At 55.7% G+C, this 57,671-nt stretch carries 43 protein-coding genes and 1 tRNA gene (1 of these 44 running past the window's edge); 19 read left to right on the plus strand and 25 right to left on the minus strand.

Annotated features, from left to right (window positions below; all coding sequences use genetic code 11):
- The 3 genes from BUE18_RS00660 to BUE18_RS00670 all read left to right on the plus strand — a co-directional run.
- Window positions 1-846: hypothetical protein (locus tag BUE18_RS00660; protein WP_211482771.1), on the plus strand; the 846-nt coding region annotated here is incomplete at its 5' end.
- Window positions 847-1,357: 511 nt separating this feature from the next.
- On the plus strand, window positions 1,358-4,120 hold the full coding sequence (locus BUE18_RS00665) for an FG-GAP repeat protein (RefSeq protein WP_073471885.1): 2,763 nt from the start codon (window positions 1,358-1,360) through the stop codon (window positions 4,118-4,120).
- A 190-nt stretch (window positions 4,121-4,310) separates the two neighbouring features.
- On the plus strand, window positions 4,311-5,279 hold the full coding sequence (locus BUE18_RS00670; RefSeq protein ID WP_073471887.1) for an ABC transporter substrate-binding protein: 969 nt from the start codon (window positions 4,311-4,313) through the stop codon (window positions 5,277-5,279).
- Window positions 5,280-5,688: 409 nt separating this feature from the next.
- Here the strand turns inward: BUE18_RS00670 and BUE18_RS00675 are convergent, their stop codons facing one another.
- From BUE18_RS00675 to BUE18_RS00750, 15 genes are all read right to left on the minus strand, one after another.
- A complete protein-coding gene (locus BUE18_RS00675; protein WP_073471889.1) occupies window positions 5,689-6,207 on the minus strand; it encodes a C-GCAxxG-C-C family protein in 519 nt (172 codons plus the stop codon).
- A 174-nt stretch (window positions 6,208-6,381) separates the two neighbouring features.
- The gene (locus tag BUE18_RS00680; RefSeq protein WP_073471891.1) at window positions 6,382-7,224 is read right to left on the minus strand and encodes an enoyl-CoA hydratase/isomerase family protein; all 843 of its coding nucleotides are present in this window, start codon (window positions 7,222-7,224) and stop codon (window positions 6,382-6,384) included.
- A gap of 503 nt (window positions 7,225-7,727) precedes the next feature.
- Entirely contained in the window at window positions 7,728-8,996 is a 1,269-nt protein-coding gene (locus BUE18_RS00690) for an MFS transporter (RefSeq protein ID WP_073471893.1), read from the minus strand.
- Window positions 8,997-9,487: 491 nt separating this feature from the next.
- Complete coding sequence (locus BUE18_RS00695; RefSeq protein WP_073471894.1) at window positions 9,488-10,237, minus strand: tetratricopeptide repeat protein; 750 nt, start codon at window positions 10,235-10,237, stop codon at window positions 9,488-9,490.
- 53 nt (window positions 10,238-10,290) lie between these two features.
- On the minus strand, window positions 10,291-10,677 hold the full coding sequence (locus BUE18_RS00700) for a hypothetical protein (RefSeq protein WP_139264568.1): 387 nt from the start codon (window positions 10,675-10,677) through the stop codon (window positions 10,291-10,293).
- A gap of 15 nt (window positions 10,678-10,692) precedes the next feature.
- Entirely contained in the window at window positions 10,693-10,854 is a 162-nt protein-coding gene (locus BUE18_RS28235) for a ribbon-helix-helix protein, CopG family (protein ID WP_211482772.1), read from the minus strand.
- Between the two features lie 601 nt (window positions 10,855-11,455).
- Window positions 11,456-11,530: transfer RNA gene (locus BUE18_RS00705), tRNA-Val, on the minus strand.
- A 116-nt stretch (window positions 11,531-11,646) separates the two neighbouring features.
- Window positions 11,647-12,723, minus strand: a complete 1,077-nt coding sequence (gene scpB / locus BUE18_RS00710) for an SMC-Scp complex subunit ScpB (RefSeq protein WP_073471896.1) — start codon at window positions 12,721-12,723, stop codon at window positions 11,647-11,649.
- Window positions 12,724-12,728: 5 nt separating this feature from the next.
- The gene (locus tag BUE18_RS00715; RefSeq protein ID WP_073471898.1) at window positions 12,729-13,439 is read right to left on the minus strand and encodes a segregation and condensation protein A; all 711 of its coding nucleotides are present in this window, start codon (window positions 13,437-13,439) and stop codon (window positions 12,729-12,731) included.
- A 465-nt stretch (window positions 13,440-13,904) separates the two neighbouring features.
- Complete coding sequence (gene trpS, locus BUE18_RS00720; RefSeq protein ID WP_073471900.1) at window positions 13,905-14,888, minus strand: tryptophan--tRNA ligase; 984 nt, start codon at window positions 14,886-14,888, stop codon at window positions 13,905-13,907.
- 34 nt (window positions 14,889-14,922) lie between these two features.
- Complete coding sequence (locus BUE18_RS00725) at window positions 14,923-15,573, minus strand: site-2 protease family protein (protein WP_073471901.1); 651 nt, start codon at window positions 15,571-15,573, stop codon at window positions 14,923-14,925.
- Entirely contained in the window at window positions 15,560-18,250 is a 2,691-nt protein-coding gene (locus BUE18_RS00730) for a CBS domain-containing protein (protein ID WP_073471903.1), read from the minus strand. The genes BUE18_RS00725 and BUE18_RS00730 overlap by 14 nt, the downstream gene beginning before the upstream one ends.
- Before the next feature lie 70 nt (window positions 18,251-18,320).
- Window positions 18,321-19,448, minus strand: coding sequence for a cysteine desulfurase family protein (locus BUE18_RS00735; protein WP_073471905.1), 1,128 nt, complete (start codon window positions 19,446-19,448; stop codon window positions 18,321-18,323).
- Between the two features lie 9 nt (window positions 19,449-19,457).
- Window positions 19,458-22,175, minus strand: a complete 2,718-nt coding sequence (gene ppdK, locus BUE18_RS00740) for a pyruvate, phosphate dikinase (protein WP_073471907.1) — start codon at window positions 22,173-22,175, stop codon at window positions 19,458-19,460.
- Between the two features lie 1,801 nt (window positions 22,176-23,976).
- Entirely contained in the window at window positions 23,977-24,768 is a 792-nt protein-coding gene (locus tag BUE18_RS00750) for an alpha/beta fold hydrolase (protein WP_073471910.1), read from the minus strand.
- Between the two features lie 668 nt (window positions 24,769-25,436).
- On the opposite strand from BUE18_RS00750, the gene rho reads away from it, so the two are divergent.
- The 6 genes from rho to BUE18_RS00785 all read left to right on the plus strand — a co-directional run bounded on the left by rho (window position 25,437) and on the right by BUE18_RS00785 (window position 32,596).
- Window positions 25,437-26,684, plus strand: a complete 1,248-nt coding sequence (gene rho, locus BUE18_RS00755; RefSeq protein WP_083610704.1) for a transcription termination factor Rho — start codon at window positions 25,437-25,439, stop codon at window positions 26,682-26,684.
- Window positions 26,685-26,719: 35 nt separating this feature from the next.
- The gene (rpmE, locus tag BUE18_RS00760; RefSeq protein ID WP_073471913.1) at window positions 26,720-26,950 is read left to right on the plus strand and encodes a 50S ribosomal protein L31; all 231 of its coding nucleotides are present in this window, start codon (window positions 26,720-26,722) and stop codon (window positions 26,948-26,950) included.
- A 244-nt stretch (window positions 26,951-27,194) separates the two neighbouring features.
- Window positions 27,195-28,262 carry a peptide chain release factor 1 gene (prfA, locus tag BUE18_RS00770; RefSeq protein ID WP_073471916.1) on the plus strand — a complete coding sequence of 356 codons (1,068 nt, stop codon included), beginning with the start codon at window positions 27,195-27,197 and terminating at the stop codon, window positions 28,260-28,262.
- A 134-nt stretch (window positions 28,263-28,396) separates the two neighbouring features.
- Window positions 28,397-29,266 carry a peptide chain release factor N(5)-glutamine methyltransferase gene (prmC, locus tag BUE18_RS00775; RefSeq protein WP_073471918.1) on the plus strand — a complete coding sequence of 290 codons (870 nt, stop codon included), beginning with the start codon at window positions 28,397-28,399 and terminating at the stop codon, window positions 29,264-29,266.
- 145 nt (window positions 29,267-29,411) lie between these two features.
- Complete coding sequence (locus tag BUE18_RS00780; RefSeq protein WP_073471920.1) at window positions 29,412-31,520, plus strand: 6-phosphofructokinase; 2,109 nt, start codon at window positions 29,412-29,414, stop codon at window positions 31,518-31,520.
- Between the two features lie 146 nt (window positions 31,521-31,666).
- Entirely contained in the window at window positions 31,667-32,596 is a 930-nt protein-coding gene (locus tag BUE18_RS00785; protein ID WP_073471922.1) for a pyridoxal-phosphate dependent enzyme, read from the plus strand.
- 85 nt (window positions 32,597-32,681) lie between these two features.
- Here the strand turns inward: BUE18_RS00785 and BUE18_RS00790 are convergent, their stop codons facing one another.
- From BUE18_RS00790 to BUE18_RS00815, 6 genes are all read right to left on the minus strand, one after another.
- Entirely contained in the window at window positions 32,682-33,170 is a 489-nt protein-coding gene (locus BUE18_RS00790; protein WP_073471924.1) for a hypothetical protein, read from the minus strand.
- A 355-nt stretch (window positions 33,171-33,525) separates the two neighbouring features.
- Window positions 33,526-33,762 (minus strand): hypothetical protein, encoded by a 237-nt coding sequence (locus BUE18_RS00795; RefSeq protein WP_139264570.1) that lies wholly within the window; start codon window positions 33,760-33,762, stop codon window positions 33,526-33,528.
- A gap of 69 nt (window positions 33,763-33,831) precedes the next feature.
- Window positions 33,832-34,314: a hypothetical protein gene (locus BUE18_RS00800; protein WP_073471928.1), complete on the minus strand. Its 483-nt coding sequence runs from the start codon at window positions 34,312-34,314 to the stop codon at window positions 33,832-33,834.
- Window positions 34,315-34,729: 415 nt separating this feature from the next.
- A complete protein-coding gene (locus BUE18_RS00805; RefSeq protein ID WP_073471929.1) occupies window positions 34,730-35,215 on the minus strand; it encodes a hypothetical protein in 486 nt (161 codons plus the stop codon).
- 202 nt (window positions 35,216-35,417) lie between these two features.
- Entirely contained in the window at window positions 35,418-37,091 is a 1,674-nt protein-coding gene (locus BUE18_RS00810; protein WP_139264571.1) for a DUF6178 family protein, read from the minus strand.
- Between the two features lie 219 nt (window positions 37,092-37,310).
- Window positions 37,311-38,573 carry an AmpG family muropeptide MFS transporter gene (locus BUE18_RS00815; protein ID WP_083610705.1) on the minus strand — a complete coding sequence of 421 codons (1,263 nt, stop codon included), beginning with the start codon at window positions 38,571-38,573 and terminating at the stop codon, window positions 37,311-37,313.
- Window positions 38,574-38,775: 202 nt separating this feature from the next.
- Here BUE18_RS00815 and BUE18_RS00820 point away from each other — a divergent pair, with 202 nt between their 5' ends.
- Both BUE18_RS00820 and BUE18_RS00825 read left to right on the plus strand, forming a co-directional pair.
- Complete coding sequence (locus BUE18_RS00820; protein WP_073471933.1) at window positions 38,776-39,681, plus strand: glycosyltransferase family 2 protein; 906 nt, start codon at window positions 38,776-38,778, stop codon at window positions 39,679-39,681.
- A gap of 31 nt (window positions 39,682-39,712) precedes the next feature.
- Window positions 39,713-41,680, plus strand: coding sequence for a glycosyltransferase family 4 protein (locus tag BUE18_RS00825; RefSeq protein ID WP_073471935.1), 1,968 nt, complete (start codon window positions 39,713-39,715; stop codon window positions 41,678-41,680).
- 334 nt (window positions 41,681-42,014) lie between these two features.
- On the opposite strand, the gene BUE18_RS00830 is transcribed toward BUE18_RS00825, so the two are convergent.
- Genes BUE18_RS00830 through BUE18_RS00840 form a run of 3 tightly spaced genes read right to left on the minus strand, consistent with a single transcriptional unit; the run spans window position 42,015 to window position 44,159 of the window.
- Entirely contained in the window at window positions 42,015-42,488 is a 474-nt protein-coding gene (locus tag BUE18_RS00830; RefSeq protein ID WP_073471936.1) for an HXXEE domain-containing protein, read from the minus strand.
- A gap of 12 nt (window positions 42,489-42,500) precedes the next feature.
- A complete protein-coding gene (locus BUE18_RS00835) occupies window positions 42,501-43,172 on the minus strand; it encodes a DUF2959 domain-containing protein (RefSeq protein ID WP_073471938.1) in 672 nt (223 codons plus the stop codon).
- 48 nt (window positions 43,173-43,220) lie between these two features.
- A complete protein-coding gene (locus tag BUE18_RS00840) occupies window positions 43,221-44,159 on the minus strand; it encodes a hypothetical protein (protein WP_073471940.1) in 939 nt (312 codons plus the stop codon).
- 259 nt (window positions 44,160-44,418) lie between these two features.
- Between BUE18_RS00840 and BUE18_RS00845 the strand changes: the two genes are divergently transcribed.
- The 3 genes from BUE18_RS00845 to BUE18_RS00855 all read left to right on the plus strand — a co-directional run bounded on the left by BUE18_RS00845 (window position 44,419) and on the right by BUE18_RS00855 (window position 46,317).
- Entirely contained in the window at window positions 44,419-44,742 is a 324-nt protein-coding gene (locus tag BUE18_RS00845; protein ID WP_073471942.1) for a hypothetical protein, read from the plus strand.
- A gap of 62 nt (window positions 44,743-44,804) precedes the next feature.
- Window positions 44,805-45,437: a hypothetical protein gene (locus tag BUE18_RS00850; RefSeq protein ID WP_073471944.1), complete on the plus strand. Its 633-nt coding sequence runs from the start codon at window positions 44,805-44,807 to the stop codon at window positions 45,435-45,437.
- Between the two features lie 73 nt (window positions 45,438-45,510).
- Window positions 45,511-46,317 carry a 2-amino-3,7-dideoxy-D-threo-hept-6-ulosonate synthase gene (locus BUE18_RS00855; protein WP_073471946.1) on the plus strand — a complete coding sequence of 269 codons (807 nt, stop codon included), beginning with the start codon at window positions 45,511-45,513 and terminating at the stop codon, window positions 46,315-46,317.
- Window positions 46,318-46,479: 162 nt separating this feature from the next.
- Here the strand turns inward: BUE18_RS00855 and BUE18_RS00860 are convergent, their stop codons facing one another.
- The gene (locus BUE18_RS00860; protein WP_073471948.1) at window positions 46,480-47,832 is read right to left on the minus strand and encodes a fibronectin type III domain-containing protein; all 1,353 of its coding nucleotides are present in this window, start codon (window positions 47,830-47,832) and stop codon (window positions 46,480-46,482) included.
- Between the two features lie 176 nt (window positions 47,833-48,008).
- Between BUE18_RS00860 and BUE18_RS00865 the strand changes: the two genes are divergently transcribed.
- The 5 genes from BUE18_RS00865 to BUE18_RS00885 form a co-directional block, all read left to right on the plus strand.
- Window positions 48,009-49,496, plus strand: a complete 1,488-nt coding sequence (locus BUE18_RS00865) for an ArnT family glycosyltransferase (RefSeq protein ID WP_073471949.1) — start codon at window positions 48,009-48,011, stop codon at window positions 49,494-49,496.
- Window positions 49,497-49,713: 217 nt separating this feature from the next.
- Window positions 49,714-50,661 (plus strand): DUF7065 domain-containing protein, encoded by a 948-nt coding sequence (locus tag BUE18_RS27795; protein ID WP_073471951.1) that lies wholly within the window; start codon window positions 49,714-49,716, stop codon window positions 50,659-50,661.
- A gap of 10 nt (window positions 50,662-50,671) precedes the next feature.
- Window positions 50,672-53,146 carry a PEP/pyruvate-binding domain-containing protein gene (locus BUE18_RS00875; RefSeq protein ID WP_073471953.1) on the plus strand — a complete coding sequence of 825 codons (2,475 nt, stop codon included), beginning with the start codon at window positions 50,672-50,674 and terminating at the stop codon, window positions 53,144-53,146.
- 15 nt (window positions 53,147-53,161) lie between these two features.
- Window positions 53,162-55,567 (plus strand): PAS domain S-box protein, encoded by a 2,406-nt coding sequence (locus BUE18_RS00880; RefSeq protein WP_073471955.1) that lies wholly within the window; start codon window positions 53,162-53,164, stop codon window positions 55,565-55,567.
- Window positions 55,568-55,808: 241 nt separating this feature from the next.
- Window positions 55,809-57,671 carry the 5' portion of a neutral/alkaline non-lysosomal ceramidase N-terminal domain-containing protein gene (locus BUE18_RS00885; RefSeq protein WP_170868225.1) on the plus strand. It continues 39 nt past the right edge of the window, so only the first 1,863 of its 1,902 coding nucleotides appear in the window; it begins with the start codon at window positions 55,809-55,811; its stop codon lies beyond the right edge, outside the window.

Consider the following 57,671-nt stretch of genomic DNA (forward strand, 5'->3'; position numbering starts at 1 on the left):
GCCGCCGCGGAAAAGAACGCCGCCGAGGAAAAGGCCGCCAAGGAAGCCGCTGAAAAGGCGGAAGCTGAAAGAAAGGCTGCTGAAGAAGCCGCTCAGGCCCAGTATCCTCCCTTTGAGGAAGCCGGAGCGGAAACAGCGGCTGCAGCAGGCGTTTTGGGCAAAGTTCAGAACAGCGCTTTGGCCGCCTACGGCTCTGTGCTTGAAGGATTGGATACCGTCAAGCGGGTGGTCAAATCCCAGCCTGACTTGCCCAAATATCCTGAAGTCCGCATGAGCCTGGTTATTCTGGCCGTGCTCATGGCCTGTGTGGTTTTCGCCTCTTTCCTGAACGCAGGCCATTATCAGTTTGAGCAAAAAGCCCGCGGCGTCATCCTCAAGAAAGGCCGCTTCGCCCCCGCCGGCATGAAAGCTCTGGTCTTCATGCCCGGAATGGTCATGCCTGCAGACGCCAAAGAAGACTACAAAGCTGCGGAAGCAGCCGCGATTACGCGGGATTTTTTCCTGAACAGCTATGAAGAAAGCATGGCGGCTCCCGAGCCGGACGCTGCAGCAGCCAGGGCCGCTTTGGTCGCAGCGGTTCCTTTCTCCTTCACCACGGAAAATCGCAAAATGATCTGGGGCCTGATCAACGCCCTGGATTACAATGTCCTTATGACAGAAGCCGAAGCCGCTATTAATGACGAGGTGGCCGGGCAATTGAAGGTTGCTGAGGAAAAGCTGAATAAGGCCGCCGCCCTGGCCGCTACGGAAGAAGAAGCGGCGGAAGCTGAGGCCCTGCTGGAGCGCGTGGAAGCCATGCAGAAAGCCATGGTGGCGCCGGAAGCCATGGTGGCGCCGAAAGCATAACAGGAGCGGCGTTCGTCCGCCCCTGCAAATTATACAATTCAAAACCCGGGCTTAACGGCCCGGGTTTTTTTATCCCATGGCCGTCCTGCTTGCCGCCCCTCAATGTACGCTTTTTTAGGGTGGCCCGGGCAAGGCCGTTTTTTGCCTGGGCGCGAAGCGCAGTAGGCGCGGCCTGAGTAGATGAAAGAAATCAAAAAGGCTCGGCGGGCGGGTCGCCTGACTTGAAGCCGATTGTATTGTAGTTGCGCGGTCTCCGCGCCCTTAGTTGCCAGGTTCCTTCGCTGTTGCTGCTTTGCCGAGGCTGCCCATCTATTTTGCGGCGCGCCCTTCCGCGGCGGCAGGCCGCGGGGAGGCTCTCCTTACGCGTTGCATCCTTGCCAGTTTATTCTCCGTATGGTATATAAAAAAGTGCATGTTAAAGCTCTTAAAATACTGCAGGCCTTGCGGGCTTTAACTTGCGCTTACCGTTTGTTTCCCGCCAAAAAATTATCTGATCGGAGGGGGTGCGATAATGATCCTTTGTAAAAAGGGGGCGCTGGCCCTTTTGTTCTGCTTGTGTCTGACCGGTTTCGCCGGCGCGGACGCCATCTATGACAATTTTGGAGAGGGCGACGCCTTTGTTCCGGACGCCGGACTGGGGATAGGCTATGTCTACGGCCCCTTCGGGTTTACCATGGAGCTGGAAAGGTGCATTCCCATCACCGTGACGGCTACGGGCACGGATCATTACCTGGATTACGCGGCTTTGCCGGTGGTCCGGTACAAGACGATCCAGGACCTGGAGTTAAGCATCCGGGAGGACGCCGGCGGCGTTCCCGGGGATCTGGTGGAGTCCCAGTATTTTCTGGCGGTGCAGTCCGAGGCGGCCGTGTACACGGTTCCTTTTTCCGGGGTTTCCATTTTGGAGGAGGGCAAAACCTATTGGGCGCACCTTTCCTATGTGGATCCGGACAGCCGCTTCAACTGGCTGGAGACGGCCAATGTCATCACCGGGACGGTGGCCTCGCGGATTCAAAAGGATCATGCCTGGAGCACGGATGTGCAGGAGTACGCCGCGCTGCGCCTGACAACCACTCCGCTGGATCCCGCGGGGGATGCGCTCAAGGACTTGTCCGAGGGCGGCGACCTCCACGTGTTCGGCCGGGAGTATCAGGACAAGGTGTCGGCCGGGGAGGGCGTGTTCACCGGAGACGTGAACGGCGACAATGTTCCCGACCTGATTCTAACCTCCTGCTACGGGGCTGGCCCGGACAATGTGCGTGAAGGCGCGGGCGAAGTCTATGTGTATTTCGGCTCCACCGGCCTGGGGGGAATCCGGGACATCCTGGGCGAAGAAGGCCCTGAGCCGGACCTGACCATCTTCGGCGCTTCCGCGAACGACGCTCTGGGCATGGGCCGGGCCGTAGCTGTGGGGGATGTGAACGGAGACCATATTCAGGACCTGGTTTTAGGCGCCTGGCAGGCGGACGGACCTTTGGGAAACCGGTGCAGCGGAGGCGAGGTTTACGTCATATTCGGGTCCAGCGCGCTCAGCGGAACTTTGGACCTGGATGACGGCGGCGCGGACCTGATCGTCTACGGCGCCGGCTGCGGCGACAACCTGGGACGGGACGGCGCCATCCGTCTCGGAGACTTGAACAACGACCGGATCGCCGACCTGATCCTGGCAGCCCCCGGCGCTGACGGCCCCTCCGGCGCCCGGGATGACTGCGGTGAGATTTATTTCATCCAGGGCGGCGCTGCTTTGTCCGGCACAGTGGACCTGGCTCAGGGCCGATGGGCGGGAATCGTCTACGGCGCCTCCATGAACGATCAATTGGGAGCGGACGGAAGCCTTGTTTTGGGAGACTGGAACGGGGACGGAATTTTGGATCTCGCAGCAGGCTCGCCTTATGCGGACGGGCCTTCCGATTCCCGCAGCGGCTGCGGCGAGGCCTATATCCTGGCCGGGGCGGATCAGGCCTTTCCGTCCTTTGATTTAAAATTCACGGCGCCGGCCCTGCGGGTGTACGGCGGAGATTACGGCGACGCTTTGACCCGGTATCAGGCCCTTGCTTCGGGCGATGTGAACGGAGACGGCGTGGACGATCTGGTTTTGGGCGCGCCCTATGCGGACGGAACGTACAACAATCGCTCCAATTGCGGCGAAGTGCACGTGATCTACGGCGCGGACGGCCTTTCCGGAAATCGCGACCTGGATCTGAACGAATCGGACGTTGCGATCCTGGGCGCGGACAGGGGGGATTATCTGGGCAAGTATCAGGGCGTGGCCGTGGGCGACCTCAACGGCGACGGCCTGGACGACATCGCCATGGCTTCGACCTACGCCGGCGGCCCCAATAACTCCCGCCGGTCCTGCGGGGAGGCGGCCGTGGTGTTCGGCTCGGCTTCGCTGCCGACCCTGGTGGATCTGGACGCGGAGGAGCAGGATCTGCTGGTTTACGGCGCCACCTATGGCGACCGCCTGGGCAATGACGGCGGCCTGCTGGCGGCGGACCTGAACGGCGACGGGGTCAAGGACCTTGTCCTGGCTTCCGCCCTGGCCGACGGCCCGGGGGAAAGCCGCAGCAATTGCGGCGAAGCCTACATCATCCATGGCGGGGCCGCTCTTTCCGGAACCCTGGACATTTTTTCGGGCGGCCAGGACGTGCTCATCTACGGTCCGGGATACAATGATCGCATGACCGACGGCGGCGCCCTGACCGCCGGCGACTTCAACGCCAACGGAGTTCCCGACGCCGTGCTGGGCGCCTTTCGCGCGGACGGCCCTGACAACGCCCGCACCTGCTCGGGCGAGGTCTTCGGGATTTCCGGCGGCAGGCCTCCCGCCTCCGCCCAAACAAGGCAGACTGACCATGCAGGCGACCCCCTGCCCGAGGACTACGGAACGGCCAGAGTCATTATTGACTATGGAACCGGCGACGCCGCCAGCATGACCCGGGCGACCCTCATCCGCAGCAAAAACAACGTGGACCTGGGCGAAGAAACCAAAACGGCCAACGTCCAATGGATTTTGGAAACGGATCGGGAGAATTTTGCCGCAACCCTGGTCTTCCACTACCTGGACGCGGAGGTTCAAGGCCTGGACGAAAGCAAACTCCAGGTCTTCGCCGCCCCGGAGCAGGGCGGGGAATACACTCCCCTGGAGTCGGTTTTGGATCAGGCGAAAAATCTGCTGACCGTGCAGGGGGTGGCCGAATTCGGGCCCTTCGCCATCGCCGAAGGCGAGCCCGCCGCAGATGATGAGGAATGCTTTATCAAGGCCTTGCGTTAAGCAAAAAGACGGCTTGCGTTATGGCAGCCCAGGCTGCAGGTTTGTAAGGAGGCTTGGGCCTGTGGTACAATCCGGAAATTGGTTGAACAACCAGGATCCTGAAACAACCCGCTGAGTCTTGCGGGCTGCTGCAAGGCGGCGCCGCAGCCGGTTTGCAGCCCAAAGGCCGTCAAAAGAAAAGGAGACATCCATGAAAATGAAAGGCGCTTGCGTCCTCTGTGTATTGATGATTTTTTTGGGAATCGGGTTTAACGCCGCGGCCGGGGAAGGCGATCCCATAAGCGTGGTGGTGGTCAACTCCTATCATTGGGGCTATCCTTGGAGCGACGGCATCGTCCAAGGGATTGAAGATGTTATGATCGGGTACAATATAGACCTGACCCATCTTCAAATGGACACAAAGCGAAACGCCGGTGAACAATTCAAGAAAGAGGCCGCAAAAAAGGTGCAGGCCTGGATCCAGGCGAATAAGCCTGAACTGATCATCGCCGTGGACGACAACGCCTCCAAATACGTCATCGCTCCCTATTATAAGAACTCGTACTCCCCGGTGGTTTTTTGCGGGGTTAATTGGGACGCCTCGGAATACGGATTCCCCTGCCGAAACGTCACGGGCATGGTGGAAATCACGCCTGTCACCAAAATTCTCGCCCAGCTAAAGCCCCATGCCAAAGGGTCGACCATCGGCTTTCTGGGGCCGGATACCCTCTCTTCCCGCAAAGAGGCGGAAAATATCGAAAAATATTTGAACCTGAAACTGGTGAAATATTTCTCCAAAGACGCTTCGGACTGGAAAAAAGGCTTCGCCCAACTGCAGGATAAGGCGGACATGCTGTTGCTGGACAGCGACGGCGGCTTGTACGCTGAAAAGGCCGCGGAACTTCGCTCTTTCGCCCTGGCCAATACAAAAATACCCGCAGGAACCGCCTTTGATTTCATGGCCCCGTACGCCCTTATAGCCTATTGCAAGTCCCCTGAAGAGCAGGGAAGGTGGGCCGCCCAAACCGCGGTGAAAATTCTTAAAGGAGCCTCTCCAAGCAGCATTCCCATAGCCCAAAATCAGGAAGCGGATTTGATCATCAACATGCCCATTGCCAAGAAGTTGGGAGTCACGTTCCCCTATGATCTGCTGAGTACTGCAGAGAAGATTATCGAATAGGCTAGGCGAGAGAGAAGCAGGGGGGGCGAAACCGATTGCCTGTAGTTGCGCCCCCCTGTGGGCGCCTGTTTTTCCGTGGGCGCCCCAGGCAAGGCCGTTTTTTTGCCTGGGCGCGGCAGCGCAGCAGGCGCGGCCTGGGAAGAACGTGGGAATTAGGCGCGCCCGGCGGGCGTAGAAGGATGTTTAAATTTGTATTTTTGGGGTTTGAAAATCCGTATGTGGTATATCAAATTGATCTATTTTCAGATGCTTATGTATGTATTCCCACGCACAGCATGGGAACTAGAACATTCAACCTTTGCGGTTTGTAAGGCAATGTAGCTTCAGGGCTTGCCCTGCGTTTATTCGTGCGCCTCTTGTCTGATTCCCCGGCTGCAATTCCCGGTTCGCGGGGAGCAATTCGGAGCAGCTATGTTCTTGCCGCCGCCTTTTCCTGGGCGTCCAGGATGATTTCCACGGCCATTTGAGCGACCTCGCCGGCCAGGGTGGAGCAGCGTTCCAGCATGCCCGCTTCCATGCCGGCCTTCATGTCTTCGGGATCATAGAGGTTGAAGAACCGGCCGAAAAACGAGGTCTGGAGGTCATGGCAGCGGCAGGTTCCGTATTTTTCCGTAAACCGGGTATGGAGCTTTTTTGCGAGAATATTCGCAGGAACCAGTTTGGTGATGTCGTCGAAATTTTCCTTGTCCCGGCCGAAAAAATATCCGATGGCAAGCACCCCCCCGGACAAAGCGCCGCAATGGCCGTCGCCGGTGAGTCCCACGCCGTCGGCCAGGCCTGTGGCGGCCTTGAAGATAGCCGTGTCCTCCACGCCCAGGGCGTCAAAGATTCCGGCCAGGGAGCATTGGGAGCACCCGCCGCTTTTCTTTTCGTAGCTTTTCGCCAGGGAAAAGGCTTTATCCGCAACTTCCTGCTTGTTCATGGTCATGGGTAGGCTCCTGCATTTTGTTCGGGAAGATTATTTGCAATGATTATTTTATCCGATTGATCTGGGTTTCAATAGTAGCACGTATTTATACATTCGGCAAACTGTAAAGGGGCGACCATAGCCGTTCCCGCGACCCTATCAAAAAGGAATCCCCCGGCAAAAGCCCGGCCCGGCTTATTTCCCCTTGTAAACCGGCTGGCGCCTCTCTATCCGGGCCATCACTCCTTCGGCGAAATCTTCCGAGCTCCACAATTTATTCAAACCTTCATTTTCAAGGTCCAAAGCCCTGGAGACGGCCTCGATGTATGGCTTGTGAAGGATGCGCTTCATTTCCCGGATGGCCAGGCCCGCGCCGCCCGGAGGGAACAGCATTTTGGCCTGCTCCCTGGCGTAATCCAGGAGTTCATCATGGGGCAGCACGGCGTTGGCCAGGCCTAGCTCGAGGCAGTCGGCGGCGGTCAGTTTTTTCGAAAAATAGAGAATTTCCTTGGCTTTTTGGAAGCCCAGCAGCCGGGGCAGAAAAAAGGTGGAAGCCAGTTCGGGAACCACGCCCAGTTTTGAAAAAGGCATCTGGGCCCAGGCGTGTTCGGACATGTAGACCAGGTCGCAGCCGGCGATGGTCATGGTATAGGCGCCGCCCATGGCCAAGCCGTTCACGGCCGCAATAATGGGTTTGCAGCAGTCGAACATTCTCACCGTAAATCTTTTTTGGGCGATATCCGTCAGGTCGATTTGCTGCAAAATCTCTTCGGGCAGCCCTTCCAGGACGTCGGTGGAAAAGTATCCGCCGCTGCTGTACGCCTCTTTGGTGGGATCGTTGGAGTTAGGGTCCTTGGCGCCGGTTATGATCATCACGCCGGCGTCCGGGTCTTTGTCAAAATGCTCCATGGCCCAATAGAGCTCCAGAAAGGAATAGGCGCTCAAGGCGTTTTTTCTTTTGGGAGTGTTTAAGGTCAGGGTGACGATGCCGTCATCGCCTTTGTCATAAAGGATGTCCTTGAAATCTTCCGTTTGCATGACGCAACTCCAATTCCGGCTTAAAATAGGTCCGCCTATGGGTGTTTTGCATTCCTCGAACGCTGGAAGCGCGCCCTTTGTCGTCCGGCAAAGCCGGAAAACCGTTTTTCAGGCCTTGCGTTGATTGCAGGACGCAGCATTCGGGCGCAACAGTTTGCGAAATTTGGGGGGATGCCCATTATCTTGGTCGGTTTTTTCGCAAAAGACAAGCTCAATATGAAAACAATGCAAATACGAGACGCTGGTCCGGCTTTGAAAATTGAGTCGCAAATGCAGCGGCAGGCTCCCCGCGCCTGCCGGATGACGTGCACGGCGCGTTCAGGCTAGGGCATGCTCCACCCCTGCATGTCAAATGCAACCTTTATTCTCCATAAGGCGATGCAGCGCCAGGGCTTGCCCTGCTTTTTTTCCGCCGATCATTATGGTTGGTCGGTTTTCGCCTGCGGCGCCCATTTTTCCGGGCCAGCCGCGGCACACAATGCCGGGGGCCGGCCTAACCGGATTTAAGGCAAAGGTTCTCTGCTGCCGTCTTTGATCAACAGCAGGGCGCCGAAAGCCACCACGGCCATGCCCGCCATATATAGGCCGGGGCTGTAGGCCTTGCCGGAAACATCGATGAGCCAGGTGCAGACCATGGGAGTGGTTCCGCCCACCACGCCCAGCCCCAGATTGTAGGCCACGGAATACCCGGACAACCGGTCCCTGGCGGGAAACAACTCCACGAACATGGCCGGGGCGGAGCCCAAAGGCGCAGCTATCAGGACGGCCAGGATCAATTGCCCGATAATGGCGCCGCTTATGCCGGCCGTTTCCAGCCAGACATATAAGGGCCAGGAGACCATGGCGGCGCCCAGCATGGCGGCGGCGATGAATTTGGTCCTGCGCATGAGCCTGTCGCCGATCATGCCGGAAAAGGGGATGAGAAGGAGCAGCACAGCCGTGCCCGCCGTGTTGATAATCAAGGCGGCGTCCAGTTTCAGCCCTGCATAGCGATGGAGCCACTCCGGCAGATAAACCAGAGGAATGTAAAAAAGAACCCCATAGGCGGAGGCGAAGATCAGGGCCTTGATCGTCTGGCTTCTGTTGGTCGTGAAAACTTCGAGCAACGGAGAGGTGGCTTCCCTGTTGTCATGGTGCTGCACAAAATGCTCGGACTGGGGCAGATTGCGCCTCATGGTTATGGATGCCGCGCCCAATACGCCGCCCAGGAGAAAAGGCGTTCTCCAGGCCCAATCCATAATGGTTGCGTGGGAGAAAAACGATGTGACCACGGCGGCGGCGCCCGCCCCTAACAGCATTCCGAAGAGGCTGCCTGTGTTGGCCCAACTGCCGGAAAGCCCGCGCTTTTCAGGCGGGGCGGTTTCCACCAGGTAGGTTACGGAACTGCTGAATTCCCCGCCCACGGACAACCCCTGGACCATCCGGGTGATCACCAAAAGCACAGGCGCCCATATTCCCACAGCGTCAAAAGTGGGCAGGCATCCCAGGAGAAAGGTGGGAAAGACCATCATGGTGATGGAAACCATCATGGTTTTGCTGCGCCCCAGGGTATCCCCCATCCAGCCGAAAACAAAGGACCCGATGGGCCGCATGACAAAGCCCGCGGCGAAAACCCCATAGGTTGCAATCAGGGACGCGACTTCACTTTCATTGGGAAAGAACAGCTTGGACAGGATGCCCGCCATGTATCCGTATAAAGCGAAGTCGTACCACTCGATGACGTTTCCGATAAAGCCGGCCAACAGCGTCGTATACCGCTTGCTTATAGACATAAACCTCCATGATTTGGATTCAGCATGCAAAGACCGTCGCATGGCGTCGTAGTTTGGATGAAAAATCGTAAAAATTTTCATATTCCATTCAAAAAAACATACCATGGAATGCGGATCACATCAAACTCGGGGTAAGAGTTATGTCCTGATTGATTTATACGTCATAAAAACACCTTTGTTATTTCGGAAGGTGGAGAGGGAACCTTCGGAGTTTCTTTACCGTTTTTTCGGCCGTTACAAAAGGGATCTCTTTTCCGTAGGTATGGGGCCGGGATATACCCGTCTGAAATATAAAAAGGGGGCGTTATAGAGGATGTTTTGAGGACCTTTGGCTTGTATCCATACTCAGGCATTCACTTTCTAATTTATCCCTCAAATGACGCGCTCCCGCACTCGAAAGCATGCTTTATTATGGCAGGGGGGCGGGGGGGTACACCATGGGATAGGCCCCCGGTTGTTAATATGAGTAGGTACTTAGGGCACACACTTGTTTAGGAACAGCCATTGTTAGGTGGTATTTGGCTTCTTAAAAATGACTCGTAGGTTCTTGCCTTGTCAAGTTGAGAAGATGTCATTAATGCCTCAGTCTTATTAAGAATTAATGAAGATTCTTCCAATCTATGTTCTGAAGCAATGCTCGCCCATGCATGGGCATTGATATAGTCGGCAGGCGTACCTTTGCCTAAAAAATACATTACCCCTAATTTTATCTGAGCATCAACATTGCCATTCAATGCAGCCTTTTTAAACCACATAAACGATTTACAGATATCTCTTGGAACCCCAATCCCTTTTAGAAAGCGAAATCCGAGATTAAATTGTTGTTCAGCATCTCCATTTTCAGCTTTTTCCATTTCACTATTTAAAATGTCACTTTGCCTCTTCTCTCTGTTCTTTGCTACTTGATCGGCTAATTCCCATGCTTTTGAATTGGACTTTATGGCTAAGCCAACAATCATTCCAATCCAAGCCAAATAATAGACAAAAAGCAGTTCATCTAAGGCAGATCCAGGCGGTATATAGTAGGCGTCAAAAAACCCCCTTGAATTGCCAACCCATATTCCCAAAACAATCCATATTAACACAGGAAAAATTTTCATAGGAATATAAACAATGAGATTACCAAAGACAGCATTTATTCTGTAGGAAGGCAAATGAATAGCAAGAATATCTTGAAAATAATAAATGATGATACATATAGGGTAAAAAGCCAAGCCGCACAAAATATGAATTATTAACATGGCTCTATCCTTTCAGGGCAGTGCCAAGCACTTATGGTAAATCTGTTTTACTTCTAATCCCCGAAAAATAGTTCATTTAAAACTGCAATAATGGGGCTCATGCAAAGCAAAGTACCTGCTAACCCCCTGTTTGAAAGCCAATGAATAAGGACGTCAACCCCGTCCCAAGTTGTATCAATGGTAGCGGTCCATGGCAGTACATCAACCACTAAGGTTTTTCCCCAAACACCAAATTTTAGCCAGTGAAAGCCCATTTTTACGAATAAATAAAGTGAAGCCATGAACATCGTTAAAGCAACAAGAGAACATATGCCATAAGCAATGCTGCGTCCTAAATTGGCAATGAAAATACCTGTCCTCCCAAAGGGGTATTTATTCCTATCTATCTTTGGCATTGTGGGTCTTGGAGTAGAAAACTGACTGCCTCGGTCCTCATCCATAACTCTCACCTAAGATTAAGCCTTTTCGGGGTCCTGTTTTGCTTCCAGGCCGATTTTTATAAGCCTTCTCATTGCCTCGGATCTTGTGTTTATACGGTTCTCAAAGCGGTAGTCGTCAATCCGCTTGAGAAGGTCTTCATCAAGTGTCAGTAAAATGCGCGGTTTGTTTGTCGCCATGGTTTTTGATACTCCTTTAAAGATCGGTTTTCAAGGAAAAAACATGCCGAATACAATCAATCAAACCGAGGCTCCGGGCTTACTGGCGGCTTTGTTTCCGCCTCAAATGGATCGGCGGCGCACTTGTGAGCGGCTGGCGTGTTTGGATGCGGCCGAAGCCGATTGGTTCGCGGCCTGACGCCAATTTGCGGTCATTCGGGAAATTTGCCTGTTCGACTGCCGGGCTTTCAATCAATTTCCGGCCGCTATTCCACAAAGACACTGGGTCCCCGTTTCCGGGAGTGCGCCAGGATGAATTCAAAAACGCAAACCTCCCGCCGCCTACCTTCACGGGGATGACGGAGAGCGGCGGCGCCTCGGAACTTGCTCGCGATTTCCGCCCTTTCACCAACCTCAAAAATCGTCACCCCGGCAAGGGGCGGTCTGCTCTTGAAGACCGTCCCGCAAGCCGGGCCCCTGCGTGCTCCTGGACTTACCCTGGAATATGATTGCTTGTTTGTAGGCTCCTTGGTATGCATTGCGGATTTGGCTTGGAAGGGAGGGTTCTGTCTCCAGAAATAAAAAAGGCCGGTCCGAATGGGACCAGCCTCTTATAATCGTGTGGTGGGCGATACTGGGATTGAACCAGTGACTTCTACCGTGTGAAGGTAGCACTCTCCCGCTGAGTTAATCGCCCCGCGTCTGGTGCTCTGTATAATGGCATATGGTCAGGTCCGTCAAGTCTTTTTTCAGGTTTTACCGCATTTGATGCAGGAAAACCAAGCCTCTTTGCTGAGGGCCTCGTCTGCCGGCCTAATCCTTGTCATCCTCCGGGAGATCATCCTCGTCCAGGGAGTCCTCTTCCCCGGAATAATCCTCCTCGGAATCGTCAAAATCCTCCTCGAAATCCCGATCCTTGTAGTCGTCCTCCGAAAAATCGTCCATGGGATCTTCGTCGCCGGGTTCGGAGGAAAAATCGTCTTCTTCGTCCGGGCTAAGCGGAGGCTCATCCCAGGTTTCCTCGTCCTGCTCCCAATCCTCCCTCTCGTCGGCGGCGTCGGATTCGTGCGGGCCGCTTTCTTCGTCATACTCCTGGTTGGAGTCCCCGGAAAAATCCATGCCTTCCGGATACCGGTCTTCGTCCACGGCGTAATCCTGAGGGCCTTCCTCACCCTCGCCCTTGTCCCCTTGCTCCTGATCCTCCTGATCCGGCTCCGCAAATTCTACGGGCTCTCCGGCGCCCAGGTTGGGCGGCTCCAGCGGGGTGAGGTTGCGGCGGTTCCGAAATTCCGCGAATCCCGCAGCGTCCGGCAGGGCCGGGGAGAGATCGTCGGGATCATAGTCGTCTTCGTCCTTTTGCTTTTTGGACAGGCCAAGCTCTTCCAGCTCCTTGAGCGTGGGCAGTTCGGACAGGTCCTTCAGGTCGAAGACTTCCAGAAATTTCTTGGTGGTGGAGTATATCATGGGCCTGCCGGGCTTGTCCGTATCCCTGCCGAGCACCCGGATCAACTGCTTTTCCAAAAGCATTTTCAGAACGCCGCCCGAATCCACGCCGCGGATGTATTCGATGTCGCTCCGCAAAACCGGCTGGCGATAGGCGATGATGGCCAGGGTCTCCAGGGCAGGCTTGGACAGGCGCACGGGCTGGCTCTGGTGCAGGCGCTTGATCCATTGGGCGTACTCCGGGCGCGTGCGCAGCTGGTATCCTCCGGCCACATGGTGGAGGGCGAAGCCCCCGCCCCGGAGTTCGTACTCCCGGCCCAGGGTTTCCAGGGCGGCCCGTATCATCTTGGCGTCCGCCTCGGGAATGGACTGGCGCAGCCGCTCCATGGAAAGGGGCGTGGACGAGATGAACAAAAGGGATTCTATGATGTATTTTAAGTTATCCATATAGTTTAGGCGTAAAATATACGAATTATCCCGGAATGTAAATGCTGCGCTATCTTGATAATGCTTAATTTGGTCATTTCCAGCAAGGCCAGGAAGGTGACGATCATGTCCATCTTGGTGTAATCTTCGTCAAAGAGCTCCGTAAAGGTGACGGTTTGCTTTTCCTCCAAGATATCGGCGATCTGGTTGATCCGCTCCTTGACGGACACGGTTTCGGCGGTGACGGTGACAAGCTCCTCCTGCTTGACGTTCTCTAATATTTTCGCGAAAGCGTCGATGAGCTCGAACAGCCCCACCATGATGACCTCGTCCTCCCGGTCGTCGAACTCCATGGGCTCCGGGCTGCGGGCGAAAACCGAATCCCCCAGAAGGTGCCGGGTCCCAATGGATTCGGCCGCCTCCTTGAGCTGGAGATATTCGGCCAACGGCCGCACGATTTCCATACGGGGATCTTCGTCGTCGTCTTCATCGTCAAAATGCCGGGGCAGGAGCATGCGGGACTTGATTTGCATCAAGGTGGCGGCCATGAGCAAAAAGTCGCCGGCCAAATCCACGTTCATGGCTTGCATCTGCTCCACATACTCCAAGTATTGATCCGCAATGACCGCTATGGGGATGTCGTAGATGTCCACCTCGTTCTTGCGAATCAGGTGGACCAGAAGGTCCATGGGGCCTTCAAAGACGTCCAGATGAATGTGATAGCGATCCTCTTGCATGAGCCCTCAGGCCTGTTGAATTGCCAAATGGAATTGAAGCGTCAAACACATCCCCCCCACGTTTTTCTTGGGTTGGGAAGTCCGGCTATACGTTTCGCCCCGGCTAATACGGGGTGGACTTTGAACCCAACATCAACCAGCAAAGCGAGGGAACCTCGCAACTGCCGGGCGCAGCAAGCGGCGCCCCTACGGCGAGGGAGCACCGCGACTGCAAGGCGAAAAGGAGGCAGTCGCCCTTAAAACGGACCCCGCATGCATTCCAACGCCGGAGCATGGGAACGAGTTTTTAGGGCAGCCAAAACCTAAATGCTGCCATTACCGTCGCTCTCCGTCATCCCCGTGGAGGAAGGCGGCGGGAGGTTTGCGGCGGTTATGCAATCATCATCACGCCTTTCCGGAAACGGGGAACCAGCGTCTTTTGGAATGCGTTCCGATTCTCAAACGTCAAACGTAGATTTGACCCCATTAGATTTTCACTGCCGCGCGCACTTCCTCCATGGTGGCGCGGGCCACTTCCCGGGCTTTGTCGCTGCCGGTTTTGATGATGTCCCGGACTTCGTCCCTGTTTTTTTCAAAATGGACGCGCTTTTCGTAAATGGGCTCCAACTGAGCTGTCAGGTTGGCGGCCATGAGCTTTTTGCACTGCACGCAGCCGATTTCCGCAGCCCGGCATTCCTTGTTCACCTGCTCCACCATTTCCGGCGGGCTGTAAATCTTGTGGAAGGAATACACGTTGCAGATGTCCGGGTCTCCCGGGTCTTTTTTCCGCATCCTCTGGGGGTCTGTGATCATTACCGAAACCTTTTGCGAAACCACGTCCGGGGGATCCGCCAGGTTGATGGCGTTCTGGTAGCTCTTGCTCATTTTCCGGTTGTCGCTGCCCAGCAGTTTGGGGGTTTCCGTCAGGATCGCCTTGGGCTCCACAAAGACATCGCCGTACATATAGTTAAAACGGCGGACGATTTCGCGAGTCAGCTCCACGTGGGGCACCTGGTCGATGCCCACGGGCACGCCGTGCGCTTTATACATGATGATGTCCGCGGCCTGGAGCACGGGGTATCCCAAAAATCCGAAGGTGGAGAGGTCCTTGTTCTCCATCTGGACAATTTGGTCTTTATACGTGGGGTTTCTTTCCAGCCAGGGTACGGGCGTAATCATGGACAATATCAGAAACAGCTCCGCATGCTCCTTCACCTCGGACTGGACGAAAAAGGTGCTCTTGGCCGGATCCAGGCCTACGGAAAGCCAGTCTATCATCATTTCGGTCCTAAAGGCGGCGGTGTTGCTGGTGTCTTCGTAATTGGTGGTGAGGGCGTGCCAGTCGGCTATAAAAAAAAAGCAGTCGTACTTGTCCTGCATATCTTTCCAGTTGGCCAGGGCGCCGTGAAGGTGGCCCAGGTGCAGGGGGCCGGTGGGCCGCATACCGCTAAGAATTCTCTGTTTGCTCATGTTGCCTATCCTATGTTGTTACAAGTTTATAAAATCATCCGCCGTAAAGGATCCTGGCCAGGTCTCCCAAGGCGATTTTGCAGATGGGCTGGATAAAGAAATCCATGACCTTCCACAGTACGCCCGTGGCCAGAAGGATGAAAAGAATTATTATACCATAAGGTTGCAGTTGTTGATACCGCAGGCTTAAATCCCGGGGCAGGGTCAGACGCAAAACGTGGCTGCCGTCCAAGGGGGGCATGGGAATCATGTTGAACACCGCCAGCACGCTGTTGATGATCACGCTGTACAAAAAAAACAGGGGGATGAAACCCGCCTTGTCCACCCATTGGTTCGCCCAGAGAATTTGGAAAAGAAATCCCAAAATCATTGCCAGGCCCAGGTTGACCGCCACGCCGGCCAGGGAGACCAGAATGGCGTCCTGCCTGGTTTTTAAAAAACGCTCATCCACAGGCACAGGCTTGGCCCAGCCGAACAGGAAACCGGCGTTGGTAATCAATAGGACGGCGGGAAGGATTACCGTCCCCACCGGGTCTATGTGTTTGAGCGGATTCAAGGTCAGTCTGCCCGCCAATTTAGCGGTGGGATCCCCCAGGCTGTAGGCCATGCCTGCATGGGCGGCTTCATGAGCGGCCATGGCCAGGGCCAGGGCCGCAACTTGTGCGGCGGCGTTAAGCATTTGCATTATTAATTAACCTCACGGCCAAAGCCATTTCATCTTCAAAGGTAAAAACCTTCCCGTCCAGCCGAGCGTCCAGGACGGCGTCCAGGACCTTTTTGTATATGGGGCCGGGCTTGATTCCCATCTGCTTGAGGGTCTTGCCGGAAAGCAGGCACGCCACGCCTTTCAACTCCGTCAGAAACCTGGTTAACCTGCGTTTGGCATTTTTGCTTTTGGCCCGGGCCAGCAGAAAAAGCAGCATTTCCGTGGGCAGGAGTCTCAACATGCGATAGAGTTCGCTGTTGATGATTTTCTCCTCCCGCTCCAGCCTGTACAAGCATTGGCGTCCGTACTGGCGGTGCTCGTAGAACAGGTCGTGAAATTTGGGGGCGATTTCCAATCGCAAAAGCGCGGCGTCCACCTGATCCTGATCAAAACCGTGAAACAGGGCCAGGAATTGAACGGCCCATTTCATATAGGAATCGTCCATAAATTGCAAATCATGCCAGGTGAGCACTTCCTTGACCGACTCGAACAAGTCCTGTTTTTCAGGCCCGAAATCCAGGTCCGGATGAATGAAGGGCAGTAGGTTGTACCCTGCCATGCGATCCACGGCGCCAATGGGGTTTTCGTCTTCCAGGATGAGCTTCAGTTCGGAAAACAGGCGCCGGCCGGACAGGTGCCGGAAAAAATCCATTTTGACCGCGTTCTTGATCAGATTGGACGTCAGCTTGCCTATGCTGAACCCGTAGCGCTGCTCAAAACGGATGGCCCGAAACACCCGGGTGGGGTCTTCCACAAAGCTCAGGTTGTGCAGCACCCGGATGGCTTTGGCCTTGATGTCCCGCTGGGCGCCGAAATAATCGATGAGCGTTCCAAAGGATTTTTCGTTGATCTGGATGGCCATGGTGTTGACCGTAAAATCCCTCCGGTACAGGTCCATTTTCAGGGAGCTTGTCTCCACCACGGGCAGGGACGCGGGCGAGGCGTAATACTCGAAACGGGCCGAGGCCACGTCGATTTTGAACCCGTCTTCCATGATGATCACGGCGGTCCCGAACTCGGAATGAGAGTGCACGCGACATCCGTGAACCTGGGCGAAGCGGCGGGCGAAGGCGATGCCGTCCCCTTCCACCACCACGTCGAAATCCTCGTTTTTGTGGCTCATGACCAGGTCCCGGACGAAGCCGCCCACCAAAAAGGCTTCCAGGCCCATGGCATCGGCGATTTTGCCCAACTCCCGGACCAGTTCCAGGTATCCCGGGGACAGCCGGTCCCGCATCATTTTGGAAGCGCTGCGGATATACGCCCTGGACGAGTCGGAGCGGACCCCGTCTTCTTTTCCGTCATGCTGATGGTTGCGGCTTATGAGCAGGTTCAACAGGTCCGTGCGGGTGATCACGCCCACAATATGGCCGTCGTCCATGACCGGGAGGATGCGTTGCTTGTTTTCTATGACCAGCTTTTGGATTTCCGGCAGGTCCGCGTCCTTGGGGACGGTCATGGGGTCCGAGGTCATGTATTCCAGCACCGGCACCTCGGACAGGTTGTGGTGCATGGCCTTTTCCACCACCTGCCGGGAGATGAAGCCCCGCAACTCCTTGTTTCCCTCCTCGTCCGGAGGGTCTGTGATGAGCAGGGCGTTGATGTTGTATTGAGTCAGCAGGGCCGCCGCTTTTTTTATGCTGACGTCCACGGTGGTGGAGATGGCCGGCGTGCTCATGACGTCCCGGGCTTTTTGCCGGGGCTCCACATGCTTGTGCAGCAGGGCCAGCACTTCCGCCTCCAACTGAGCCAGGGTCCGGTCCTTGACCGTGGCTGCGGCTGCAAAGGAATGGCCGCCTCCGCCCAGGGCCTTGATCACCTTGCCCACGTTGACTTCGGGCAGCCGGCTTCGGCCCACCACATGGATGCGGTCCCCCATCTGCCCTAAAGCGATGAGGGCGTCCATGTTCTCCATTTTCATGAGCTTGTGGACCAGCACGGCGAAGTCGGCGAAATAATTCTCCATGGAAATGGTGCTGACCGCCACCTCAATGCCGTGCACCGGGTGGAACACGCTGGAGCGGATCAGGTCGTTCAATGCGGAAATCTGCTCCGGGCTGTATTCCCGGGCCAGGAGGCTGGACACAATGTTCAGGTTGGCGCCTTGCTCCATGAGGTAGGCGGCGGCCAGAAAATCCTCCTTGGTGGTGGAGGAAAAGGTGAACGACCCCGTATCCTCATGAATTCCCAGGCAGAACAAGGTGGCCTCGTCCGCGGTGATGGGGATGTTTTTTTCCCGGAGAATTTCCGTCAGGATCGTGACCGTGGCGCCCGTGGGGCGGCAAATCTCCCTATCCCCCTCCACGTCTCCGTTGGACGAGGGATGATGGTCGTATACGTGGATCTCCACTCCCGGCTTGCCCACGGCCTTGGCCAGACGGCCGATGCGGGATTTTTTTTTGGTGTCCACCAGAACCAGGGTGGACACGCTGTTGATGTCGATATTGGACATCTGCTCCAGGTTCATCATGTAAACGATGGACTGGATAAAGAAATGGCGCAGGTTGGACTCCTTGGTTCCGGGCAGGACGACCACGGAGTTGGGATACAGCTTTTGGGCCGCCAGCAGGGACGCAAAGGCGTCGTAATCCGCGTTATTATGAGTGGTGATGACCGTGAGATTTTCACGGTTTTTGGCTGATTTACGTTTTCCCATGATCCTGATGCAAGGATATCCCAAGGCTTGGGCGAAAACAAGGCCCGCGTTAAGGGATTTTACAATAAAATCATGGCCGGGTCATTTTTTCGTAAGCGTTGGCTATGAGTTTGGCCGCTTTTTCGATCTCCGTTTGATTGGTGTGGATGCCCAGGGAAAGGCGCACCGTGCCCTTGGCCTGCTCCGCGGGCACGCCCATGGCCGCCAGCACATGACTGACCGCCGCGGACCTGTCATGGCAGGCCGCTCCTGTGGACGCACGCACCTCGGGGACTGCAGCCAGCAAATCCGCTCCGGTGACTACGGGAAAGGAAACGCTCAGGCAGTTGGGCAGGCGTTGGTCCGGATGGCCGTTCAGCACAAGGCCTTCTATGCGTTCGGATAAAAGCTCGAACAAGAGGGCGGTCAAGCGGGAAAGGCGCTCGGTGACGCGGGTCATGTCGCCTGTGAAAAATTCGCAGGCGGTGCCCAGACCCACAGCCATGGGCACGTTTTCCGTGCCGGCCCGGCGTCCGCTTTCCTGGCCGCCGCCCAGGATCATGGGCTCCAATTCCACGCCTTCCCGGATATACAAGAGGCCTATGCCTTTGGGGGCGTACACCTTGTGGCCGGCCACGGACAAAAAGTCCACGCCCATGGCGTTGACGTCCACGGGGATTTTGCCCAGGGTCTGGGCTGCGTCCGAGTGGAGCAGGGCGCCGGCCTTTTTGGCGATTCGGGAAATTTCGGAGATGGGTTGGATCACGCCGGTTTCGTTGTTGGCGTGCATGACCGAAATCAGGAATGTGTCGGGACGCACGGCTTTTTCGATCTCCTCCACGTCCACCACGCCTTGGGAGTCCACTCCCGCAAAGGTGACGTCATATCCCCGCTCCATAAAATACAGGCAGGGGTTCAGGACCGAAGGATGTTCGATGGCCGTGGTGATGATATGACCCTTGCCGGGCCTGGACCCGGCAAGGCTCTTAATCACCCAATTATTGGATTCACTGCCGCCGCTGGTAAAGACGATTTCCTGCGGTTTGGCGCCAAGCGCCTTGGCCGCTTTCTCCCTGGCGTTTTCTACGGAGCGTTTGGCGTCAAGGCCTTCCTGGTAACTGCTGGAAGGATTGCCGAAAGCGGAGCGGAAAAAAGGCTCCATCACCCTGGCTACCCGTTCGTCCACAGCCGTGGTGGCGTTATGATCCAAATATATCATAAAGGCTCCCTATTCCACCGAGTGTCCGTTGGCCAGGGCCGCATGGGCGGCCGCCAAACGCGCAATAGGCACCCGGTAAGGGGAACAACTTACATAGTCGAGTCCAATGGAATTGCAGAACCAGACGGACTTGGGATCGCCGCCGTGCTCGCCGCAGATTCCGATTTTCAGCTTGGGACGCGTGGTGCGGCCGCGTTCCGTGCCGATTTTCATGAGCTCGCCCACGCCGGTCTGATCCACGGATTGGAAAGGATCGTGGGCAAGAATCTTGCTCTCCAGGTAATGGGGCAGGAAGGTGCCTGCGTCGTCCCTGGAGTAGCCGAAGGTCAACTGGGTCAGGTCGTTGGTTCCAAAGGAGAAGAACTCGGCCTGCTGAGCGATCTGGTCGGCGATGAGGCAGGCCCTGGGGATTTCGATCATGGTGCCTACCATGTATTTAAAGGTAATGCCTTTTTCGTCCATGACCTTGGCGGCCTGCTGGTCGATGATGGCCTTTTGATTTTCAAATTCGCCCACGGTCCCCACCAGGGGCACCATGACTTCGGGCTTGACCTTGATGTCTTCGGCCCAGCAGTCGGCCGCCGCCTCAAAGATAGCCCTGGCCTGCATGGCCGTGATTTCAGGATAGATGGTTCCCAGACGGCAGCCCCGGTGTCCCAGCATGGGGTTGAACTCGGTCAGGGATTCGGCCTTGGCGGCGATCCTTCTTTCCGTGGTGTTTAAGCGGGAGGCCATTTCCTTCTGGGCTTCGTCGTCGTGGGGCAGGAATTCGTGCAGGGGCGGATCAAGCAGGCGGATGGTCACGGGACGGTTGCCCATGGCCTTGAAGATGCCTGTGAAATCCTGGCGCTGCATGGGCAGGAGCTTCCTGAGCGCCGCCTTGCGGCCTTCGATGTCTTCCGCCATGATCATTTCGCGCATGGCCCAGATGCGGTCGCCGAAGAACATGTGCTCGGTGCGGGTCAGGCCGATGCCCTGGGCGCCGAAGGCCACGGCCGCGGCCGCATCTTCGGGAGTGTCCGCATTGGTGCGGATCTTCAGGGTCCGGACTTTGTCGGCCCAAGTCATGAGGGTGCGGTATTCCTTGTGGCTCAGGGGATCCACTTCCACCAGGTCCAACTGGCCTTCGTAGATCACGCCCTTGGTGCCGTTCATGGTAATCCAGTCGCCTTCTTTGAGGACTTTGTCCCCAAAGGTTACGGTCTTGGCCTTAGTATCGATTTCCATGGCCGAGCAGCCTACGATGCAGCACTTGCCCCAGCCGCGGGCGACCAAAGCCGCATGGCTGGTCATGCCGCCCTTGGAGGTCAGGATAGCCTGGGCGGGCTTCATGCCGTGCACGTCTTCGGGGGAGGTCTCTTCCCTGACCAGGATGACCCGTTTGCCCTGTTCACCCAGCTCCATGGCTTTGTCCGCCGTCAGGACGATCTTGCCGATGGCGCCGCCGGGACCGGCCGGAAGGCCTTTGCCCAGCTTTTCAGCGAGTTTTTCCGCTTCCGGGTCCACCATGGGGTGAAGCAATTCCTCCACCTGCTCAGGCTTGACCCTCTTGAGTGCGGTGTCTTTGTCGATAAGGCCGGATTTGGCCATGTCCACGGCCATTTTGATGGCCGCCGGACCGTTGCGCTTGCCCACACGGGTTTGCAACATATATAAAACGTTGTCTTCGATGGTGAATTCCAGGTCCTGCATGTCGCGGTAATGGGTCTCCAGCTTTTCGCGGATGTCCATCAGGTCCTGGTACAGCTTGGGCATGGCTTCTTCCAGGGTGGGAAGATCCTTGTTGGCGTCGGTTTTTGCCAGCTTGTTGATGGCGTAAGGAGTACGGATGCCCGCCACCACGTCTTCGCCCTGGGCGTTAATCAGCCATTCGCCGTAGAGATTGTTGTCGCCCGTGGCGGGGTTGCGGGTGAAAGCCACGCCGGTGGCGGATTTGTCGCCGGTGTTTCCGAACACCATGGCCTGCACATTGACCGCCGTTCCCCAATCGTCGGGGAGGTTTTCAATCCGGCGGTATGCCACGGCGCGCTTCCCGTTCCAGGACAGAAAGACCGCTCCGATGGCGCCCCAAAGCTGCTTCATGGGATCGTCCGGGAATTCGGCGCCCAGAACTTCCTTTACCTTTACTTTATAGGCTGCGCAAAGCTCCTTCAGGTCGTTTTCGGAAAGCTCCGTGTCATTCACATACCCGTTTTTCTTTTTGACGGCTTCCAGCATGTGCTCAAGCTGGTTGCGAATGCTGTCGCCGTCTTCCGGCTCAATGCCTTCGGCTTTTTCCATGACCACGTCGGAGTACATGGCGATGAGCCTGCGGTAGGCGTCGTATACAAAACGGGGATTCTGGGTTTTGGCGATCATCCCCGGAATGGTTCCTTCGGTCAGGCCCACATTCAGCACGGTTTCCATCATGCCGGGCATGGAAGCGCGAGCGCCGGAGCGTACGCTTACGAGCAGGGGATCAACTGGGTCCCCAAATTTCTTCTTGGCCAGCTCTTCCAGCCGGCGGAGGTTCACTTCCACTTCCTTTTCCAAAGACTTGGGGTACTCGCGGTTGCGCTTGTTAAACTCGTTACATAATTCGGTGGTCAAGGTAAAACCAGGCGGCACGGGAAGGCCGAGATTAACCATTTCGGCGATGTTGGCTCCCTTGCCGCCTAAGAGGTTGTTCATGTCGGCGCGCCCTTGCGCCATGCCTCCCCCGAAAAAGTATACGTATTGCTGCTTCATCCCTTAGCTCCTTATTTTTATTTGGCTTTCGTAGCCAGAAATACAGGTTGATCTATGTGGCATATAAGTAGGCTTTTTTCAACCAAAATGGTCTGTGTCAAGCCCTTGACCCGAACATCCTTTTCAGACCCCCATTTCAATCATTGGAAAAGATATGGACAACCATTTAATTTTTATTAGAAAAAAGTTTCACGACCGTAAATGGCGCCAATCCGGCAAGCCGCCGGGAAAACCTGCAAGCAGGTTCCGTAATTCTGTTTTTTCCACGCCCGGGTTAAAAAATCAAAACAGAGGGCCGGTTTAAAGCCGAAACTCATCCCTAAAGAAATGGGTAAAATAATCCCCAAAAAATCCTGAAAAAACCTGAATTGGCCGATTAATTATTCTTTATGCGTATATTCGCCGCACGAGTCAAGCGCTGATCCATTTTTTAAAAAAAACTCCTTGACGCCATCCTGAAAGCAGGGTATTAGATTATTCAAACTTTGATTGTGTATGCTATTTGATCGGCGGGCGATCAAGGTTTCATGAATTAATCCGTTCCGGCGGTCTTTTTTTTAATCAGGCCTCCGGAATATTTTTGGGCCCTCAAGTTAGAAATGGCTAACTTGTGCGTAAAAGCAGAGTCGGAAGGGACATGACAAAATCGCTCCATGAGAGCCTCGGAGGTTTTGTTTTTATGAAAAAACCGTTACCTGATTCAAGCGTTTTTAATGGCGAAAATTCGTGCAGCGACCCTTTTAGCCGGGCGTGGCCGGACCAACGCGGCGCCGTTAATTGCGGATCCCGGTTAAGGCGCCGCAGGATATTCCCCATGGGAGAAGCCAAGCCGGAAGCAGCGCCATCTCCACAGTCCAAATAGCCCCCCGGCTTGGGGTCAAATCTACGTTTGACGTTTGAGAAGCAGCCCGCAAACCCAAAGGCCAGACCCGGGTTTGATCCCATTGCTTGATTTCCCCTGATTTCTACGGCTATTCAGGGGAATGTCAGAACCGCCGTATCCGGTCAATGCGGCGTATTGGCTGTGCCCGCCCCGGAGCCCCCCTGCTCTTCTGCACAGCCCCAAGCCCCTGCCGGCCGCGTGAGCCCCCGAATCAGCGGCCTGCAGGGGCTTTTTTGTGTTGACCATGCTCGCTTGTTCCTCTGGTGCGCCATATCAAAAAAAATCAAACCACGGAAAGCACGGAAGCCACTGAAAACACTATTGCTGTGCGTGCCGTCCTTATTGCGACAAAAATCGTATTAATCAAGAGGGTTATATTTCAAACGCCAAGCGTGGATTTGGCTCCATGCTGCTACTTCGGCGCCGCTGCCCTCTCGTTCCCATGGTCCCCGTGGGAATGCATACCAGAGTAACAAGTATCGAAGCTATAACTAATTGTTGGTACGGCAGGAAAGGATTTCGGGGACATGACCTGATCTCGGGCGCAGTATTCAAACAGGAACAGCGCTTAATGAGATCAGGATCGTGTCCCCTGAATTCCGGACGAATTACCAAACGCTTGAAATCGGTGTCATCCCCTGAAAACCCTGTTCGCTGGGTTTCCCTGCGGCGATACAGGCCCTATTGTGCGTATAGGCAAAAGGCATTTTTATCAATTCAACGCGCTGTTTCAGCGCTCTACCCAACAAACGCTTTTTGCCTAAAAAAACAATTTTCACCCCTGAAGATCGTCATCCCCGCATGGGCGATTGGCTGTTTCATGATCGCCCGCAAACGGGGATCCAGTGTCGTACCGGCCTATATATAGGGAATTTTTCTTGTTTATGGTACATTAACAGGGCGCGCCTATGCGCTCTTTTACAAGTGGCGGTCCCCTAAGAATTTTCTAATCGCCCCAACCACCTCATCCGTTTTTTCCAAATGGGGCATGTGGCCGCAGTTTTTCAGGATGAGCATTTGGGAGGGGCCGGCGGCTTTGCCTGCGATGAATTCGGGAAAGGCCCGGGAGCCGTACTCGTCCTTGTCTCCGTGGATGGCCAGCACGGGGCAGGAGACTTTTTTCATGCAATCTTCCAGGCTCCAATCCGCGAAATCGGGCGAAAGCCATGTATCGGTCCAGGCCCTCAATACCCACAGGGCCTTTTCGCCGTGCCATTTTTCCAGGCGCTCCATCTGGCCGGGCTTTTCAAAGCCCTTTTGCACTTCGATGATGCCCTGCCTGGTGAGATCCTCCACAAAAGCCTGGGAGGCCGCCGTCGCCACGCCCAGGCAGTCAGCGTCTTGGGCTGCGATGTTGCAGGCCATGCCCCCGCCCACGCTGTGGCCGAACAGGACGTATTTTTTGATGGACAGCCCGGATTTGACATGCGGGAAATAGATTTCCCCCTCCTCCTCGATGAATCTCAGGGACGGCGGTTCCCGGCGGGCGTCCGACTTGCCGAAGCCCAGGCGGTCGTAGGCGATGACTTTGCGATTCAGTTTTTCCGCCAGGATTTCGGGAAAACCCCGCCACAAATCCACGCTGCCCAGGGAGTCGTGGAGCAGAATCACGGGGACCTCGGAGCCCCCACCCTCCGGCATCCAAGCCTTGGCGTATATGCTCCCGCCGGGAGCCTCTATTTTATATTCCTCAGTCTTGATTTCTTTCATGGCGTTTCCACTACATTAAAAATAGGAGAGGCGGATGCCGATTTTATTCCCGCTTTTTCACATTATCAGATTAGCGGCTTCAATTCCATGCTTTGAGCCTTATTGCGTTCGGCCTTTTTTAGTGATTAACGGCATGTTTTTTATGTTGGCATGTTTTATATTGACGTGGAGGATTTTGGGCTGATAAAATTTACAAATCCTATCGGTTGAAACGCCCTTACGCATCGCTATGTAAACGCACCGAAATGGCTTGACACGGTGCGGCTTTTGATTTATCCTTGCCGAAGGATAGGGACCGCATTCACTCATTTAGGATTAGGACCAAATCAAAAGGGTAAATTTAAGGCCTCATAACAAGTCACATAGTAATCCTTCACAATACGCCAACAGTAGGTAACTACCCCCTGTTTGTAAGATTCTGATATCGGAGACTGCGCCAACATTCAGTTCTGGAATTTTTCCTCGGCGCCCGCCCGTTTATCCCGCAAACGGGGTCGGCAGACGGCCTTATAATTTAATGCACCCGGGGGGGACGCTGTTATTGATTGACGCCTTTTCCGGACGCGGCGCTGTTCTGTATTTGAAAATATAATCACCGCCCCCGATAACCCAGATCTTGCAATCTGAATATTTTGAGGAAAAAACATATGGAACAAGACTTCGCCCCAATGAACCTTGGAGCACTAAAAGACAAGAAAATCAATGAGCTCGCGGCCATCGGAAAGTCCTTCAATATTGAAGCCGCCGCCGGCATGCGCAAGCAGGAACTCATTTTCGCCATCCTCCGGGCCCAGACCGAAAAGAACGGCATGATCCACGGAGAAGGCACTCTGGAGATCCTTCCTGACGGATTCGGGTTCCTGAGAGCCCCGGACTACAACTACCTGCCCGGACCGGACGACATCTACGTGTCTCCCTCTCAGATCCGCCGTTTCAACCTGCGCACGGGCGACACCGTGGCCGGCCAGATCCGCCAGCCCAAGGAGTCGGAGCGCTACTTCGCCCTGTTGAAGGTGGAATCCGTCAACTTTGAAGACCCCGAGGTCTCCCGCGACAAGATTCTCTTCGACAACCTGACGCCCTTGTATCCCAACGATCGCATGAACATGGAGCGGGAGGCGGACAATTATTCGGTCAGGATCATCAACCTGCTCACGCCCATCGGATTCGGCCAGCGCGGACTCATCGTGTCTCCTCCCAGAAGCGGCAAGACCATGCTTCTGCAGAATATCGCCAACTCCATCAACGCCAACCATAAGGACGTCTTCCTCATCGTGCTGCTCATCGACGAACGGCCCGAGGAAGTGACGGACATGCAGCGTTCGGTCAAGGCCGAGGTCATCTCCTCCACCTTTGACGAGCCGGCCCAGCGCCATGTGCAGGTGGCCGAAATGGTCATTGAAAAGGCTAAACGCCTGGTTGAGCATAAAAAAGACGTGGTCATCCTGCTGGACAGCATCACCCGTCTGGCCCGGGCCTACAACACCGTGGTGCCCCCCAGCGGAAAAATTCTTTCCGGCGGCGTGGACTCCAACGCTTTGCATCGTCCCAAGCGCTTTTTCGGCGCGGCCAGAAACGTGGAGGAAGGCGGCAGCCTGACCATCATCGCCACGGCTCTGATCGACACCGGAAGCCGCATGGACGAAGTCATCTTTGAGGAATTCAAGGGCACGGGCAACTTGGAACTGCAACTGGATCGCCGTCTGGCGGACAAGCGGACCTTCCCGGCCATCGATATCAACCGTTCCGGCACGCGCAAGGAAGAGCTCCTGCTGCCTCCGGAAACCCTCAACCGCGTGTGGATACTCAGAAAACTGCTTTCTTCCCTCAATCCCATCGATTCCATGGAATTTTTACTTGAAAAAATGAAAGGAACGAGCGATAATGAGGATTTCTTGCAGTCGATGAACGGCTGACGGGTTGATCAAGGCATTTTAAGGAGCCAGGAAATATGAAAAAAGACATCCATCCCAAATACGAAACTACTGTTATCCGCTGCGCCTGCGGCGCCACCGTGGAAGCGGGTTCCACCGTCGATGACCTGACCGTGGAAATCTGCTCCCAGTGCCATCCTTTCTTCACCGGCAAGCAAAAGCTGGTGGATACGGCCGGACGCATCGAGCGCTTCCGCAGGAAGTACGCTGCGTTCAATCAGGCTCAGGAAGCCAAAAAGGATCAGTAGGTCGCAGGCTTGAGCTTTGCTTTGCAAGGCTGCAAGGTGAATACGCCAAAATCCCGGGGAGCTTTTTCGCCCCCCGGGCATTTTTTTGGCCCTGACGCGGGGAGCCGAACCCCGTCCGCCGCCGCTCTTATGCAGGGAGGCGCGGACGGCCTTCTTCTTCGCGTCCCGCTCGGAGTTTATTTATTGTAAATTATTCCGGGCTGTTAACGACCTATTGAAACCAAAAGAGGCTAACCGAAGAGTCATGTTAGACAGGCTGGAAGGTGTTGAACAGCGTTTTCTGGAAGTGGAATCCCTGTTGAGCGACCCCAAAATCGTGGGCGATCAAAAGGTCTACCAGAAATATGTCCGGGAGCACGCCGATCTTTCCAAGGTGGTGGAGGCTTACAGGGAATACAAACAGGTTCTGGAAGGACTGGAGGAGAGCAGGGAACTGCTCAAGGACCCGGACCCGGACATCAAGGACCTGGCCAAAGAGGAGATCGACCGGCTCGACAAGGAACAGGTCCGCCTGGAAGACGAGCTGAAAATCCTCCTGCTTCCCAAGGACCCCAACGACGATAAAAACGTCATCCTGGAAATCCGCGCCGGAACCGGCGGGGACGAAGCCGGACTCTTTGCGGCCGATCTTTTTCGCATGTACTCCCGGTTCGCAGAAAGTCAGGGCTGGAAAGTGGAAACCCTTTCCGAGCACCTTACCGGCGTGGGCGGCATCAAGGAAATCGCAGCCATGGTCACGGGCCAGGGCGTCTACAGCGCCTTCAAGTTCGAAAGCGGAACCCATCGCGTGCAGCGCGTGCCCGTCACCGAAGCCCAGGGCCGCATTCATACCTCCGCCTGCACCGTGGCCGTGCTGCCGGAAGCCGAGGAAGTGGACATCCAGATCGATCCTTCGGAAATCCGGGTGGACGTATACCGCTCTCAGGGCGCGGGCGGCCAGCACGTAAACACCACCGACTCGGCCGTGCGCCTCACCCACTTGCCCACGGGCGTGGTGGTGACCTGCCAGGACGAAAAATCCCAGCATAAAAACAAGGCCAAGGCCATGAAGGTCCTGCGGGCGCGTCTTTTGGACCACGCCGTCCAGGAGCAGAACGCCTCCATCAGCGCGGAACGCAAAAGCCAGGTGGGGTCCGGGGACCGGAGCGAACGTATTCGCACCTACAACTATCCCCAGGGCCGGGTGACCGACCACCGCATCGGCTTGACTCTGTACAAGCTGGAAAGCATCATGACCGGCCAGATTCAGGAAATCGTGGACGCCCTGACCACCCATTACAATGCGGAGGCCCTCCAGGAAGGGGGCTTGTAAGCCAAGAGGACGGGCGCGCATGCGCCGCATTTTTTCGTCATCCCCGTGAAGGGAAGCGGCGGGATGATTGCTTTTTTGGGGAATCATCATGACGCTGCGCCCGAAACAGGGACCCAGCGTCTTAAGGAAATGGAATGGCCCCGGAAACCTGGACAATCCAGAAAATCCTGAAATGGACCACGGATTTTTTTTCGGAAAAACAGGTGGAGGCCCCCAGGCTTTCCGCTGAAATTCTCCTGTCCCATTGCCTGGACTACCCCCGAATCCATTTGTACACCCGGCACGACCAGCCTTTAAACCCGGAGGAGTTAGGCCGCTTTCGCGGGCTTGTAAAACGCCGCGCCGCCCGGGAGCCCGTGGCTTACATCGTGGGAAATCGGGATTTTTGGACCCTGGAGCTGGACGTCAATCCCTCGGTGCTCATTCCCCGGCCGGAAACCGAAACCCTGGTGGAAACCGCCCTGGAAGTTTTAAGCGAGGCTCCGGCGCCCATGCGGGTCCTGGACCTGGGAACCGGCTCCGGCGCCATTATTCTGGCTTTGGCTGCGGAAAAGCCCGAACATCATTACATGGCCGTGGACTATTCGCCCCAGGCCCTGGAAACGGCCAAGGCCAACGCCCAAAAGCATAATCTCAACGTGGATTTTTATAAAGGCTCCTGGTTCGAGGCCGTCCGGTGCCTGGATCGCTTTGACCTGGTGGTCTCCAATCCTCCCTACATCCCCTCCCGGGACATCCCCGGCCTCATGCCCGAAGTGGCCCGTTACGAGCCCATGTCCGCCCTGGACGGCGGTCCCCAAGGCATGGACCATCTGGCTCTCATTATTGAACGGGCGCCCGAGCACCTGAAACCCGGCGGCTGGCTTATGCTGGAAATGGGTTTTGACCAAAAGGACTTGGTGGAGCAGGTTGCGCTGGAAACCCAGGCATACGAGAACTTGAGATTCGTCCGGGACCTTGCCGGGCATTATCGCACGGCCGTCATGCAGCGGCCGGCCGCATAACCCGCTTTCCAACCTCTTTATACATCCTTTTTGCCCTTGACCGATACCTTTGCTTTTATTACACTTCACAGGATGCGACCCGCTAATTGTTAACCGAATAAAAGCCTATGACTTAAGGCGCTTATATAGACTCAGGAGGCCCCACGTGACTGAAAAGGACCTGATCAGCCTTGATTCCCTCATGAAACACCCCGACGTTGTGAAGGTTACCGACAAGGAAAACCAACAACTGATCGACCGGCGTGAATGCATCCCGCCAAGCTGCAAGGTGTTTGAAAACGCCTGCATCGCCTTGGAGGACCGGGAGCAATACGGCTTTGAAATCGACCCGGAAGCGGCCAGAAAGCTGCCTGACATCATCCATAACAAGGTGCAGGCGGTGGTGGGCGTGGAACGCCCCTCCGGGGAAGAGGCGGCGGAGCACGGAAAGGCCAGGGCCATTGGCGTGGTCTTCTCCGGGGGCCCTGCGCCCGGCGGCCATAACGTGATTGCAGGCATCTACGACGCCGCCGTCAAGGCCAATCCGGACACCAAGGTATTGGGCTTTCTCATGGGGCCGGACGGCGTGATCGAAAACGAATACACGGTTCTGACCAAAGAAATCGTAGACTCCTACCGGAACCTGGGCGGCTTCGGCATGATCAAGACCGGCCGCACCAAAATCGATTCCGTTAAGAAAGTTTCCAGCGCCCGCCAGACCTGTAAGGATCTGGGCCTGGACGCCCTGGTGATTATCGGCGGGGACGACTCCAACACCAACGCGGCCTTTCTGGCCCAGGAGCTGAAGGACGACGGCGTTCAGGTCATCGGCGTTCCCAAGACCATTGACGGCGACATCCAGGTTCGGGACAAATCAGGCAATGTTCTGTGCGCCATGTCCTTTGGGTTTCATACCGCTGCCCGGGCCTTTGCCACGGAAATCAGCAACCTGTGCACCGACGCCTCCAGCGACGTCAAATACTGGCACATCTGCAAGGTCATGGGCAGGGTGGCCAGCCACCTGGCCCTGGAAGTGGCCCTCCAGACTCACGCCAACCTAACCCTCATCGGCGAAGAACTTTCCGAATACGTGGATTACGAACGCATTCAAAAGGCCGAGAAAACCGGCCAGACCGATTACACGGCCTTTGGCATGACTATTCGCCACCTGTCCCGCGTGATCTGCAACGGCATCGTGCGCAGGGCGGCCGTGGGCAAGAATTACGGCGTCATGGTCATCCCGGAAGGCGTGCTGGAGTTCATCAATGAAATCCAGACCTTTATCATCAAGCTGAACACCATCATCGCCGACTTCAACGAAATGCACGACCGGCCTTTCCACCTGGAATTCCAGAGATTGGAGGAAAAGCTGGAGTACCTCCGCAGGCTGGCCCGCAGGTCCCGCGAGGACGATTCCTTCACCCTGTGGAACACCCGGGACGACGACCTGTTTTCCGACCTGCCCATTTTTTTCCAGGAAGGCCTGCTTATGGAGCGGGACAGCCACGGAAACTTTCCTTTTTCCCAGGTGGAGACGGACAAGGTCATCATGGGCCTAGTCCAGGACTACCTGGCCTGGCTGCGGGATCAGGGCAAATACAAGGTGGGGCTTACCCGGGATTACTATGAAAAGACCATGAAAAAGGGCGGCGCCGATCCTCAGCTTTACGGCCCCGCACTCTTCCGAAATTACCAGGACGGCGAGTTCCTGCTCATGAAAGAGGAAATCATGAGCCTCAAGACCCTCACCCAGGAAATGATTCGCTGCAATGTGCTGAAAGAAGGGGAGTCCATTCCGTCCGCCGTGCAGGCCATTTATAAAAAGAGCATTCCCAGCTTTAAAACCCAGGTCCACTTTTACGGCTACGACGGCCGGGGCAGCGATCCCACGTGGTTTGACTGCACCTACACCTACAACCTGGGCCTGACCGTGTTCGCTTTGATTGCAGCCGGCGCCACCGGCCAGATGGCGGCTATCCGCAACCTGGAGCGGGATTTCGACACCTGGGAGCCCATCGGCATTCCCATCGGCCCCCTGATGCATTTGGAAGAGCGCAAGGGCAAGTTGACCCTGGTCATTGAAAAAAGCACGGTCCAGCTTAACTCCGCCTCTTTCCAAGTGGTTAAAAACCTGCGGGAAAAATGGCTGGCCGCCCATCCCGGCCCGGACGACTTCCGCAGGCCCGGCCCCATTAACATGGGCGATCCCCGGTCCGAAGACCGGCCCATCACCCTGGCTTTGAACGCCCTGGGCTCCACCCCGCCGGAGGAATAAACGCCCCAAAACATGCTTAACGATTACCGGCAGGGCTTTTCCTTGAGGAGAGCCCTGCTTTTTTTGTTTAAAAATTGCCGATAGCCCAACTAAAGGCATACAATGCAGTTTGAAGAGCACGAAACATAATTTCCGGAGACTGATTCATGAACCCCATCCACATACACACCCCTCTTTTGGAACACCGCCTGTTGGGCGAGGCTATAGGCCGGAAAATTCTCCTAAAAATGGAATGCCTGCAGCCGCCGGGATCGTTCAAGATCCGCGGCGTGGGATATCTTTGTCAAAAAGCCGTGGAACGGGGCGTGACTCACCTGATCTCATCCTCTGCGGGCAACGCTGGCTACGCCACGGCCTATGCGGGGCGAAAACTGGGCGTGAAAGTCACCGTCGTCGCGCCGGAAAGCTCTTCCCCGCGGGCCAGGGAACTGATTCAATCGGAGAAAGCGGAACTCATCATCCACGGCAAGGCCTGGGACGACGCCCATGTCCGCGCCCAGGAATGCCTGTTGGATGAAACATGCGCCTATGTGCCTCCTTTTGACCACCCGGACCTATGGACCGGCCATTCCTCTTTGGTGGACGAACTGGCCGGGCAATGCGGCAAGCCCGACGCCGTGGTTCTTTCCGTGGGAGGGGGCGGGCTTTTGTGCGGGGTCCTGGAAGGCATGGAGCGCCATGAGTGGAAGGACGTTCCGGTGATAGCCGCGGAAACCAAAGGCGCGGACTCCTTCGCCCAATCCGTGGCGCAAGGCTCGCTGGTGCACCTGGACGCCATCACTTCCATCGCCCAAAGCCTGGGCGCCAAGACAGCCTCTCAGGCAGCCCTGGACTGGACCTTTCGCCATGAAGTGAGGCCGATCGTGGTCTCGGATAAGGACGCGGTCAAGGCTTGCCTGGCCTTTGCGGAAGACCGGAAAGTATTGGTGGAGCCTGCGTGCGGAGCGTCTTTGGCGGTTGTTTATGACGATCTGCCGCCTTTGCAGGATGCGGAAAAAATTGTGGTTATCGTGTGCGGGGGGATTGGCGTGACTTTGAACCGGATGTGGGCGTGGAAAAAGGAGTTCGGGCTGTAATACGACGCGTTGCCGGGGCCTTTCGCTCGATCTGGCGAACAGGGCCCGGCCGGGTGATCAGCCAGGCCCTGTTTTCAAGGAAACATTAAAATTGCTGGGGAATGTCCCCGCCGGCCGTTAAGCAGGTTACGGTGATTACCAGATTGTCCCCGTCTCCCGGGGTCAGCCCCGTGCAGTCGCAGTATGTGGGATCGCCGTGCAATATATCCGCAATTGCCCTTTGCCTGTTGGTTTTTCCGCGGCAAATGGCTTTGGAAACCGTAAGAAAGGCTCCGATGGCATCGCCTTGAATTGCTACCGAGGGGTCAGAGCTTCCGTCCGAGACGCCCACTACGCGAAATGAAAGGCGTTGCCCCGGTCCAATTCCTAGTAGATTGAAGGTCCATGCCGTATCAGTCGCCGCGGAGGGAGGAAGTGTTATGCCATCAAGGGAGGCTATGACTCTTTTGATGGTCCCTCCGTTCAGTGAGACAATCACGGAGTCGCCGACCGGAACGGGGGCTCCAACCGACCCCGTCACGGGCAAGCCAATGCAAGCCGCAAAAACCAACAGCCCTAACAATACTTTTTTCATGATTACCCCTCCTGCATGATAGGAAATGTCAACCGCCATGTGCGAGTTCTCTTTAAAAAAAGACGTATGCAGACAATTATGCGGCCTATATTCCTGAAAAACAGAATGGGGTCAATTGAAATGAACAGGCGGACGAAAAAACTTGAAAAAGTGCTTTTAATGTCATTATGGCTTGTAAATAATTTGCTATTTAATGATTTTTTATTGGTGTAATCCCATGCAGCCCGAGAAAACGGCTTTTTTTAAAAGGAAAAGAGGGACGAGGGGCCGCCTCTGCTAGAAGGGGCGGAAATCGCGGAGACGACTCTTAATGCCTTTTTGTGAAGAGTACGCCGGCGAACGGAAGATCAAGGGCTTACCCGTTGGAGGGATGGACGATAGCGCCAGTGCGTTCATTCCATCGGCGGCCGCAGGCCTTGCAATGCCAGTCGGGCGAGGATTTGTTCCGGCGGCATTCGCCGAGAATCACCTCGCCCTTTAAATGCAGAAGATAGACAGCTATGGGCGGGGATCCGTAAATGATGCGGATCCCCGCCTTTTTTGCGCAGAAGGGGCAATGGCGCTGGCCGATCATTGATTGGTCTTCGGTCATGGCCATATTCCACCTTTAGGAGGATTTGCCTGATTTTGTCAGTCCCGGCATTACCGTGCAGTCGCCGCCCTAAAAAACATCGTTGGGGATGCTGGATATGGCGCCAAGCACTTCGCCGACCACCCGGATGACCAGCTTGTCCCCGGCGGAAGGAGTCATGCCGGTGCAGTCGCAATAATCCGTAACTCCGTTAAGGATATCTGCGTTGCAGCGCTGCCTGTTGGACTTGTCCCGGCAGACGCCTTTGGAAACGTCCACATCGCCGCTTACTTCCACGGCAGGGGCTCCGGCGCCGTCCGCCGCGCCTAAAATGCGTACGCTCACGGGAACTCCTGCAGGCGCCCCGCCCAGGTCGTAGGTCCATGAGGTGGGGGAGGTGGAAGTCGGGCTGATGGTGGCGCCGCCAACTTGGGCCACCGCTTTGGTGATGGTTGCATTAACCGTATCAATGGTTAATGAACCGCTTCCCGGGGCGGATGCCGCCCAAACAATGGGGGCCGCAATAATGGCGCACCCAAGCAGAACAATTGCCATGTTCATCAACTTCTTCATGACTACCCTCCTTTTTATGTAAGATGCAAAATAAGTATGGAAAAAACCTTCTCAACCAAAGTCGATAGGATTGTTTTTCAAAGGCTTCCCACGGAGTATATTGGAGTTTCGAATATGTTTAAATAATTGCGAACATGGGGGGGGGAGTCAAGAGAAAAGGTGAAAACCGGCCTAAAAACGCCAAGGCGCCGGGATTTTAAGCTGCCTAACGGCGATAGTTTTCAAGCAGGGGGCTTTCGGGGACAGCCGGGAGGTCGTTTTTGGAAGGGAGAGATGGGCGGGGAGCCGCAATTGGAATCCCCGCCTTTTTTTCACAAGTATTTTGGATGCTGAGCGGCTTTCTTACGGCTTTCCATCCCCTTTTCAGAGGGACGGTGCAGCGATGGAAGCCTGGCCCTATCGTTCTTCCATTGTGTTAAAAGACATCACGAGGAACATCGGACTCCGCGCCTGCAACTTCTCCCATAACCCGAATGACCAGCTTGTCCCCGGCGGATGGGGTCATGCCGGCGCAGTCGCAATAATCCGTTGCTCCGTCAAGGATGTCTGCATTGCAGCGTTGCCTGTTGGATTTATCCCGGCAGACGCCCTTGGTCACGTCAACATCTCCCGTTACAGAAACACTGGGCTCTCCGGCGCCGTCAGCCACGGCAAGTACACGCAGATTCACGGGAGTTCCAGCGCCGGCTCCATCCAGGTCGAAAGTCCACTGCGTGTCGGAATCCTGAACCCCGCTGGCGTTGGCGCCGCCGACTTTGGCCACGACCTTGGTGATGACGGCGTTATTGGAAGATACAACAAAGGAGTCGCCTCCACCAATAGCGCTAGCGGTTATGGCGACGGGCGCCGCCAAAATGGCGCAGCCCAGCAATACTATGAGTAAATTCAACAGCTTTTTCATGAAACTCTCCTCTTTGGGCATTACGGGAACCAATAGAATGGCATTGATTCAATAAACGGCACGTTTTTGTTCTTAACGCAGTAATAGCGAAAAGTTATGCGGACGCACAAGAATAGGATAATCCTTGTCCAAATTGACAAAAAAAGCAATCTTAAAAGGAATTTTTTTGGGATTTTGTTCTAAGAAGGGCAGGGGGATGTCATTAGACAACCCATACCGAGTGTATATAACGAGAATCCAATGCTTCCAGGCGAACCCTGCCGTACTGCTCCTCCAGGGAGTCAAACAGTCCGGTCAGGGCATGGCCCCAGGTCCGGCCGATTTCCTCCGGCGATCTTTTGGTTTGCAAAGCCAGCCATTCCAGGAATTTGTGCTTCATGGAATCCCGGACCATGTGCTCCGCCGGGTCGAAAAGCTCCTGGAAAAACGCCTTTAAGCCTTCCAGGGACAAAGGCTCAACCACGGAGCCCTTTCCGAGGAGATCGTTGGCCCATGGCGTCAAAAGCAGGTTCTCGCAATTCAGTTTTTTTGAATCGGGCAGGCTTTTGAGGCAATTCATGCGGGCGAAGAGGCCGTCCAGGGCGATGATGCCGTCCAGGATTTTTTCGCAGTCCTCCACGTCCTTGCGGCTTGAAAAATCGCGGTACAGGGCGCCGGATTGATAGTTGTCGTAGACCAGGGGCTTGTCCAAAAGCAAACCGCCCAGTACGCCCAGGCGCTCTTCACCCCAGAAGGACAAAGGCAGGCCGTTTTTTTGGAACCAGGAATCCCTGCGCCATTTCTGCGCCTTGAACTTCAGGTTTAAGGCCAGGCCGAACCCCGCCTGAAAGATTTCCGTAAGGGGATGATTGCGGATGGATGCCGCCGGCGCCTCGCCGGTTTTCTCCCGGATTTCCTCCAGACCCATATTCAGGTAGCCGCTGGTTTTCTTGACGAATTTTTGCAGATCCTCCCGGGAGTGCAGCTTCACCTTATCCGCGGCGATGACCTGATTGCACAGGGCCGCAAACTCCGACTGAATGAGCCGGGCTATGTTCGGATCGTCCACGGCGGCCAGGGATTGGGAAAACCGGTTTTCCCCCTTGGCGAAATGATTGGACAAAAAGGGCTGGGCGTAGCCGGGCCCGTCCTGGGCGGCCAGAATTTTTTTCGGCCGATGGGCAAGGGTCTCGGCGTCCAGCTTCTGGTAGATGGCCGCCGCCTCGTGAGGCGGGGTGAATCCCCGTTCCGCCAGACGCACATTGCGGATGCGAAAAAGGTTCTCCTCGGTCTCCGAAGGAATCACCCCGTGGAGTTCAAACATCATCTTGTGGAAATAGGTGTAATCCATCTCCGCCATGAGCTTGAGGATTTCCCGGGTCATGTCGTCCAGGTCGGGCAGGTTTTTATCTTCCGTCAGCTCCGAATCCTTGATCTTGATGTAAATAGCGCCGTCCAAAGAAAAGTAGCCTTCCGGCAATTCGCTGGGGTCCTGGTCGTGCTCCAGGAAAAGCACGGAAACGTTTTCGTACATCCACATTTCCAGAAGATCGGCTTCCACCGTGGCCATCCACTTGACCAGCCTTTCCGGATCGGCGGCCAGCATTTTATCCATCCAGGACACCAGGGCTTTCTGGTCGACCCGGTCGTTTTTCCAGATGTCCACGTCCATGAGGTATTGCCATTGGCGGGTGGAAGCCAGGGACAGGACGGGCAAGCAGTCGTCCAGGCCGATTTCATGGATTAAAAAATACAGATCCTGGGCGGAAAAGGATTTCACCAGGGCGCCGGCTTTGGGATGGGAAATAATGGCGTCCAGGGCCTCCTGGGCCGGCATTTCCAGGATTTGCTCCCGGGTGTTTTCAAGGGACAGGGGCTGTTTTTTTTCTATATCCATGGTTGATTCACCAATTTGCATAAAGACTGTTTCACGGCTTTTGTTGGGTTTCACAGGCTCAACCCAACCTACGTTTTGTACAGAAAGATAGCAGGTTGGGTGGCTCTGCAGGACGCTTTGCAACCAAAAATTGCGGTGCGATTTTGCGCCCATATACATTGGGAATTCCGGAAGATCGTCCGCAGGTTCACCCAACAATGAAGATGTATAAATAATAACTCAGCTTGGATGATTGGCAAGCCCGTTTTGTCGAGGGCCGTTCCATGGCGCGAACTTGATAAGCATCATCAGGCCGGGAATGGCGACAACCGTGCAGGTAATGAAAAAAGGCTCCCAACCGAACCATTTTGCAAGATATCCGGTGGGCATGGACGCCAGAACCCGGGGGATTCCCATGAGGCTGGTCAGCAGGGCGTATTGGGTGGCCGTGAATTTCTTGTTGGTAATGCTGGCCATAAAAGCCATGTAGGCGGCCGTGCCCATGCCGGAGCTCAGGTTTTCAAACGCGATCACTCCTGCAAGAACCTCAATGCTGGGCCCGGTTTTTGTGAGGATGGCGAAGCATGCCGTGGACGCGGCCTGGAGCACGCCGAAAATCCACAGGCTTTTGTTGATGCCCGTGCGCAGCATAATCACGCCGCCCAGGATGGTTCCGCCTATGGTGGCCCAAAACCCGAACAACTTGACCACGCTGCCGATTTCCGTTTTGGTAAAGCCCACGTCCAGATAAAAAGGCGTTGTCATGGCGCCTGCCATGGAGTCGCCCAGCTTGTAAAACAGGATGAACGCCAGCATCCATAAGGCGTTTTTCCTGCTGAAATACTCAATCAGGGGATTGATTCCCGCTTCCAGCATGTTGACAGGCAAGGGTTCGGAAACCTTCGGCTCTTTGGCCAGCAAGGTCACGGCGATGCACGGCAGCATGCAGGCCGCCATGATCAGGTAAACCTGGGAGTAGGACATGTGATCGGCCATGATCAAACCGCCGCCCGAGGCCAGCAGCATGCCCACCCGGTATCCGTTCACATACAGGGACGAGCCCAGACCCAGTTCTTCGTCGCTCAGGTCCTCGCGCCGGTACGCGTCCACCACAATATCCTGGGAGGCGGAGAAGAACGCCACCAAAATGGCGGCCATGGCCATGACCATGGGGCGCGCCGCAGGCTGGCTCATTCCCAACCCGGCGATGGCGACCATCAGGCACACCTGGGCGGCCAACAGCCACCCGCGCCTCCTTCCCAACAAAGGCAAAGTGAATCGGTCCAGAAAAGGCGCCCATAAAAATTTCAAGGTATAGGGCAGCCCCACAAAGCTCATGAGCCCGATCACGCCCAGATCCACGCCTTCTTCTTTCATCCAGGCCTGGAGTACGGTGATTGTAAGCAGCAAAGGCAGGCCGCAGGCAAAGCCCATGAGCATGCTGACCAGCATTCGGGGCGTACCGATCTGGCTGATGAGGGATTTCTTTTGATTGTCGGTCAAGGCGCGTCCTCGCAGGAAAGAAAAGGATTGTGAACCCAAGCGAAACAATTCCCTATCATGTCCGGCCCTTGTTTTACAAGCGCGGGGCTTGCAAATTTCCCGGGTTTGGAATAGTTTTATGAATTCGGTGCATTGAACGCTTCGGCCTTGAAACGGGAAAACCCTTTTCGTCACCATAATAAAAAAGCAGGAATCAATCCCCATGGATTCGGTAAAAATCTCCGTCATCCTGTGCACCCGGGCCGCCTCCGCTCACCTGGAGGCGCTCATTTACAGCCTGGCTGAGCAGGATTTTCCGGCCCAGGAATATGAAATCCTCATTGTGGACAACAGCCCCGACGGCGCGGCCAGGGGCCTTGCCGGCAAAGCCGTCCAAGCCGCTCCGGATCGAAAGATCCGGTATGTGCATGAGCCCGTCCCCGGAAAAACCCGCGCCTTGAACGCGGGGGTAAAAAGCGCCCAAGGGGGGATCGTCGCCTTTTTGGACGACGACGTTTCCCTGGATTCGGGCTGGCTGGCCGCCATGATTCAAGCCTTTGACGATCCTGAGACGGGCGGCGCCGGCGGAAAAATTACGCCCCAGTGGCCGGGCAAGGCGCCGGGATGGTTCACTCCGGCAGTTGCAGGCTTCACCCCGGTCCATGATTTTGGAGACAAGCCCCTGGCCTATGACGCGGCCGGGGCCTGCCCGGTGGGCGCCAACATGGCCTTTCGTAAGCTGGCCGTGGAGCAGGCCGGGCTGTTTGACGTCAACCTGGGCCATTGCGGGGCAGCCAAGCTGGGGGGGGAAGAGTGGGACCTGTGCCGCCGCGTCCGGCGCATTGGGTACAAGCTCATGTATCAGCCCCAGGCCGGGGTTAAGCATCATTTCACCAGCGAGGAGGCTTTAAAATCCCATTGGCGGGGCAGGGCCTTCACCCAGGGCCGGGTTGCGGCGTACATTTTGTTCAAGGACGATGCGCCTTTGCTGAACCGGGCCAAGGCCGAACCCGAAGGGACGGCTTTGCATAAAAATCAGCCCGGAAAGAACCTTTTTTATTTTCAACTAAAAGCCGCTTTTGCGGCGGGATTCGCCTGTGGACTCGTATTCGGACTTCCCAATAAATAACCCGGATTGCGCGGAGGCCGGTTTTCCCGCTTTGGACGAAAACCGTCTGCCGCCCAAATCCATCCGCCACTTGCTGATTACGGCGGAACACGCCGGGTTTCAGTATCGCGGCGGCATAGGGTCTTACGCCCAGGAAATGGAAAACCTGCTTGGCGGCGACCGTTTGGGGGTCTTTTTTGTGGGCGAAAAGGAATACGCCCCGGCAAAGTTCCCGTCCGAACAGTTCTTGAGGCGAAATCGCTGGATCGTCCCTTCCCTTGTCGTAGGTCCGGATCAATGCGCTTTTTTGCCCAAGGAGGACCTGATCTACCAATGCTTCAAGCGCATTCTGCCCTTGTACCCCGGCCTGGAAACCGTGGAAATCCAGGATTGCGACGGCTGGGGCGTGCGCATCGCCCAGGCCAAGCGGGCTGGGCTGCTGCCGGACAATCTCGCCATCAAGATTCGCTGCCACGGAACCTACGTGTACCTGGAGCAGGCCCATGGAAAATGGTGGGCCGATCAATACCATTTAAGGCTCATGGCCCGGGAAAAGCAGGCCATTGAACAGGCCGGCTGCGTGAGCTTTCCCACGGATTTTCTCCGCGACTTGTATTTGAAATCCGGGTACAGCATCAACCCGGACCGGATGGAAAAGCTCCGCTATCCCTTGGCCTTGCCCGCCGCGCCCGAGCCGGTGGAATTCCGGCGGGCCGATTCCTTGATTTTTATGGGCGCACGCACTCCCATGAAAGGCTTTCCGGTCTTTGTAGAGGCTTTGAAAAAATTGCTGGCCGGTCCTAAAGGTCAGGCCGTCCGCCGAATTTACGTTTTGGGTTCGAAGGACCCGGCCATGGCGCGGGAAAACGCCTGCATCAAGGCTTTGGGAAAACGGCTGAAGGTCATGGAAGCGGCCCTGCCGCGCCGCAAGCTCCTGAAAACCCTGACCCTGCTTCGGGGCAGGGCGGTCTGCGTGCTGCCCTACCTGGGGGACAACCACCCCAACGCGGTGCTGGAAGCCATGGCCTGCGGATGCCCCATGTTGGCTGCAGATCGCGGCGGAATTCCCGAACTGGTCCCCGAGGACTATCACGATCAATGTCTTTGCACGCCTGATCCCGATTCCCTGGCTGAAAGCATGGCCCGGCTCCTGTCCATGAAACCCAAGGATCGCCAGGCCCTGGCCCAGGGCGTGCGCCGAGAGTATCTGGCCGCGCAGCAGGCCATCAATCAGGCGCATTGGAGCACGGAGTCCCAGGTAAAGCCCGAGCCTGCTCTGGAGGCTAAACCTCGGGAAATCGTGCTGATGGTCCTGGCTGAAAAACCGGAGGAAGACTTGCTGCAGGCCCTGGAAAAGCAAACCCGCAAGCCGGACCGGACCTTATATATTTCCTCCGACGCCTTTGGGAAAGCCCTGCAGGAAGAAAACAAGGAGGCGATTGTAATCGCCCTGGAGGAAGATTACCGCCCCGCCCCGGAATTCATCCAAACCCATGCCCGATATCTGGAGCAAAATCCCGGGACAGGCGCCGTCTCGGCCTATTGTAAAGAAGAGGGCGGCCGGGTTATCCGTCCTATGGGGGACGGGCTTTTGTTGAATATGGCGGAGGATTGCCTGGGACACGGGGGCGCGGCGTTTTCCCTTTTCCATTTGCGCGAGGTCGATTTGTTGAGCCGGGATAGAATAAAGGCGCCGGAGAGTATTTTTCCCGTGCTCTTGGGTTCAGGAGGAAAAATTGGGGTGATCCCAGAGGTCCTTTCCCAAAGAAAGGCCCGCCCGGTTGCTGACAGAGACTTTTCCCGTGGTCTGGCTTTGGGGTTTGCGTCGGACAAGCTGCCCCGGTTTGAAGCCCTGCGCCTGGCCGGCGTGATGCAGGATTATGCGGCCATGCAGCAAACCCCGGCCATCGCCATTGCCCGGGAGCTGGAAAACTATCCTTTCCTGCTTCGCCTGGGCCGGACCGCCCTGGAAAAGGCCGCCAGGATTTATTTTAAAATGAAGCCGCATAAAGACGCGTGAACGTGGCTGTGCTTTTTAAGATACTCGATTGAAGGATAACTTGTCCAAGGTCAGATAAAACGAGGCGTCAACCAGCCCGCAGCATGATGAATATCGCAAGAATTCAATAACTTTTAGTATGTATTTTCCACGCACAGCATGGGAACGAGTTTTTAACCAAGACCTTCCGCCCGCCCTTTTGCCTTGGCTCCGATAACCTTTCCCGGCCGTGGCTTTTGACCTCCGGCCCCTGGTGTTTCATGCCTGGGCCGCCCAACTACTTTTTTTATCGCCGGGATGGTCGCCATAATTACAAGATCTGACTCACACTGCATCTCCTACGGCAACTTTGGGGTTATTCTTCCTTTTTTTCCCCCGCCGGGCTCAGGCCGATGTTTTTCAGGATGAGGATCATGGGCAGAAAGCCGAGAATCAGGGAGATTCCGGCCGTGACAGGCCCAAGGGCGCCGGACGTGTAAAAATGCGCGTACACAAATCCGGCGGCCGGCGCGTTGAAAAACGCGCCTGTGATCACGCCGGGGGAGTACTTCTTATAGGCCAGGGTGGTTGCGGCGTGGTATATGAAGTTAAACACGATGTAGCTGGCGGTGGACAAGCCCAGGGCCAATGTCCACTTGCCGGGCAGAAACACGGCCAGCCCCACGGCAATGAGCATGTATGCGCCGATCACCGCGTTTCCCAGGAGAAATTGCCGCCGGTCAAAATCCGGTTGAAAGGTTTTGGCCCACTCCACAAAACGGGGATTTTCCTCGATCCCCACGTGAATCAACTGGGCGATGATGATCAGCCATAATACGTTTAGGTTCATAAAAAGCCTTTTCTATTTAACCTGAAATTCCTGGATGAACTGGTTGGAGGACTCGATAGCCGCATTCATGTTTTTGATCAGTACGTCGATTTCTCCCTTCAGGGAGGAGAACTCCGAACGCAGGGAGCTGATGGCCTGGGCGTTCAGGTTATGCTTGAGGAACAGGACGTTGTCCTGGAAGGTTTCCAGGATGGGGGTCATGCTTTTTTCAGCGCGGTGCATGCTGGCCAGCATTTTGTTGTAATGGGATTTGGTGGCCGCAAGCTGCTTTTGGCTTTGAGCGCGAAGGTCGGCGCGTTTGTAAAGCGCCAGTTCGCCTTCCCATTCCTCGAACAAGGCGTCGGCCACGGACTCGATGCCGTCGATCCGGTCGGACACCCGTTCGGCGGCCTTTTTGCTGTCCTCGTATTCCGCGTTCAAGCGGTCGTAGGCTTCGCTCAGGTCGCTTGTGGGGACGTGGACCACGCTTCTGAACTGCTCCAGGGCGGACTTGAATTGCTCCTGGGCGTCGGTCTGGGCGTCCCGGGCGTCCTCCACCCTGTCCACCAGGATGTCCCGCTTATGGATGCCGACTTTTTCCATGGCGTTGTAATAAGTGGACTGGCAGGCGGCCAAAACCGTCAATAGCAGCGCCGCGGCAAAAAGAATTGCGTATTTTTTTAGGGGTTGATCTTTATGCAGCATTTCGCGCTCTCCTAAAGCATCAAATAATTGATTGATCCAAAAAACTAGCTACTGGCCGGGCATGGGCTGCAGAATTCTTACGGAATCCCATTCCCATATTCCGCCCTGATTGGCCAGGGCGAAGCCGGTGAAGGAATCTCTATAAAACAACTCCACGGTGCGAATCAGGGTTTTTCCATCCACCATGACCAGCATATTGCCGTTCATGTCCCTGCTCCACTGAATCCGATGCAACCGGCCGTCTTCCAGCATAGGATATTCGCCGGCCATGTCAATGACATAACTGCGGCCGCCTTTTTCCCGGATGATCTGGATGGGCCGGTCCGCGGACGGCGACGCGTTGTATACAAGCCGGTACAGGGCCCGGGCCGGGCTTCCGCCCATTAATACCATTTCCATAGCCCCCTGGGAAGGCTCCGCCGCAAAGGAAACGTCGGCTTCAAAGGCCGCCGGGATGGAGCAGGCGGTTCTGATGACGGCCGGGGTTTCATATTCCTTCACGCTTTGGGTCGCGGCGCCCTGCTGGGAGCCTTGGTCGTTCGTGGCCGCGTCCAGCATGCCTTTCAACAGGATGTTGAAAACCTCCTCCCCCTGGTTGGAACTGCCGCCTTGCTTGGCGGCGGCTTTCTTTTCGTTCACCTGGCTGCGAAGGCGCTTGCCTGGGGTGACCAGAAAAAAGCCCGAGTCCACGGTCCAACGGGGGGATAATTTGTAATTGCCGTCCGAAAAATCGTCCGAAAAAAACACGGTGCGGATTTTAGCCTTGTAGGCTTCCACCAATCCCCGCAGCTCGTCCAGAAAGCTGGGATGGGCGATCATTCTTTTGTCCGCGCTTTCTATGGCTTTTTCCAGGTCCGAAATCATGGATTGCAGAGTCTGGACGCCGGAGTCGCCGTCGTCCGCTGCAATGGAAGCCGCCGGCATGGCGAATAATAACCCTGCAATCAGGACGCATGCGGCCAATTTTTTTAAAGTATGATCCAACATAAAAAGTCCTCCTGCACCAGGCGTTATGGCCGAACCAGCAAGTCAGGGCGCTAAAGGGCTGCTCTTCCCTGCGAAACGGGCTTAAGGGCGGTCCCTGAAACGCGTTCCTGTTCCGGCGGAAATTTTGGTTGCTGATGGTACTGGGGAAACCATACCAAATCAGGTTATTGCATGGCAATGTCCTGTTTCACATGGTCTTTAAGATTGACTAAATATTATTAAGGTGATTTACTTTCGCTGCTTCAAGAGGGGGAGTGCATTGCCGCAATATATCGAAATTTTTCAGCCGAAAACCCAGGCGGAGTCCGCCATAGTGCAGAGTTTTCTCCGCGCGGAGGGCGTGGATTGCATTGAGAAGCGCCCGCAGCATGAGGGCGCCCAAAAGCCGCGCCCGGAGAAAGGCCTTCCCGCGCCTTTATGGGCGCCCGCGGACCAGGCCGAACAAGCCCGTGAAATCGTCGCCGCCTATCTGGAGGAAGCCTCCCTGTCCGAGGAAGAATGGGCCGTCAAGCCGCCGAAAGGCTCCGGCTCCTTTTTGCAGAAAATCCGAAGCCTGCTTATCAGGATTCTGTCCGGCCCCTGACGGGTTGCGGCTTCGGTCCCATTGTTTCTTTTTGCAATCCTTAAAAGCACAGGAGGTAAGCCATGACCCCGAATTCCCAGGCCACCCAGGCCATATTGAGAGACCCCAGCAATTTCCAGTGGTATATTATTCCCTTGCTGCTGCTCGTTCTGTACGTCTACGCCAATGAGGTCCAGCACAAGCGATGGAGCGTCATCCTTGGCGGTCTGGCTTTGTGGGGCATGGACTGGTTCAACGAAATCTGGAACAGCCTGTTCTTGCACTTCACCAATTTCGCCCCATGCTGGGGCCTGGCCAAGAACTCCTGCTTTATCATCCTTACCGGTCTGAACATAGAAATCTGCTTTATGTTCGCAATCATGGGCATTGTGTTTTTAAAGCAATTGCCCGAGGACAAGGACATGAAAATCCTGGGCGTGAACAACCGCTGGTTCATGTCTGTTGTCTTTTCCCTGCTGGCCGTGTTTGTGGAGATCCTGCTTAATCTGGCCGGCGCTTTGGTCTGGGAGTGGGGTTTCTGGAACATCAAGTTTCCTGTGTTCATCTTTTTACTGGGCTATTTTCCGTTTTTTGTTGTTGCCTTTAAGGTGCATGATATGGAAAACAGAAAGAATCAGATCAGGGCCGTTTTGGGGATCCTGGGATTTGACCTGGCCTGCCTTGTCGTGTTCGGAGGCGTCCTGGGTTGGATTTAACCCCCGTCCTGATTATAACGGCGTTTTTACGCGCGAAATCCATGCACGGATTTCGCCGGCGGGAGGATAGTACGTGTCCAACATAGGAAAAGATATTCGGATGGAAAGGCTCATGGACCGCAACACCGGCAGGATGGTTGTGGTTCCCATGGATCACGGCGTGACGGTCGGCCCCATATTCGGGCTGGTGGATATCGGACAGGCCGTGAACACAATCGCCGAGGGCGGCGCCAATGCGGTCATCGGACACATCGGCCTGCCGCGTTGGGGCCATCGCAAGGGCGGCAAGGACATCGGGCTGATTCTGCATTTGTCCGCGTCCACCATGGTCTCTCCCAGGCCCAACAAAAAGGTTTTGGTCAATACCGTGGAAAACGCCCTCCGTATGGGCGCTGACGGGGTTTCCGTGCATGTGAACCTCGGGGACGACGACGAGCCCGCCATGCTGCAGGCTTTGGGCGAGGTGGCCGTGGAATGCAACTACTGGGGCATGCCTTTGCTGGCCATGATGTATCCCCGGGGCCGGAACATCGAAAACGAAACCGATCCTGAAATGGTGCGGCTGGCCGCCCGGGTGGGCGCGGAGTTGGGCGCGGATTTCGTCAAGGTAAGCTACACAGGCGATCCGGAATCCTTTGCCAGGGTGGTGGAGGGATGCCCGGCGCCTATCCTCATCGCCGGGGGCAGCAAACTCTCGGCCGAAGAAATGTTCGTGACCATTGAAAACGCCATGAAGGCCGGCGCCAAAGGGCTTTCCGTTGGCCGCAACGTGTTTCAGAGCAAGGACCCTGTGGCCTTTCTGCAGTACGCCTGCTCCATTGTGCACGATGGCATGACAGCCCAAGAGGCTGCAGAGAAATACCGGGAAAAAGCCGGCTGATACATTTCATTTCCCATCGCCAAAAAAAGTAAACGCCATTCCGGGGGTTCCCGTTCCCGGAATGGCGTTTTTATTGTCAGGAGGCGGGATGACCTTGCCATCGGCCGCTTCCGCCAGGGCCTTGCCAGTGACCCTCTGTCCCCGACAAACCGAATTTACTTCTTAGTGAAACAGGCTTCCGATAAAACAGTCGTTGTTGCTGTCATCGTCGTCATCGTCCTCGCTTTCGTCGGTTGACGCCGAGGCTGAGGTGGAAAAGCCGGAGTCGGCCCCCTCTGTATATGCAGCCAGCCGGACATTGTATGTGATGCCGTCGTTCAGGCCAGTAACCCAATAGCTTTCTTCGCTTTCATCAATGAGCGCCCAAATTTTGTATTCCGCTTCATCCTGGGCTTCTTGTTTGATTTCCAGTTTGAAGCCGTCTTCCGTATTGGAGTTGTCGTTCCATGTGATTTTAAAGCTCGTCTCCCCCACATTGCTGACTGTGAGATCGTCCGGAGCATCCGGAGCGTCTCCCCCGATAAAGCAACCCAGACCCATGGGGCCGTTCAGATCGACGATATTGGAAGTGTTGAGATAGGCGTTGTCCATGGTGGTAACGTTTCCATCCAGGTCCACGATGCTCAGGGTGTTGTCCGTGGAATCGGTTACATAAGCGTCGGAGCCGTTAAGCGGAACGGACAGGCCGGAAGGCGAGGAGCCCACGGCGACGCCTTCTTCCAACACGGAGAATGTGACGGCGTTGATGATGCTGACGGTTCCGTCGGCCTGGTTGGCCGCATACAAGTAGCTGCCCCAGGAGGCCAGGGCCAGGGCGCAGGGGCCGGAGCCTACGGTGATGGTTTTCACCACTTCCAGTTCTTCCCCGTCAATGACTGAAATGGCGCCGTCCCCCTCGTTGGCTACGTATACGTAATCGTTGTATCTGCCGGCTACGATTCCGCCGGGGGAGTCCCCCACATCGATTGTGGATGCGCCGCCGTTGCTGATAACCGTTACGGTGTCGTCATCGGCGTTGGTTACAAAAACCGTCTCGCCGTCGCGGAAAACCGCCACGCCCCGGGGATTGTCGCCAACGCTAATGGTGGTTGTTTGAATATTATCCATGTCCGAGAGATCCAGTTTGGCGGCCTTGTTCGTGGACGAAGATACAACCCACAAGGCTTTATTGTCCCTGTCAAGAGCCATCCCCCCCAATTCCCCGCCAATGTTGACAGTGCATATGACGTCGTCCTGGGAGGTGGATATGTGGCTGGTTTGTATGACGGAAACCGTCCCGCTATTGGAATTTGCAACAAAAACGTATTGGCCGTCTGAGGTGACGGCCACAGCCTGGGGGCTGTCTTCCACAGCAATTTCCGCGGCAATTTCATCCGTGTCAAAGTCCACCACGGCTATGGAGTTCGAGCCTGTGTTGGGAATGTATGCGTACATGCCGGCAAAAGCGGCGCCTGAGCCTAAACACAAAAAAATGGCTGCAATGGTAAAAGTGACTGCCGAATCAACGATTTTCATTTTTTCTCCTGGTCTAAGGGGCCGCGCAATGGCGCCCTCCGCAATGTTGTTTCGCTAAGGGAGTCGGCGCCAGACAAGGTTTGGTTACAAAGTCTGCAGAAGTATCAATTTTTTTTTGGGTGTGCTATAAAAGCAGTAAATAGACACGATATTCTGCTGGAAAGAGATCCGTTTTGATGAGAATTTCACCCTATGCGGCAAGCTTGGCCGGAGCCCTTTTGATCCTTTACGCCCAGGGAGGCTTAGTTCCCGGCTACTCGCCGGATTCCGTGCAATACCTTGCCTGCGCAAATAATCTCATGGACGGAAACGGCTTCTACTCCTTTGACGGCTTGCCTTATACCGGCTGGGCGCCCTTGCAGCCGCTTATCATCGCCTTCATGGGCGTTCTGGGAATGAACCTCGTTACAGCGCCTTTTTGGATTAACCTGCTCAGTTTGGCGGGTATCGTCTTTACCGTACATTATCTTTTGGAACGGAACCTGAGCAGCCGGCCTTTCATAATTATGGGAACCCTTTCCATGCTCATGCCGGCCATGTTCGCCTTTTATTACATGGCTTGGTCCGAGCCGCTCTTTTGCCTTTTGGCCCTGTGGCTGGTTATTTTTTTTCACGAATACCTGGAGCGGGAGAAAACCGCGCTTTTGGCTGCGGCCGGGATCATGGCGGGGCTGGCTTGTTTGCAGCGTTATATCGGCGCCAGCCTTGTGATGGCGGCGGTCTTTCTTTTGCTGGTTCGGCCGGGCCGGGCGGGTTTTTTTCAAAGGATCAAAGAATGCCTGCTTTTCGGGACCATCGCCTCCACCCCGGTTTTTGCGTGGATGGCCAGAAACTATCTTACCGTCTCGTATCTTACCGGGCCGCGCAAGCCATCCGGCCACAACCTTTTTGAAGTCCTCAATACATTCGGCGCCACGGCCGCCTATTTGATTTATCCCTGGGATATGGCCAAACCGCTTAAGGCGCTTCTGATTTTTGCGGCGGCTGGATTTATGGGATTTGCACTCAAAAAAGCCGGCGGCGTTTCTATGGCCGTCAATTCCTTCAAAAAGTGGACCTTTCCCTGGACTCTGGGAGTGATGACCGCCGCTTACATCAGCGCCATCTTTTTTACGTATTTGAACACCCTTCTCGACGACTCCGCAACCCGTTACATAGCTGTTTTATATTTCGGAATCATCATTTTGGCCTTTTGGCTCTTTGACCGGGCTTCGTCGGCAAAGGACGGTAAATCCCCGGAGCAGACAAAACAAATCATAATTACCGTGTGCGCAGCGTGGCTGGCGGCGGGGCTTGTTGGGTCGGTGCAGAATGCCGCGGATTTGCACAATGCCGGCGTTGGCAACTACCATGAAAAAAAATGGGCGGACTCGGGGACGGCGCAATGGATAACGCAAAACCCTCCCACAGGGAAGGCGTACAGCAACCTCGCCCGTTTTGTCTATTACAAGACAGGCGCCGAGTGCCGCCTGTTGCCGAAAGAGCAGTCAAAGCTCGACAGGCTTCACGCCGACGTGCTTGAAGACGGCTCCGTGCAGGTGATCTGGTTCAACGCTTCCAATCGAAAGCCTGACTATAACCTGGATTTATTTATGAATAAATACCGGGTTGTTGCCAATGCGGCGCTCAATGACGGAAAAGTCGTAACTCTTTTTCCGTCATGACGGCGGCGCCGGTGTTTTAAAGCCGGCGTCCACTTAGTCCGCCTCCGTCTTCAAACCCTATCTGCGGTGCGCCTCCTCCTGCGGTCACTTTTCTTGTCATGCTGATTTCCTTGTGATATCATATTTCTATACAGTTGTACGATCGGATGAAATATTGCGTTTTTTAATTCTGTTCAGGTTGGATGGAAAAACCGCCTCACGGACTTGCGGATATTCTATGCTCAAAGACGATGAATACGGCTTTTTGGAAGGAAGGCATGAACCGACTGACGATCCGTTTTGGCAGGAGTCCTGGTATTTCAATTTTGCAGATTCTGAAACCGGCGCTTACGGGCTGACCCGTATTGCGTATTGCCCTTATAAGGGCAAAGCGGACGGATTGTTGCTGGCTTCCATAAATGGGCGGCCCGCCATATTATACCCGGCAGTGGGCAAATCTTTGCAATCCAGGGAGGTTTCCATCAACCCGCCTGAGAGCCTGAAAACTAAAGGCCTGGAGTTTGTTTGCCGCTCTCCCATGGACCATTGGGAATTGAGGTTAAAAACCCGAAACGTGGAAATGAACCTGGCTTTCAAAGCGATAACCCCCATGCACATGTTTCCGGAAGTGATTACCGCGGAAGGGAAGTCCGCCGCCGCCAGGCATTATGAACAAGGCGGCAAGGCGACCGGCGTGATTCGCCGTAAAGGAAGGAAAATCAAGATCAACGGCATGGGGCAGCGCGATCACTCCTGGGGTCCCAGGCATTGGTCCGGGGTGGGATCGTGGACCTGGATAAGCGCGCAATTCTCCTCGGGCTGGGCTTTTAATTACTGGAACCTGGGCGAGGGGCCGCCGGCGAAAACCTGCGGGTTTCTGGGCGACGCCAAAGGAAGCGTGGATTTGATTCAGGGAGAGGCGGAATGGGAAAAAAAGGACGGCTCCGGCTTGAATCTTACCATAACCCCGCAAGGACAGCCAGGAAGGCAAATTGCCTTTCAGGGAAGAACCCGCTGGTCTTTGTTCAAAGACGGAGCAATCATTAATGAGAATTTCGGCGTTTTTTCCTGCAACGGCGAGCAAGGCGTCGGCGTGGTGGAGCGTCTGTATAAACCCCGTTTCGGCCTGGCGAGTTACCTGCCGGAAGTCCCCAAAATGGTCGCACTCGGCCTGCAAAGCCTGTAAGAGAAGAGTTATGGCGCTTATATCCAAACCCTTATGGACGCCCATCTCCAAGCGAGCCAAACCGTCTATAGAACTTCACGGCGGAAAAGGCGCCAACCTGGTGCGTCTGGCAAGGGCCGGATTTGCCGTTCCGGGCGGAGTGGTTCTAACCGCCAGGCTGCTGCAAAACGCCGATCAAAGCAATTTGTCCCGCCTGCAAAACCTGATTTGCAAAGCCTTGTCCTCCTATCCCCCCCGGACTCAATGGGCGGTGCGTTCGTCAGGGACCTCAGAGGACGGCCGTCAGGCCTCGTTTGCGGGCCAGCACGACACCTTTTTAAACGTCCCGCGGGATGAACTGGCTTCCCGGGTTCTGGACTGCCTGGACTCCGCGCGATCCCTCCATGCAGACGTTTATCGCGATAAAATGGAGCAGTCTTCCTCATCCTCCATGGCGGTGGTGATTCAGGCCATGGTCAACGCCCAATGCGCCGGTGTGTTGTTTACGAGGCACCCTGTCCTGCCCGATGTGGATTGCATTGTGGTGGAAGGCATTCCCGGCCTGGGCGAGGACTTGGTTTCCGGGCGAAAAAATCCCGACCGGCTGGAATTATCCCGTTCTGGAAGGCGTTTGGAGGCTGTGTTTCACGATCAAAACAAACAATGCCTGGACGCCGTGGGCGATGTTTTTTTCTGCGAAGCCGCAAATAATATAGAAAAAGCCATGGCCGCCCCCCAGGATGTGGAATGGGCTTATGACGGCCAAAAATTGTGGATTCTCCAAACCCGGCCCATAACCACCCTAAAGCGCCCCTCCAAAGTGTGGACCCGGGCCTGGGGCGACGAGTTCTGGGCCGAGGCCACCACGGATTTGCAATACACGCTCATGGGGCGATGGATCAGGGACGATTACATCAGGGACCTTGGCCGCATTTGCGGGTGGAATTTTTTATCTCAGGTGGAGCCCTTTGAACGCATTAACAGCCACGTGTATTTCAATCCCGAATACATGCGCAGGCTGCTGCGCCTGGTTCATCCGGCCATGCGCATGGAGCGGCAGTTGAACTGGATGCCGCCTTATTGGCGGGCCGAAGCCTCTTCCATAGAATTCCGTCCCGCCGCGCTTGCGCTGAGCCTGCTTCGGTCCTCCCTGTCGGACAAAAACTCGGGCATGCTCTCCCATTACAAAAGATTGCCCAAGTACCTTAAGCAAGTGCAGGACGCGCTTATTCCCGAGCTTGGGCGGGATCTCTCCCCCCTGAGCGACCAGGATTTATGGCAACGGCTTATGCGGAACGACCGCATGGGCAGGGCGCATTTTAAGTTCGTGCGATGGGGCCTTGGCTCCTATTTGGCGCCTACCCGGATGATTTGCGCCTGGATTTGCGAAAACTGGACCTCCCGCACCCAGACGGCCGACCCGGAAGGCCACTATTTTGAAATGCTTCTCACCAGCCCGCGGGGCAACAGCACCACCCAGGTCAATGAGGAAATTGAGCAGCTAAGCCGCTTGGCCGCAAAGATTCCCGGCCTGCGGGAGCGCCTGATTTGTTCGCCTGACTCGCCCTCCCTGGAAGACATCGCCGCCATGCCGGAGTCAAAATCTTTTGTTTCGGAATTCAAAGGCTTTATCCAACGGCACGGGCATCGCGGCAGTTCCCGGGAAACCCGCCTTCCCCGGTGGATGGACGACCCCGGCCTGATTCTCAACAACATTCTGGCTTTTGCCGCATCCGGCATGGAAGGAAACAAAGCCGGGAAAACAAAGGATCAAAAAGACTCCTGGCTGCAAGAGGTGAGGCGGCAGCCCGGCGGCTGGTGGAAAAGGGCTATTGCGGAAAAGTCTTTGTCCCTGGCCAGGGAATACGTTAGATACAGGGAGAATCAGCGCTACGCTCTGGACTACATCCTGGCGGACATGCGCCGCGTCATCCTGGAGATGGCGGCAAGACTACAAACAAAAGGCCTGCTTAAGCAGGAAGACGACATATTTTTTGTAACTTATAACGAGTTGAAATCCTTATGGGACGGCTCCGCCTCAAAGCCTCCGGAAGTGGAAGCCAGACGGGCGGCTTTTATAAAGGATTCCTCCCGGCTTCCTCCTGAATGGATTCTGGATGGAGAGCCTTTTCCCCAAAAAAGGGTTGCGGTGAAAAACGGCTTCCGCGGAACTCCAGCCTCGCCCGGCGCCGCCAAAGGAACGGCCCGGGTCGTAATGCGGGCGGAGGATTTACGGAACGTTCGCCAGGGGGACATCCTGGTGGCGCCCAATACGGACCCCGGCTGGACCCCGGTTTTCGGGCTGATCTCCGGCCTGGTCGTTCAGACGGGCGGCATGCTTTCCCATGCGGCCATCGTAGCCAGGGAATACGGCATCCCGGCCGTAACCGGCGTGGCGGAAGCCTGCCGCAATATCAATACAAACGATTATCTTGAGGTCAACGGCCGGGACGGGACCGTTGCAATATTGAATTTCACCGGGGATGAGCAAGCCCGGGCCATGTAATGCGGAGGCGTGAGAATGGACCCTAACAGTCCCAGGAAAGAGCAAAAGCCTTTTGATCAGAGCATACGCTATAAGTTGATGCTCATCCAATCGGTCATTTTCGTCATTCCCGCTTTTGCCATCGCCTATTTTTTGTATGAAAAAAAGATTCTGCTCGATTATTACAATGCGCTTATCTTCATCTTTGTTCTGGCTCTTATTTTGGGAGGGTTCATCCTGCTGCGCCAGATTCTGGACCGCGTGGCGGATCTGGCCGAATTCGGAAAAAAAGTGGAGCAGGGAGACTCGACAGCCCTGGCGGCGGCGAAATTCGAAGACGATGAGCTTGGCGACATTTCCGGAACCATAAACAGCCTGATTGCCAAGCTGGAAAAAACTACGGACAGGGCCAATCAGAGAGTCATAGAGCTTTTGTGCATTAAGGAGTTCGCCGACGCGGTGCGGGAGGAGCGCAACAAGACCAAGCTCATGCATCTGCTTTTGGAAAAAGCCATGGCGGCCACGGGGGCAGCCTCCGGGGCTGTGTTTATCAGGGACGAGAGAGGGTCCAATTTTTCCTTGGTGGATTCCCGGGGCGTGGATCCCGTCCTCGCCCTGGACTCCGGCGCCCAGATGATGGAACTGGTGAAATCCGGCGAGATGGGGCCTGGCAGTCCAACTTTTGTCGCCCCCTTGATTGAGCAGGATCGAATGATCGGCGTCATTGCGTTGGGCGCCAAGCAGGGCGGGGCGCTTTTCACCGAGCAGGACCAAAACGTGCTCTCCATTATGAAGGACCACCTTTCTTCAGGGTGCGAGGCCGGATACCTGGACAGCGAACTGCAGGACCGGATTCGGGAATTGAACAAGCGCACCGAAGACCTGGAAGAGGAGATTAGAATACGCCAGGAGACGGAGGACAAGCTCCGAAGCATTTTGGAAAGCTCCTCGGCCATATCCATTGTATCCACGGACCTGGATCAAATCATTCGGTACTGGAATAAGGGCGCTGAAAATATTTTCGGATTCTCGGCCGAAGAAATGGTCGGTGAGAAAATCACCAAAATTTATGTGGACGATCCCCAATCCAGGGAGATTCTGTCCCAGGCCAGGAATCATGTCATAGAAAACAAGGACGCCACGTCCTGCGAAGTCCGGGAGCTTTCCAAAGAAGGCTCGGACAAGTGGGTCAGACTCAACCTTTCCGCCAGGATGGACCAGGACAATGAAGTCATAGGACTTTTGGGAATAGGGGAGGACATCACCGAGCGCAAGCAGCTTGAACAGATGCTCCTGCACGCCCAAAAAATGAAAGCCATCGGCGCCCTTGCCGGCGGCGTGGCCCATGACTTCAATAATATCCTCACCAGCGTCAGGGCCTACACCGAACTGGCCCAGTTCCGCATTGACAACAAGGGCGCGGTGCAGGAAAGCCTGGACCAGATCATGAATGCCACGGACCGGGCCAAGGAGATGGTCAAGCAAATCCTGAATTTCAGCAGGCAGACGGGGGAAGAGAAAAAGCCCGTGCAACTCGGGCCGGTGATAAAGGAAGCCGTCACCCTTTTAAAGGCCGCCCTTCCTTCCACCATTGAAGTCGTCATGGCGCTTAAGGAGTGGGAAATCATCATTCACGCCGACGCCACCCAGGTGCACCAGATCATCATGAATCTTGGAACAAACGCGGCCCACGCCATGGCTCAGAGCGGCGGGATTCTGCATTTTTCCATGATCCGCGAGGAAGTGGACAGAAAAACCGCGGCAAAGATTCCCGAGCTGCAAGTCGGGAACTATATCAAATTGCGGGTTCAGGACACCGGCTGCGGCATGGAGCCCGAGGTCATGAAGCATATTTTTGACCCCTACTACACCACCCGGGAAACCGGAAAAGGCTCGGGCATGGGGCTGGCTGTGGTTTACGGAATCGTCAAACAGCACGGCGGCGCCATTGTCGTTAAAAGCAAGCCCGGAAAAGGGACTTTGTTCGACGTTTATTTTCCCATCGTGTCCGAGCGTCCCAAAAGCAGCCCCAGAAAAGCAACGGACATTCCTCACGGGACGGAGTCCATTTTGTTCGTGGACGATGAACTGGCGGTTACCGAGCCCTATCTGCGCATCCTGGAGGATTTGGGATATACGGTGACCGGGTTTACGGACGGCTTGGAGGCCCTGACGACCTTTAAGGCAAACCCAACCCATTACGACCTGATCATTTGCGACATGACCATGCCCAAAATCACCGGAGAAATGCTGGCGCAAAGAGCCAAGGATGTCCGCAGCGACATCCCCGTAATCATTTGCACAGGGTATTCCGACGCCATGAGCGAAGAAAAAGCCGGGGAAATGGGAATCCAGGCCATGCTGCCTAAGCCTTTGGCCGTGGAGGAGCTTGCCTCGGCGATTCGAATGGTTTTGGAGGGCAAATCTTACAACGCAGCCTAAGGGAAGCCTTGACAAAATCCCGGGCTTGGAACATATTCCTACGAGTGGTCAATTCGGAGGGGCCTGACGGCCCCTTTCTTGCCTCTGCCTGTCCAATCAAACATTCAAGGGGGGTACTGTGCGGCGATTGCTTAAATGCCTTTTGGGGGGGATTATGGGAATGGCTTTGCTTTCCGGCTTGGGAGGATGCGCTGCAAAGCATCTGGCGATTAGCGCCGAAAACATCCGGCCGGATGTCCAAATGGAAAATCAAACAATGACGGCCGGGTTCGCGAGGGTGGACATCACCCCCGGCCCGGGCATGCCCATGGGCGGCTATTCCATGATGGGCAAGCAGGGTATGGGGTATCGCACCAAGTTGTACGCCCGGGCTGTTTACATCAAGCCGAAGCATGGCAGGCCCGTCTGCTTGGTGCAGTGCGATCTGCTTGCCGGCTCTTTGGCCGTGCATCATAAGGCCGCCGAGATTGTTGCGCAAAAAACGGATGTGGAGCCCGCCGGCTTTGTGATGGCCGGAACTCACACCCACAGCGCGCCCGCCAATTTTTTCGGCAGCAATTTCTATAATAAATTCGCTTCCGCTAAAAAGGGGCTGGAGCCGGATTTTTTTGAGTTTCTTTGCGACCGCATAGCCATGGCGGCCGTCCAGGCTTATGAAAACCGGCGTCCTGCAAAAATCGCCATGGGCTCTGTAGACGTATACGGCGCCACCCGAAACCGCAGCCTGCCGGCGTATTGGCGGAACGCCAACGTGACGGACGAGCCTCCGGCCGACCAGGCGGTCAATCCTTTGCTGCACATGATCCGGGTAGACTGTCTTGCGGACGACGGCGCCTATCACCCGGCCGGGGCGTTTACGAATTTTTCCATCCATCCCACGGCCATCAGCACGGGCAACAAATTGTATAACGGGGACGTGTTCGCGTACATCGAACGGGAAGTGGAGTGGGGGATCAAAAAGGCTTACAAAACGCCCTTTGAACCGGTTCACGCCGCCTGCAACATGACCCACGGGGACAACACCCCGGAAATCCCGCCGGAAATCGACGAAGGCTTTATCGAAGCCAAACGGGTGGGGAAGATCGTGGGGCGGGCCGCCATGGATTTGTTCACATCTCTGGACGGCGAACTCAAAGACGATGTTCCGGTCGGCTTTTTCGCCAAGGAGCTGGACGTGCTGGAAAGTCCAACCAAGGCGGACGCCGCCGTCTGCAGCCGGGCGGTGGTGGGATGCGCCCTTACTGCGGGCGCCACCTCCCGGTACACGCCGGTCCTGCACAAAATGCCTCTTTTCGCCCCTGGATGGCCGCGCAAGGTTTTCACCCACGGATGCCAGGCGGAAAAACGGGTGGTTGGCGGCCCGTTTCAATACCTGATTTTACCCCGAGAGGATTTTCCCCACGTCCTTTTCCTGCAGGCTATCCGGATCGGGGATGTTGTCATCATGCCCATTCCTTTTGAAACGTGCATGGAGCAAGGGGCGCGGATCGCCGCATCGGTGAAGGAAAGCGCCGAAAACGCAGGCTTAAAAGGCGTAAACCAATATTATGTCATGAGCTGCTCCAATGGTTATTGGGGATACGTAACCACGCCCGAGGAATACTCCCTGCAATATTACGAAGGCGGCCACACCTTGTACGGCCCCGGGACGGGCGCATTTTTAGCGGCCCACCTTTCGGATATGGTCAAAAGCCTGGCTTCCGGAGATCAGGCCCCGGAATTGCCATCCTCGTGGGCCTTTGACTTAAAAACAAAGCATTATCTGATAAAAAAGGAGGCTCCGGCGGAGGAACGAAAGATCGTCGGCCAGCCGGTCTATGAGCCTGAAGGCGACAACCTGGAGGCCTGCTGGACAATGTCCTGGGAGGACCTGCCGCCCGGCATGATGGCGTTCGACCGCCCTATTGCCTCCGTGCAGGAGATGGACGGCGATCAATGGCGCGTTCTGACAAAGGAGGGAGAGCCCATTGACGATTCGGGCTACGATATTTCAGTCCAATTTGTTAAGATGAATTCCAGGACCGGCATGGGAATATACCAGGCGACCTGGCATGATCCGGTTCAGGAAAGCGGCAAGAAATTTCGCTTTGCCATTGCGCCGGGT

The organism is Desulfatibacillum alkenivorans DSM 16219, assembly GCF_900142135.1.
GTDB classification, from domain to species: Bacteria; Desulfobacterota; Desulfobacteria; order Desulfobacterales; family Desulfatibacillaceae; genus Desulfatibacillum; species Desulfatibacillum alkenivorans.

Excerpts from the sequence above, each read along its gene's own strand:
- prmC (WP_073471918.1), top strand. The coding sequence starts at position 28,397 with ATGGCCCCGGAAACCTGGACAATCCAGAAAATCCTGAAATGGACCACG.
- BUE18_RS28235 (WP_211482772.1), bottom strand. The coding sequence starts at position 10,854 with ATGGCGACAAACAAACCGCGCATTTTACTGACACTTGATGAAGACCTT.
- BUE18_RS00860 (WP_073471948.1), bottom strand. The coding sequence starts at position 47,832 with ATGAAAATCGTTGATTCGGCAGTCACTTTTACCATTGCAGCCATTTTT.
- ppdK (WP_073471907.1), bottom strand. The coding sequence starts at position 22,175 with ATGAAGCAGCAATACGTATACTTTTTCGGGGGAGGCATGGCGCAAGGG.
- BUE18_RS00700 (WP_139264568.1), bottom strand. The coding sequence starts at position 10,677 with ATGGATGAGGACCGAGGCAGTCAGTTTTCTACTCCAAGACCCACAATG.
- rpmE (WP_073471913.1), top strand. The coding sequence starts at position 26,720 with ATGAAAAAAGACATCCATCCCAAATACGAAACTACTGTTATCCGCTGC.
- BUE18_RS00675 (WP_073471889.1), bottom strand. The coding sequence starts at position 6,207 with ATGACCATGAACAAGCAGGAAGTTGCGGATAAAGCCTTTTCCCTGGCG.
- BUE18_RS00695 (WP_073471894.1), bottom strand. The coding sequence starts at position 10,237 with ATGTTAATAATTCATATTTTGTGCGGCTTGGCTTTTTACCCTATATGT.
- BUE18_RS00735 (WP_073471905.1), bottom strand. The coding sequence starts at position 19,448 with ATGATATATTTGGATCATAACGCCACCACGGCTGTGGACGAACGGGTA.
- BUE18_RS00680 (WP_073471891.1), bottom strand. The coding sequence starts at position 7,224 with ATGCAAACGGAAGATTTCAAGGACATCCTTTATGACAAAGGCGATGAC.
- BUE18_RS00850 (WP_073471944.1), top strand. The coding sequence starts at position 44,805 with ATGACCCCGAATTCCCAGGCCACCCAGGCCATATTGAGAGACCCCAGC.
- BUE18_RS00790 (WP_073471924.1), bottom strand. The coding sequence starts at position 33,170 with ATGAAAAAAGTATTGTTAGGGCTGTTGGTTTTTGCGGCTTGCATTGGC.
- BUE18_RS00665 (WP_073471885.1), top strand. The coding sequence starts at position 1,358 with ATGATCCTTTGTAAAAAGGGGGCGCTGGCCCTTTTGTTCTGCTTGTGT.
- BUE18_RS00795 (WP_139264570.1), bottom strand. The coding sequence starts at position 33,762 with ATGACCGAAGACCAATCAATGATCGGCCAGCGCCATTGCCCCTTCTGC.
- BUE18_RS00800 (WP_073471928.1), bottom strand. The coding sequence starts at position 34,314 with ATGAAGAAGTTGATGAACATGGCAATTGTTCTGCTTGGGTGCGCCATT.
- trpS (WP_073471900.1), bottom strand. The coding sequence starts at position 14,888 with ATGAGCAAACAGAGAATTCTTAGCGGTATGCGGCCCACCGGCCCCCTG.
- BUE18_RS00840 (WP_073471940.1), bottom strand. The coding sequence starts at position 44,159 with ATGTTGGATCATACTTTAAAAAAATTGGCCGCATGCGTCCTGATTGCA.
- BUE18_RS00785 (WP_073471922.1), top strand. The coding sequence starts at position 31,667 with ATGAACCCCATCCACATACACACCCCTCTTTTGGAACACCGCCTGTTG.
- scpB (WP_073471896.1), bottom strand. The coding sequence starts at position 12,723 with ATGGATAACTTAAAATACATCATAGAATCCCTTTTGTTCATCTCGTCC.
- BUE18_RS00865 (WP_073471949.1), top strand. The coding sequence starts at position 48,009 with ATGAGAATTTCACCCTATGCGGCAAGCTTGGCCGGAGCCCTTTTGATC.
- BUE18_RS00715 (WP_073471898.1), bottom strand. The coding sequence starts at position 13,439 with ATGCAAGAGGATCGCTATCACATTCATCTGGACGTCTTTGAAGGCCCC.
- BUE18_RS00810 (WP_139264571.1), bottom strand. The coding sequence starts at position 37,091 with ATGGATATAGAAAAAAAACAGCCCCTGTCCCTTGAAAACACCCGGGAG.
- prfA (WP_073471916.1), top strand. The coding sequence starts at position 27,195 with ATGTTAGACAGGCTGGAAGGTGTTGAACAGCGTTTTCTGGAAGTGGAA.
- BUE18_RS00725 (WP_073471901.1), bottom strand. The coding sequence starts at position 15,573 with ATGCAAATGCTTAACGCCGCCGCACAAGTTGCGGCCCTGGCCCTGGCC.
- BUE18_RS00690 (WP_073471893.1), bottom strand. The coding sequence starts at position 8,996 with ATGTCTATAAGCAAGCGGTATACGACGCTGTTGGCCGGCTTTATCGGA.
- BUE18_RS00730 (WP_073471903.1), bottom strand. The coding sequence starts at position 18,250 with ATGGGAAAACGTAAATCAGCCAAAAACCGTGAAAATCTCACGGTCATC.
- BUE18_RS00880 (WP_073471955.1), top strand. The coding sequence starts at position 53,162 with ATGGACCCTAACAGTCCCAGGAAAGAGCAAAAGCCTTTTGATCAGAGC.
- rho (WP_083610704.1), top strand. The coding sequence starts at position 25,437 with ATGAACCTTGGAGCACTAAAAGACAAGAAAATCAATGAGCTCGCGGCC.
- BUE18_RS00835 (WP_073471938.1), bottom strand. The coding sequence starts at position 43,172 with ATGCTGCATAAAGATCAACCCCTAAAAAAATACGCAATTCTTTTTGCC.
- BUE18_RS00805 (WP_073471929.1), bottom strand. The coding sequence starts at position 35,215 with ATGAAAAAGCTGTTGAATTTACTCATAGTATTGCTGGGCTGCGCCATT.
- BUE18_RS00830 (WP_073471936.1), bottom strand. The coding sequence starts at position 42,488 with ATGAACCTAAACGTATTATGGCTGATCATCATCGCCCAGTTGATTCAC.
- BUE18_RS00670 (WP_073471887.1), top strand. The coding sequence starts at position 4,311 with ATGAAAATGAAAGGCGCTTGCGTCCTCTGTGTATTGATGATTTTTTTG.
- BUE18_RS00875 (WP_073471953.1), top strand. The coding sequence starts at position 50,672 with ATGGCGCTTATATCCAAACCCTTATGGACGCCCATCTCCAAGCGAGCC.
- BUE18_RS27795 (WP_073471951.1), top strand. The coding sequence starts at position 49,714 with ATGCTCAAAGACGATGAATACGGCTTTTTGGAAGGAAGGCATGAACCG.
- BUE18_RS00820 (WP_073471933.1), top strand. The coding sequence starts at position 38,776 with ATGGATTCGGTAAAAATCTCCGTCATCCTGTGCACCCGGGCCGCCTCC.
- BUE18_RS00750 (WP_073471910.1), bottom strand. The coding sequence starts at position 24,768 with ATGAAAGAAATCAAGACTGAGGAATATAAAATAGAGGCTCCCGGCGGG.